The sequence below is a fragment of the Halomonas sp. JB37 genome (assembly GCF_002332255.1).
GTDB lineage: Bacteria > Pseudomonadota > Gammaproteobacteria > Pseudomonadales > Halomonadaceae > Vreelandella > Vreelandella casei.
The window spans coordinates 2,296,297-2,353,967 of record NZ_NRGW01000001.1; the positions used below are offsets into that span (position 1 = coordinate 2,296,297).

The following is a 57,671-nucleotide window of genomic DNA, read 5'->3' on the forward strand; positions in this document are numbered from 1 at the left end:
GCTCAGCTATTGTATAACGCCAAGCCGGCAGGTTGGGTTGGTACTCTGCACCCGCAGGTTCGTGCAACGCTGGGCTTAAAGATGGATGCGGTGTTGTTTGAGGTGCGTCTGGACGTTCTAAGCCAGGGTCAGATTGCAGCGTTTGAGCCGTTATCGCGTTTTCCTGAGGTGCGTCGCGATCTCGCGTTTATACTGAGCGATGCAACGCCCGTTCAGGCACTGCTTGACTGTACTAAGCAGAATGCCGGTGATTACTTGCAAAATATCAAACTATTTGATGTTTATTCGGGCAAGGGCGTCGCTGATGGATACAAGAGTATTGCGTTGGGCTTGACCTGGCAGCATCCATCGCGCACGCTAAACGATGAAGAAATCAATCAGTTGGTCGATTCAATCGTGACACAAGTGCGTGTCGAACTTGATGCTGAGCTGCGCGGCTGATAATAACTAAGGTTACGCTACGCCGCTTATCACGTTCTTGGCAATGCGTTTGCTGCTGTGTTTGCCTCAATGAAAAGGAGAAGCCCTATGGGTGCGTTGACCAAAGCAGAGCTGGCTGAACATTTGCATGCAGAGCTAGACCTGTCTAAGCGAGAAGCGAAGGCTATGGTCGAAGCTTTTTTTGAAGAGATTCGAGCCTGCCTGCGTGAGAATGAGCAGGTAAAGTTATCGGGTTTCGGTAACTTTGATTTGCGTGATAAGCGAGAGCGTCCTGGACGGAACCCTAAGACCGGTGAGGAAATTCCAATTTCTGCCCGGCGCGTGGTGACCTTTCGGCCAGGCCAAAAGCTCAAGCAACAAGTAGAGCACTATTTAGGTGCAGAGTGATTTTCCTGCACCTGAGCTTGTCGCCAAACCTTGCTCGTTAAATATACGCTTTTAAAATACAGAAATGAGCGCTTCTTGAGCGCTCTTTTTTTTGCTTGGATATCGTGGTGAAAGGGCTTTTCTGCGTTGTCTTGGCTGAGCGCACTGGGGCGTATTTCATTTTATCTGGCCATGTTAATATTTGAGCGAATTCATCGGGTATCTGCCGACTTGATGGTGGGTACTTTTAACAGGGGAGTGACGATGCCGAAGCTGAATATTCTTGTGGGTACAATGTATGGCGGCGCGTTAGATGTTGCAGAGCAGGTAAAGCCGCTTTTTGAGCAGGCCGGTTACACGGTGACTATTTCTGAACAGCCAGCCTTGATTGACATTACCGAAAGTGACGCTGATTTGGCGCTATTTTGTGTATCAACAACGGGCAGTGGCGATTTTCCCGGTAACTTTGTTCCTTTTGTTCGTCACCTGCGCGATCAAAGCCCATCGCTCTCATCGTTGCGCTACGGTTTAATTGCGCTGGGCGATAGCTCCTATGGCGATACATTTTGTGGCGCAGGCAGAGCGTTAGACATGCTGCTAGAAGATCATGGTGCTACTCGGTTAGGTGAGCGGTTAGACATCGATGCGATGGAAACATTTATGGCCGATGATGCTGCCATTCCCTGGGTTGAAGAGTGGATTGTTGCTCAGCAGTTGAAGGTAGATTAAGTAATGCAGCGAGCCCCTACCTCACCGGAACGTATTAGCGTAGCGCTGGGTTTATGTGTGCTGATGCTGGCGGCACTGCCGCGCTATCTAGCCGGTGGTCACGAAACGCGTCAGATTCTGATCGTAGCTGCTTTCACCTTGGTGGCTGCGGCGGCTATCGTGCAGTGGCGAATGCTGTCATCCACTGCACGCCAAAAACTGCCTGCATTGCTCAAGCGTCTTGTTGTTATGATGCTATTAGGAATGGTCGCCATGGGGTGCTGGCATGCGCTATTTACGGACTGGATCAGTTGGCAGGTGTTTATTTCCCATGGCGCGACCCTGGGCGTGCTCATGCATACGCTGAGCCTGTGGTGGAAGACAGAGCGCCAGGCAGAATAGTTTTGTCGGTAAAGATTGAAAAATTCGCTGCAAGAGGTACAAAGCAGTAGAATGGTACAGATTACGTAACATGGAGCTAATAACGGCCTTAAATACGTTCTAAAGCACTTAATTGCTCACGTATTGCCTTGTTTTTAAAATCACTGCCCCCATGTTGCGAGCATGGCGCTTGCGACCATGCGTCGGGGTTCTTAAAATTGCCCCCTTGAACTTATTACATGCAATCAACACAACGCCAAGCCGTTAGAGGACAATTCATGCAAGTTTCTGTCGAGACGACCTCCCAGATCGAACGCCGTATTACTATTCAAGTGCCGGCGGCCGAAATCGACGAGGCTGTTAGTGCTCGCTTGAAAGACACCGCGAAGAATGTTCGTTTGAACGGCTTTCGCCAGGGTCGGGTGCCGATGGCTGTCGTTAATCAGCGTTACGGCCAAGATGCGCGCAATGAAGTAGTAAACGAAGTGATGCGCGAACGCTATGTGCGTGCCATTACTGATGAAGGCCTAAATCCAGCGGGTTTCCCGAAAATTGAGCCTTCCGTCAACGAAGCCGGTAAAGATTTAGAGTTCGTTGCGGTAATGGAAATCTATCCGGAGATAGAGCTGGCTTCCATCGAAGGGACTGACATTGAGCGTCCTGTCGTTTCAGTTAGCGATGCCGACGTTGATGAAATGATCGATACGCTGCGCAAGCAAAATGCAGCTTGGGAAGAAGTTGATGCCGCTGCTGCGGATGGCGATCAAATCACTATCGATTTCCAAGGCTTTATCGGTGATGAGCCGTTTGAAGGCGGCAACGCCGAAGGTCACTCGCTGGTTATCGGTTCAAACAGCTTCATTCCCGGTTTTGAAGAGCAGCTGATTGGTGCTAAAGCCGGCGAAGATAAAACGCTTAGCGTTACTTTCCCTGCTGATTACCAGGCAGAGCATTTAGCCGGTAAAGAAGCGACGTTTAAAGTGACGGTTCATAAGGTCAGCAGTCAGAAACTACCTGACGTTGACGCTGAGTTCATCGAACGCTTTGGCGTTGAAGACGGCGACCAGGAAAAATTCCGCGCTGAAATCAAGAAAAACATGACCCGTGAAGCGTCGCAGGCCGTTGATAATCGCGTTAAGCAGCAAGTGCTTGATGCGCTTAAAAATGTCAATGACATCCCTGTGCCTAGCGGCTTAGTCCAGCAAGAAACGGACGGCATGAAGCGTCAAGCTGCGCAACAGTTTGGTTTGGGCGAAGACTTTGATGTCAGCCAACTGCCGAATGAGCTTTTTGAAGAGCAGGCTAAAGGGCGCGTTCAGGTTGGCTTGTTGCTGGCTGAAGTTATTAAGGCTAATGAGCTTGATGCTGATGATGATGCAATCAAAGCGAAAGTGGCCGAGCTTGCTGAACAGTACCAAGACCCTGACGAGGTTGTCAGCTATTACATGGGTAACGAGCAGCTGAAAACCCAGGTTAAATCTGCCATTCTCGAAGAAAAAGCGGTAGCCAAGCTGCTTGAATCAACGAACGTGAAAGACGTAGAAATGTCGTATCAGCAAGCCCTTGCCGCTGCGCAAAAGCAGGCAGAGCAAGATGAGGGTGCTGAAGAGGAAGGCGAGCAAGCTAGCGCCTAACACCCTGGAACGTGGCGCACCCATTTCGGTGCGCCTTTCCCTTCCCGGACGCAAGGAATCACCTGAATGAGTGAGTTCGATATTCAAAATGCCGGCGGTTTAGTGCCCATGGTGGTTGAGCAGAGCGCCAAAGGGGAAAGAGCCTACGACATTTATTCACGCTTGTTGAAAGAGCGTGTCATTTTCCTGGTAGGGCCTGTAGAAGATTACATGGCTAACTTGGTCGTCGCGCAACTGCTGTTCCTAGAGTCAGAAAATCCGGATAAAGACATTCACCTGTATATCAATTCACCGGGTGGGTCGGTCACTGCAGGTATGTCGATTTACGACACTATGCAGTTTGTTAAGCCCGATGTGTCTACCGTCTGCATTGGCCAGGCGGCCAGTATGGGCGCACTGCTGCTAACAGCAGGGGCAGCAGGAAAACGTTATTGCTTGCCTAACTCGCGAGTGATGATTCATCAGCCGCTAGGTGGTTATCAAGGCCAGGCGTCTGACATCGAAATTCATACCCGTGAAATTCTTGGTATTCGCGAGAAGCTGAATCAAATTCTTGCTCATCATACGGGGCAGGATATTGAAACCGTTTCGCGTGATACAGACCGCGATAATTTCATGAGCGCCAATAGAGCCAAAGAGTATGGCTTGATTGATGCAGTGCTGGATAAGCGGCCTACATCCTGATAGCGTGATAGGATTCTGCTTTTCTAACGAGCTTTTTCGGCGGCGTTAGCCGCCGCAGTGACAGAGGTATACGAATGGCCGACGGCAAAGGCAAGGACGAAGGTGGCAAACTGCTGTACTGCTCGTTTTGTGGCAAAAACCAAAACGAAGTACGTAAGCTGATTGCGGGCCCGTCCGTCTATATCTGCGATGAGTGTGTCGACTTATGTAATGACATCATTCGCGAGGAAGTTCTCGAAGCCGATGCCGAGAGCGACGAGGAGCGTTTACCTACGCCCCGCGAAATACGTCATACTCTGGATGATTACGTCATTGGGCAAGATCGCGCCAAGATGGTGCTATCCGTAGCGGTATATAACCACTACAAACGCCTGAAAACAGATGGACGCGACGGTGATGTTGAACTAGGCAAATCAAATATTCTGCTGATTGGACCTACTGGTAGTGGTAAAACGCTGTTGGCAGAAACCATGGCGCGTCTATTGAATGTGCCGTTTACTATCGCTGATGCAACAACGCTAACGGAAGCCGGCTACGTCGGTGAAGATGTTGAAAACATTATCCAAAAGCTGCTGCAGAAGTGCGATTACGATGTCGAAAAAGCCGAGCGCGGCATCGTTTATATCGATGAAATCGACAAGATTTCACGTAAATCTGACAATCCTTCTATAACGCGGGATGTGTCGGGTGAAGGCGTTCAGCAGGCGCTGCTCAAATTGATTGAAGGGACTACTGCGTCAGTGCCTCCGCAGGGTGGCCGCAAGCATCCTCAGCAAGAGTTTGTCCAGGTCAACACGAGTAATATTCTGTTTATCGTCGGCGGTGCATTTGCAGGCCTCGATAAGGTTATTCGTGACCGTGCGGAGAAAGGCGGTATTGGTTTCAATGCTGCGGTTAAGAGCAAAGAGTCTTCTCGTGGCGTGGGCGAGCTTCTCGCTGACGTTGAGCCAGAAGATCTGGTGAAATTCGGTCTGATTCCTGAGTTCGTAGGTCGTTTACCGATTATTGCAACGCTGATGGAGCTGACCGAAGATGCATTGGTACAGATCCTTACCGAGCCGAAAAACTCGTTGATCAAGCAGTACGCTAAGCTGTTCGATATGGAAGGCGTAACGCTTGAGTTCAGAGACGAAGCATTGCGTGCGGTTGCTGAAAAAGCCATGGAACGCAAAACAGGTGCACGCGGACTACGCTCTATTTTAGAGTCGGTACTGCTGGACACTATGTATGAAATCCCATCGCTTGAAGGCGTCAGTAAGGTGGTCATTGATGGCTCAGTCATTGCGGGTGAAAGTGAACCTCTGCTGATCTACTCTCAGCAAGAAGAAGCCCTTGTTGACGGCACGGATGGCTAATGCGTTAGTCAAGTGTCGTGGCCCAGCTTAACCGCTTGCGCTAATCCAAGGGGTCGCCTAGGCGGCCCCTTGTTTTTATGAAGCGCTGTTGTGAAGTGTTACTACGTAGTCTGCTCAATGCGAATGCTTAATTAGGCAAGCGTTGTTAAGACTATGCAGTACTTTTCCAAGTACTCCTTAAGTACTCATCCGATTTGCCGAGGAACGTCTGCGATGCAGCAGAACGCCGAACAGACTCAGTGTCTACCCCTTTTGCCATTGCGTGATGTCGTTGTTTATCCGCAAATGGTCATACCTCTTTTTGTAGGTCGTGAAAAGTCTATCCAGGCGCTCGAAGCGGCGATGGAGGCTGATAAGCGTGTATTGCTGGTCGCTCAACGAGAAGCTTCTCAGGATGATCCAGATAACGCCGATCTTTATTCCATGGGTACCGTGGCTGACATTATGCAGTTGCTTAAGCTGCCAGATGGAACGGTTAAAGTACTTATTGAGGGTAGTTTTCGCGCGGATGTCTTGGACGTTGAAGAAAACGCGGCTGGCTATACCCAGGCATATTTGATGCCCCGGGAAAGCGAGCCGTTGACCTCTCGTGAGCAAGAAGCGCTGGTGAGGGTGCTGCTCAACCAGTTCGAACAGTACGTTAAGTTATCTAAAAAAGTCCCCAATGAAGTATTGAATTCGCTGTCAGGGATTGAGGATCCAAGCCGCTTGGTAGATACCATCTGTGCACACTTATCGCTCAAAATTGGTGATAAGCAAGAGCTATTGGAGATGGATCGGGTGCGTGATCGTATAGAGCATTTGATGGCTCTGATCGAATCTGAAATTGATCTGCTTCAAGTGGAGAAGCGCATCCGCTCTCGAGTGAAAGAGCAGATGGAAAAGACCCAGCGCGAGTACTATCTCAACGAACAGATGAAGGCCATCCAGAAAGAGGTGGGGGACCTTGATAATGTACCTAATGAGGCTGAGAAGTACGAGAAGGCGATTAAAGAATCAGGCATGCCCAAAGACGCCTCTGACAAAGCCACTCAAGAGCTTAATAAATTAAAAATGATGGCTTCTAATTCTGCAGAAGCCACCGTTGTGCGTTCTTATCTAGACTGGTTAGTAGCGGTGCCGTGGAAAAAGCGCACCCGCGTTAAGCATGATCTGGTAAAAGCTCAGCAGGTGTTGGATGAGGATCATTACGGTTTAGAAGAGGTCAAAGCGCGGATTCTCGAGTATCTCGCTGTACAGAAGCGTGTGCGTAAGATGAAGGGGCCTGTACTATGCTTGGTTGGCCCGCCAGGGGTGGGTAAGACCTCGCTTGGTCAATCGATTGCCCGTGCCACCAACCGCAAATATGTGCGTTTGGCACTGGGCGGCGTACGCGATGAGTCAGAAATTCGTGGGCATCGGCGTACGTATATTGGTTCGCTGCCTGGTAAATTGATGCAGCGTATGAGTCGTGCTGGTGTCAAAAACCCACTTTTCCTATTAGACGAAGTCGATAAGTTAGGTATGGATCATCGTGGTGATCCTGCTTCTGCGCTGCTCGAAGTGCTGGATCCTGAGCAGAACAACAGCTTTAGTGATCATTATCTAGAGCTGGACTATGATCTTTCTGAGACACTGTTTATCTGCACGGCAAACTCGATGAATATTCCCAGTGCGCTGCTCGATCGCATGGAAATTATTCGTCTGCCGGGTTACACCGAAGATGAAAAACTGGCAATCGCAAAGCGCTATTTGTTGCCGAAGCAGTTAGAAGCTAACGGTTTGAAAGGCGATGAGCTGACGTTGGAAGACAGCGCGTTGTTAGAACTTATCCGCTATTACACCCGTGAAGCGGGTGTGCGCGAACTCGAACGACAAATTGCAAAGGTGTCGCGTAAAGTTCTGCGCGAACGGATTGAAAACGAAAATGACCCGCAGGCTAGCCAGGCGGGACAGAGCTTAACTGCTGAGCAGATTGAGCACTATGCTGGCGTGCGTCGCTATAGCTACGGCTTGGCTGAGCAAGAAGATCAAATCGGCCGAGTTACAGGCTTGGCTTGGACATCGGTGGGTGGTGAGCTGCTTAATATTGAGTCCGTTGTTACGCCCGGTAAAGGGCGAATCAACAAAACGGGCTCTCTTGGCGATGTGATGAAAGAGTCGGTAAGTGCTGCCCAGACAGTGGTTCGCGCTAGGGCCGAAGCTTATGGAATTGATCCCGATCGATTTGAGAAAGAGGATCTGCATATCCACGTGCCCGAAGGAGCCACGCCGAAGGATGGCCCCAGTGCCGGTATTGCGATGGTAACGGCGATTGTTTCCGCTTATACCCAGCGCGCAGTGCGCTGTGATGTTGCCATGACCGGTGAGGTTAATCTGCGCGGTGAAGTGTTGCCCATTGGTGGGTTGAAGGAGAAATTGCTGGCAGCTCGCCGCGGTGGTATAAAGACAGTGCTGATTCCTGAAGAAAACCGCCGTGATCTCAAGGAAGTACCAGATAATATCAAAGGTGCACTGGATATTCGTCCTGTACGTTGGATTGATGATGTCTTAGCCGTAGCGTTAGCTGATAAAGTAGAAAAAGGTGCGCAGTTAAAAAATACTGAAGCATCGTTTAACAGTGACGTCGTTGCTAGTACCCATTAAGCGGTTAAAGCTCTTTTTGATCTTTAACTTTACTTAATATTTTGGCCCGCTGTCTTGTGTGGCGGGTATTTCGAGGCATGGTTGCTCGACATGGGTTGCTTGACATAGCTTTAGAGGCATTGCTATAAAACGCAGCTATGCTTTGATAGTGATACCCATCGGTGCCATGCCGTTCAGAGCCATTTTTTTTGAAATAGTCAAGGGGTGAAGAGTGAATAAGTCCGAGCTGATTGAAGCCATTGCCGCATCTGCCGATATTCCTAAAGCAGCGGCAACCCGTGCATTGGATGCCATGGTAGAGTCTGTCACCGGTAGCCTGAAGAAAGGTGAAAGCGTATCGCTGGTAGGTTTTGGTACCTTCGCAATCAAAGAGCGTGCCGCTCGAACTGGTCGCAACCCTCAAACCGGTCAGCCGATCCAGATCAGTGCTGCAAAAGTACCCAGCTTCAAAGCAGGTAAAGCGCTGAAAGACGCCGTTAACTAATTTGGCAGCGTTTGTTGTAACCAATGGGCGCATCGCACTGGCGATGCGCCCATGTTATTTTCTGGCCCCTATTTGTTAAGATTTGGCGGGTCGATGTGTTTGGCTGTGACTATCTGAGGCTAGCATGCTGCAAAGTATTCGAGATGGCTCCAGGAGCTGGGGTGCCAAAATTATTATCGGTGTTATGGTCGCGGCCATGGCATTTTTCGGGATTGAGTCACTGTTCGGGCTTTTTGGTAGTGATCCGAATGAAGTGGCGAGCGTTAATGGCCAGCCAATTATGCGTCAGCAGGTTGAGCTAGAGGTGCAGCGAGCGCTCCGTTCAGGGCAGGTGCCACCAGAGCAAGAGCGCGCCTTGCGTAGCGATATGCTCGATCAGCTCATCACTCAGCAACTGCTATCTCAGTATGCTAAAGACGGTGGTTTTAGCGTTTCTGATGAGCAGTTAGATCAGATGATTGTCGGCCTGCCTGAGTTTCATGATCAGGATGGACGTTTCTCCGCTGACGTATTTCGTAATCGCTTAGCGGGTGCCGGCTATACGCCGATGTTGTTCCGCGATGAATTACGCGTTGATATCCAGCGCCAGCATTTGCAGCAGGGCCTCGCTTTTAGCGACTTTAGCCTACCTAATGAGCAGAGCCGCTTGGCAGAGCTACAGCGTCAGCAGCGTAATTTCCGCTATGTCGTATTAGATGGCTCAGATTTAGAAGCTGATATCGCCGTCAGCGAAGAGGCAATGCAGACTTATTACGACGCTAATCAAGCCCGCTTTGAACGGCCTGAGCAGGTACGCCTTGAGTACGTATTACTTGACCGTAGCGCGATGGCGCAAGAGAGTGAGGTCGATGAAGGCGCGCTACTGGATGCATGGCGCGAGCAAAATCGTGATGCTGACCGCCGCGTTTCGCACATCATGGTTACCTTTGGTGGTGAACGCTCCCGTGACGAGGCTCAGGCCTTAGCCGAAACCGCACGCGATGCACTGGATGGCGGTGAGTCTTTTGAGGAAGCCGCGTTACGCTACTCTGACGATACCGCCAGCGCTGAAGAGGGCGGTGATCTTGGGGTTATTAGCCGCGGTTTCTTTGGCGATGCGTTTGATGAGGCTGCCTTTGGCCTTGAGGAAGGTGGCATTTCTCAGCCTGTAGAGTTGGACGGTGCTTTCCATATTATCCAAGTAACGGATATCCAAGGCCCTTCGTTTGAAGAGCAGCGTAATGAGCTAGCGCGTGAAGTAGCCCTGCGTGATGTTGATAGTGATTTTAATCAGCAGGCTCAGAAGCTAATCGATGAAAGCTTTGCCGCGGATGACTTGCAAGGCGTTGCCGACCAGATTGGCTTAACGCTCAATGAAAGTGACTGGCTTGGCCGCGATGATCAAAGCGAGGGAGTGCTGTCTGAACCTGGCGTGATGTCGGCTGCTTTCAGTAGCGACGTACTGGAGGAAGGCTATAACAGCGAAGTGATTGAGCTCGATCCGGATCGGCGCATGGTGCTGCGGGTTGCCGAACAGCGCGATGCTACGCTGCTATCGCTTGATGATGTGCGAGAAGAGGTTGAGATTTCTGTAGCAGCCGAACAGCAGCAGCAGGCGTTACGAGAAGAAGCACAGGCGTTAATCACCCAGCTGAAAGGTAGCGGCCAAGCCGATATTGACTGGCTAGAGGCTGATAACGTTAGTCGCCAGGCCGATACCACGGTGCCTCAATCCATTGTGCAAGAAGCTTTCCGCATGAAGCACCCTGAAGAAGATCAGAGTGTCTATGCATCGGTTGAACTGCCGCAAGGCGTCGCCATTGTGGCGCTCGATAGCGTTAGCGATGGGGAAGTCGATGAGCAAATGCAGACGTTTGTCACCCAAATGTCTGAGCAGCTACGCGCTCAATCCGTTCTACAGGGGTTGATTGAGGATCTGCACAGCGATGCAGACATCGAGCGTTAAAATCGTATTGCCTGTTTGCAAAAAAAAGCCGATCTTCGTGATCGGCTTTTTTAGTGAAGCGACTCAATAATCAGGCGCTGGGCAGTTGGGCCAGTGTGAATTGGCGTAGCTGTGGCGTAGCTATGCCAGTGGTCTCAATAACGATATCCCAGCCATGCTGGGCATCCCAGTCGCCCAGCACATAGCGCTTGGCTGGAACGCCTTCCACCGTCACATCATGTACCAATGGGCGATGTGTGTGGCCGTGAATCATGGTGGCAACGCTGTAGCGCTCCATCAGCGACGTGACCTCTTGCTGCGTAACATCCATGATTGCCTCGGCCTTCGTTGCGTTGGCTTCCCCTGACTGCAAACGCAGACTTTTGGCTAGCTCCAAGCGCTGCTCTAAAGGCAGGGCAAGCATCTGTGTTTGCCACTCTGGATTACGCGACTGTGCTCGAAAAGCCATATAGGCCTGATCCATGGTGCACAGGCTATCGCCGTGCAGTAATACAACGGGGATGCCCTGAATTTCCACCTCGTGAACATCAGGCAGCAACGTTGCCTGGCAGGCCGCTACGAAGCGCTCACCCAGCAGGAAGTCGCGGTTACCGTGCATCAGATAGATGTGGGTGCCATCGTCACTCAGCTTACGTAAGCGCTGAATAACTTCTTGTGCAACCCGGCTGAGCGGATGGGCGGTAGCGTCAAGAAGGTCATCGCCAATCCAAGCATCAAATAAGTCACCCAGAATATATAGGGCATCGGCGCCAGAGGCGGTGTGTTCTAGGTAGTCATAAAACCCCTGATTAAGCTCAGGGGTATCGCTACTCAGATGCAGATCTGCAACAAGCAGTGTGCGCATAAAGCTCCCGGCCTTCGTTATTCAGCGTCTTTGACGTAGGCACGCTCAATAATGACATCTTCAGCAGGCACATCGGCGTGCATCCCGCGGCGAGTAGTCGCTACGTTTTTAATCTCGTTCACAACATCCATACCATCAACGACTTCACCAAATACCGCATAGCCCCAGCCTTGCAGGTTTTTGCCGCTATGATTTAGGAAGCTATTGTCGCCTACATTAATGAAAAACTGCGCAGTAGCAGAATTTGGGTCCTGGGTGCGAGCCATGGCCAGCGTGCCAACAGTGTTTTTCAAGCCATTGTCAGCTTCATTGTCAATGGCGTCACGGGTAGGTTTTTGCTCAAAGTTCTTATCAAAACCGCCGCCTTGAACCATGAATCCGTCGATTACCCGGTGAAACAACGTTTCGTCATAAAATCCGTCGCGGACGTATTGTTCAAAATTCGCCGCGCTAATCGGCGCTTTTTCATGGTTAAGAGCGATGGTGATGTCACCGTGGTTCGTCTGTAATACGATCATTGATAAATTCCTGTTCAATAAAGGCGTTCGCCTTGGCGCTGTGCATCGGCGTCACGTTATAATAGCTGTTTTGCCCTGCACCGCGAAGGCCCATAGTAGTATCCTATGTTTTTACGGGATGTTTTCACGGCATGCCTTCATTGCTTAGTACGCCATCCACCAGAGGTTATCAACACAATCATGACCAACGAGACCACCCCAGCGCCGAACTTCATTCGCAACCAAGTACGCGACGAAATCGAGGGCGGCCAGGTCACTAAAATCGTGACACGTTTCCCACCGGAGCCAAACGGCTTTTTGCATATCGGCCATGCGAAGTCGATCTGTTTAAACTTTGGGTTGGCGGAGCAGCTGGGTGGCGAGTGTCATTTACGTTTTGACGACACCAACCCGGCGAAAGAAGAGCAAGCCTACATTGATGCGATTAAAGAAGACGTCAGTTGGCTAGGCTTTGAGTGGGCAGGCCCCGTGCGTTTTGCTTCGGACTACTTTGATCAGCTTTACGCCTGGGCGCAGCACTTGATGCGTGAAGGCAAGGCCTATGTCGACGATCTTTCACCCGATGAAATTCGTGAGTACCGCGGCACGCTGACGTCGCCAGGCAAGCCTAGCCCTTATCGCGAGCGCAGCGCCGAAGAGAACCTGGATTTGCTAGCGCGCATGCGTGAAGGTGAGTTTGGTGAAAGTGAAAAAGTCGTGCGTGCAAAAATTGACATGGCGTCTCCTAATATCAATCTTCGCGACCCCATCCTTTATCGTATTCGTCACGCCAGCCATCATCAAACGGGCGATAAATGGAAAATTTATCCCTCCTACGATTTCACCCACGGCCAGTCAGATGCCATCGAAGGCATTACTCACTCAATCTGCACCTTGGAATTTGAAGATCACCGCCCCCTTTACGAGTGGTTTTTGAACAACCTGCCGGTGCCTGCCAAACCGCGCCAAATTGAGTTTGCCCGGCTAAATCTGGATTATACGCTTACCTCCAAGCGCAAGCTGAAGCTGCTGGTCGATGAAAACATTGTCAATGGCTGGGACGATCCGCGCATGCCGACTATTTCTGGCATGCGTCGTCGTGGCTACACGGCGGCGTCTATTCGAAAGTTCTGCGAGATGATTGGCGTTACTCGCGCTGATGGTGGCTTGGTTGATATTGCGATGCTTACCCACGCGATTCGCTCGGATCTTGAGGACAATGCACCGCGAGCCATGTGCGTATTGAAGCCGCTGAAAGTCGTGCTGACCAACGTTCCGGCAGACCACGAAGAAATGTACGAAGTGCCTGGGCACCCAGCGCGCGATGATATGCCGATGCGCAAGGTGCCGTTCACTCGGGAACTCTACATCGACCAAGAAGACTTCATGGAAGATGCGCCCAAAAAATTCTTCCGCCTGGCGCCAGGTAAAGAAGTTCGTTTGCGCAATAGCTATGTGATTCGCTGCGATGAGGTCATTAAAGACGCCGCCGGTGAGATTGCCGAGCTGCACTGTTCGGTTGATTTTGACACCCTGGGCAAAAACCCTGAAGGGCGTAAGGTTAAAGGTGTGATTCATTGGGTTAGCGCACCTCACGGCGTGCCGGTAGAAGTGCGTCTGTATGACAACCTGTTCACCATTGAGCAGCCTGATCGTGATAAAGATGTCGATTTCCTTGAGCACTTAAATCCTGAGTCTTTGGTGGTGTGTCACGCCATTGGAGAGCCTAGCCTTGCTGAAGCTACTCCTGAGTCACGCTTTCAATTTGAACGTGTCGGCTACTTCTGTGCTGATCGTCACGACACCACGCCGGAAAAACTCGTGTTTAACCGTACCGTGGGTCTGAAAGATAGCTGGGCTAAAATCAAGCAGAAGGGTTAAGGGCTGAGAAACATGGATAGGCATATGCATATTTACAATACGTTGACGCGACGCAAAGAACCTTTCACCCCGCTAGTGGCGGGAAAAGTGAGCATGTATGTTTGCGGCATGACGGTGTATGACTATTGCCACCTTGGGCATGCCCGAGTGATGGTCGCCTTTGATGTCATCACGCGCTATTTGCGTGAGCGTGGTTTCGAGATCAACTACGTACGCAATATTACCGATATCGACGACAAAATCCTCAAGCGCGCTGATGAAAATGGTGAAAGCATCTCGGCACTGACTGAGCGTATGATCGCAGCCATGCACGAAGATGAGGCGCGTTTATTCGTCTTGCCGCCGAGTCACGAACCGCGCGCCACCGGGCATATTGGCGATATCGTGGCCATGATTGAAACGCTGATTGAAAAAGGTTATGCCTACGCGGCTGATAATGGAGATGTCTATTATCGGGTACGTAAATTTGCAAATTACGGCAAGCTTAACAACCGCCAGCTTGACGATATGCGCTCAGGTGCGCGGGTTGATATTGATGTCAACAAAGAGGACCCGCTCGATTTCGTCCTCTGGAAAGCGGCTAAACCGGGCGAGGCTCACTGGGCGTCGCCCTGGGGCAACGGTCGCCCTGGCTGGCATATTGAGTGCTCTGCGATGTCGACCTGCTGTTTGGGCGATACGTTTGATATTCATGGCGGCGGGCCGGATTTAACCTTTCCGCATCATGAAAATGAAATTGCCCAAAGCGAAGCGGCCACTGGCAAAACTTACGTTAATACTTGGATGCATGCTGGGGCAGTGCGTGTGAATCAAGAGAAGATGTCCAAGTCGCTGGGCAACTTCTTTACCATCCGCGACGTGTTGGCCGAACACGACCCCGAAGTAGTGCGTTTTCTGCTGGTGGCGAGCCATTATCGTAGCCCTATTAACTATTCAGTAGATTCACTGACGGAAGCAAGAAAATCACTGACTCGCTTATACACGGCGCTGCAGGATGTGGAAGTTAGCGTCGTAAATAGCACCGCGTCGACCTATCGTGAGCGTTTTACTCAGGTCATGGACGATGATTTCAACTCTCCAGAAGCGCTGGCCGTATTGTTTGAATTAGCGCGAGAACTCAATCGCGCCAAGCAGGAAAAGCCTGAAGAAGCGCCTCGCCTGGCCGCTGAGTTAAAGCAGCTTGGCGCTATTTTGGGGCTGCTTCAGCAAGTGCCACTAACCTTCTTGCAGGGCGCGCAGCTGGCTATGCCACTTAGCGAAAGCGAGATTGACGCTAAAATAGCGCAGCGCATAGCGGCCAAAGCGAATAAAGACTTTGCCCAGGCCGATGCAATCCGCGATGAGCTTGCAGCGCTAGGCATTATTCTTAAAGATGCTCGGGAAGGCACGTCTTGGATCTTTGAAGCGCCTTAGCGTATATCCATTAAATGGCTTGGCTGAGATAGGCTCTGACTTAAACGCTAAGGGTCTTTTTATACTCAAGACGCTGAAGGCTCTTATACTCAAGGCGCTGAAGGCTCTTATACTGGATAAGAGCCTTAGTCGACAAAAGCCCACTGCAAAAGGAATTCCAAGATGCGCTTTTCTGCTAATTCTTTCATGGCTAATTGCTTCATTGTTAAGCCCTTGATCGGCGCCTGTGCCGTATCTTTGACGGCATTCTCTTACGCCAGCGCTAATGAGCCGGTGGTCGTCTCATCAAAAATCGATACGGAAGGTTCCGTGCTGGGTGAGCTGATTATTCAGACTCTTGAGCGCAATGACATTGCTACCGAAAACCGCTTGCAGCTAGGCGCTACCAGCGTGGTTCGTACAGCCTTAGAAGCTGGTGAAATTGATGTGTACCCAGAGTACACGGGGAACGGCGCCTTCTTCTTTGATATGACCGACAGCGGCGTGTGGAATGACGCTGACAAGGCGTATGAAACCGTTCGAGAACGCGATGCAGAGCAAGGCTTAGTGTGGTTACAGCCTGCTAGCGCTAACAACACCTGGGCAATGAGTATCCGTGAAGACGTCGCCACCGAGAATGATCTAGTAAGCCTCGATGATCTGGCCGCCTATTTAGCTGACGGTGGCGCGTTCAAATTTGCGGCTAGCGCTGAGTTTGTAGAATCAGCGCTAGCGCTTCCAGCGTTCCAGCAAGCCTATGGCTTTACATTGGGCGATGATCAGCTGCTGGTGCTTTCCGGAGGTAACACCGCCGCTACTATGCGCGCCGCAGCGCAGCAGACCAGCGGTGTTAACGGCGCTATGACGTATGGCACGGACGGCGGATTAAAAGCCTTGGGTTTAGTGGTTCTGGAAGATACCAAGGGCGTACAGCCCGTTTATCAACCTGCGCCCGTAGTACGTGAAAGTGTCCTGTCCGAGTATCCGGAAATGGAAGCGTTACTTAACGAAGTGTTCGTCACTCTCGACTTAGATACGCTGCAAACGCTTAATGCCGATGTGGCGGTTAACGGCTTGTCGCCGGCCCAAGTGGCCAGTGACTATCTTGACACGCTGGATCAGTAGCGCCTGATCTCGTTAATTACTAGTCTTTGATGCTCAGGATGATTCATTAATGTCGCTACGGGATGCACTGCCGACCCCCCGCATCCACCGAGATGGGCTGAACCCTAATGCTGTGCTGATTAGCCTTAGCATTGTCATGCTGGCGGCATTCTGGACATTAGACATGGTGAGCATGGCCCCCAATCGAATTGTATTGGGAACCGGCTATAGTGCCCCGGCAGCGTTTGGCTGGCCCGGTGCACTGTTAGCCACGCTACTGTTCTGCGCCATTAGTTTTTTAGCGTGGCAGCCAAGTCAGCGCCACTACCAAGCGCTGCTAGCGGCGGTGGTTATGCTAATGGCCTTAATGCCGTTCGGATTAATAGTCAGCAGCTTTTTATTAATTGAGCCTGAACTTGCCCAGGCGCGTTTAGGCCTGGGAGCCGGGTACTGGGTGACGCTGTTCATACTGTTGCTGTGTTTGGTAGAGCTGCGTTTACGCCTAAACCTAACACGCCTATGGCCCACACTGTTGCTCAGTGGCATTGCCTTAGTGTGGTGGCTGTGCGCCACGCTCTGGTTAGATAGTCTTGCTTTGGTGCAAGAGTTTAAAGCGCGTGATCAGCTGTTTCTCCGCGCTGTTGGCCAGCATATGACGCTGGTGGGTATTGCCGTTAGCGTGAGCATTGTATTGGGGCTTGCGCTGGCGCTATTAATGCGCCGCTACGCACGGCTACAGAAAGTCGCCTTCACGGTACTCAATTTCCTTCAAACGATTCCTAGCATTGCACTGTTTGGCTTACTGCTGGCACCGCTTGCCTGGCTTGCCGTTAACGTGCCTTTTTTAGCCAAGCTTGGCGTTAGCGGTATTGGCACAACGCCTGCTTTAATCGCATTGATAGCCTACAGCCTGCTTCCCATGGTACGTAACACCTATACCGCGCTTGAAGAGGTTAGCCCTGTGACATTAGAGGCTGCCAAAGGTATGGGCATGCGTGCTAGCCAGCGATTTTGGCAGGTGCGGCTGCCGCTGGCGCTACCGGTGCTGTTAGAGGGCGTTCGCATTACCACAGTTCAAGCTATTGGATTGACCGCCGTGGCGGCGCTGATTGGTGCAGGAGGCCTTGGCACCTTTATTTTTCAAGGTTTAGGTCAGGCGGCAATGGATATGGTTTTGCTTGGCGCATTGCCTATTTTAATGCTGGCTCTCGTAGTTGATGCAGGTTTGGGGGCGCTGGCTGAAGCGCTGCGCCCCGGGGGGGCAAGATGATTGAGCTTGCGCACGTCTCTAAGCGATTTGGCAGTGAAATCGCGGTAAACGATATCTCGTTACGGATACCCAAAGGCAAGTTCTGCGCATTAGTCGGCACCTCCGGCTGCGGTAAATCGACGACGCTGCGTATGATTAATCGCTTGATCGCGCATAGCGAGGGCGAAATCATCCTCGATGGAGCATCGATCGAAACGTACGACCCGGTAAAACTACGCCGTCGGATTGGCTATGTTATTCAACATACGGGGCTATTTCCTCACTGGAGCGTGGCGCGCAACATTGGCCTGGTTCCGCGGTTGTTAAAGTGGCCATCAATAGACGTTCAGGCGCGTGTAGAAGAGCTGATGCAGTTGCTGGGCTTGCCGGTCGAAGAGTTCGGGCATAAATATCCCCACCAGCTTTCGGGTGGCCAAGCGCAGCGGGTAGGCGTTGCGCGCGCACTCGCTGCCAATCCCGATATAATGCTGATGGACGAACCCTTTGGCGCGCTTGATCCTATCACCCGTGAAAAACTGCAGGATGAACTAGCAAAACTGCAGGCGCGAATGCACAAAACCATTGTGTTCGTGACTCACGATATGGACGAAGCGCTAAAGCTAGCCGACCACTTGGTTGTCATGCGAGATGGGCGGATTGTCCAGCAGGGCTCACCCCTTGCACTGTTAAAGCATCCCGCCGATCCTTTTGTTGAATCGCTGCTAGGCGGCCTTGAGCGGGGCTTGAAACAAGCGGCACTAACGCGGGTTAAAGACCACATGAACTCGCTGGGTTCAGCGCTGCCTGCCCAGTCACGTATTCCCGCGGACTTTTCACTGCGCCAGGCGCTATCTATGATGCTGCGCGACCATAGCGATCGGCTAACCGTTGTCGATCAGCATGATGTACCTGTCGGCGAGCTTTCGTTACGCAAAATTGTAAAAGAAGCCCATCTGGACAAAGGCAATTCGCGTGAGTAATTCGCTATGGCGATGGCCGCTGCTGTGGATCTCGCTACTGCTTATCAGCGTTGTGGGAATGTCTGCTGCTGAGCCACTTTTTCACTGGGTAGAACCCGATGCTCGGCAGGTGATTTACAGTCGCGCCGATTTTTATGTGCTACTCGGACGCCATCTTTTTGTTGTCGGCATCGCGGCGCTGGTGACGATTAGCATTGGTGTCTCAGCGGGGATTGCCGTCACCCGCAAGCGGGGCAGTGACTTTCTCCCTTTGGTAGGCCAGGTAGCATCATTGGGCCAAACCTTTCCGCCGGTGGCCGTTTTAGCGCTGGCAGTGCCGGTACTGGGCTTTGGTACGCTGCCTATCATTGTGGCGTTAATGCTTTACGGGCTGCTTCCTATTGTGCGTAACACTCTTACGGGGCTGCAAGAAGTTGATGCTGAGCTTATAACCGCGGCTCATGCAATGGGCATGACGCCGTTACAAATATTACGCCAAGTAGAGCTGCCTTTAGCGGCCCCAGTTATATTGGCAGGCATCCGCACATCGGTGACGATTAATATCGCCACGGCCGCACTAGGCGCGACCGTCGGGGCCAGCAACCTGGGCGACCCCATTATTTCCGGCATCGTTAATGGCAATATGGCCTATGTCGTTCAGGGGGCACTGACGATTGCGTTATTGGCGTTATCGGTCGATAGTCTGTTTGAAGTGCTGCAACGCCAGCTGCGTTCTCGTCTCTCTGCGTCTTAAGTAGCATCCCTAAAATCCTTGTGCTGCGTTACTGTCGCAGTAGTTGTGTTGGCCAATGGCAGATAAATCCACTGGCATGAATGGTCTTAACCAGCAACACTGCCCTCATAAGGGGTAAAACAAGGACAATATTCATGACAAAGTACGTACACCAGCCGGATTTTATGACCGGTGATGAGCTTTCGATACCCACGTTTAGCCTGCTTGATCCCGAAGGTGATCTTTACCCAGGCGCCGTAGAGCCCGCCCTTGAACGTGACCACGCTCGGCGTATTTATCAAGCGATGCTCGCTACGCGTATTTTAGACGAGCGGATGCTGGCGGCTCAGCGCCAAGGGCGTCTCAGCTTCTATATGCAGTGCACCGGGGAGGAAGCGGCCGTTGTGGGAGCCGCTGCGGCTCTTAATGATGCCGATATGATCATGGCACAGTACCGTGAGCAGGGCGCCTTGATGTATCGCGGCTTCTCAATTGACGAGTTTATGAATCAGCTCTTCGGCAATGACCTGGATTACGGCAAGGGTCGGCAAATGCCAATTCACTATGGGTCGCGTAAGCTTCACTACATGACCATCTCGTCGCCTTTAGCGACACAAATCCCACAGGCAACGGGCTATGCGTATGGGCAAAAGCTCGCGGGTAACGGTCACTGCACGCTAACCTTCTTTGGCGAAGGTGCCGCATCAGAAGGTGATTTCCACGCCGCGTTAAATATGGCGTCGGTGCACCAGGTGCCGGTTATTTTCTTCTGTCGTAATAACGGCTATGCCATTTCAACGCCTGCCGTTGAGCAGTTTGCCGCTGATGGCATTGCGCCGCGTGCCTTTGGCTACCATATGCACGTTATTCGCGTTGACGGTAACGATGTGTTGGCCGTCTATGAAGCGACCCGCCAGGCACGCAAAATCGCCGTGGAGCGCAACCAGCCGGTACTGATTGAAGCGATGAGCTATCGCCTTGCGGCACACTCGTCCTCGGATGACCCTTCTGGCTATCGTTCTAAAGACGAAGAAGAACTGTGGCGCGCCAAAGACCCGGTGCTACGGCTTCACAAATGGCTTTTGAAAAAGCAGTGGTGGAGCGAAGAAGAAGAGACCGCTCAGCAAGAAACACTGCGTCGTGAAGTACTGGAGACCATGAAGCGCGCTGAAAAACGCTCATCCCCGCCCCTTGAGAGTTTAATCAGTGATGTATATGCCGACATTACCCCCGAGCTGCAGCGTCAATTTGATCAGCTTAAGCGGCATATTCGTCGTTATCCGGATGCCTATCCTCGTGGCGCCAAGTCGCTAGATTTGGGCGTCGGCTCAGGCACTGATTCTCAGGGAGAGGCGTAACATGGCCACAATGAATATGCTCCAGGCGATCAATAACGCCCTGGATATCGCCATGGCAGAAGATGAAAAAGTCATTTGTTTTGGCGAAGATGTGGGTATTTTTGGCGGCGTGTTTCGTGCCACTAGCCATCTGCAGGAGAAGTATGGCAAATCGCGCTGCTTCAATACGCCGCTGGTTGAGCAGGGCATTATTGGGTTTGCCAATGGTTTGGCAGCCCAAGGCTCAGTGCCCGTAGCGGAAATTCAATTTGCCGACTACATTTTTCCGGCATTCGATCAAATCGTCAATGAAACTGCCAAATTCCGCTACCGGTCAGGTGACCTATTCAACGTCGGTGGGCTGACCATTCGCACTCCATACGGTGGCGGTATTGCGGGGGGGCTCTATCACTCCCAGTCGCCAGAAGCCTATTTTACCCATACGCCAGGTTTAAAAGTGGTGGTGCCGCGTAATCCTTATCAGGCCAAAGGGTTGCTGCTGGCTGCTATTCGTGACCCGGACCCAGTGCTTTTTCTGGAACCCAAACGTCTCTATCGCGCCGCGGTAGGCGAAGTGCCCGAAGAGGACTTTCAGCTGCCCATTGGTGAAGCTGAAGTAATCAAAGAAGGTACGGATATCACCGTGGTCGGCTGGGGCGCGCAGATGGAAGTTATTGGTAAAGCCGTTGAATTGGCCGAAGAGCAGGGGATCACCTGTGACGTCATTGACCTGCGCACGCTACTGCCTTGGGATGCCGATACGGTCGTCGAGTCGGTGCTTAAAACAGGCCGCCTAGTCGTGAGCCATGAGGCGCCGTTAACCGGAGGCTTCGCCGGTGAAATTGCTGCCACCATTCAAGAACGTTGTTTTCTCTACCTTGAATCGCCCATCGCCCGGGTGACAGGGCTTGATACGCCTTTTCCGCTGGTATTGGAAAAAGAGTACATGCCTGATCACCTGAAAATTTTTGAAGCGATTCGCGAAAGCGTTAACTTTTAGCGGCTGAAAGCGCCTAAAAACGCATGGGGAGAATAACAATGAGTGATTTTTTACTACCTGATATTGGCGAAGGCATTGTCGAGTGTGAAGTCGTCGAGTGGCACGTTGCTGAAGGTGACGTCATCGCTGAAGATCAGCCGATCGTTGAAGTCATGACCGATAAGGCACTGGTTGAAATCACCGCGCCTGAGGCGGGTATTGTTACCAAGCTTTACGTTCCTCAAGGCCAAATTGCTAAAGTGCACGCGCCGCTTTATGCCTACCAAATTGACGCTAAGCATGAGTCCGCTGGCTCTGTAACCTCGTCGGTAGCCGATCAATCCGGCACTGATGAAATGCCGGTCGAGCTGCCTGAACATGGTTCAGACTTGTCGACGGATACGGCCGCTCAGAAGTCCGGCGGCGAGTATGCGGGCGGCTATAAAGTCCCTGCAAGCCCTGCCGTTAGGCGCTTAGTGCGTGAGCACTCCCTAAAGCTTGCGGACATTGCGAGCAGTGGCAAAGATGGCCGAGTGCTAAAAGAGGACGTGCTGGCGCATTTAGACCAAGTGTCGCCAACTACTGCCTCTGCTAACGCGGCATCGAGCCAATCGGCGCTAGCAATGCCCGCCAACGGCACAGAGCCCAGGGTTGAGCCGTTACGCGGCATACGGGCCGTCATGGCGAAACGTATGGTGGAGGCGGCCAGCACTATTCCGCATTTCCACTATGGCGAAGAGATTGATGTTACCGCGCTGCTATCCTTAAGGGAGCGCTTAAAACCGCTGGCAGAGGCTCAGGGCGAGCGGCTAACGTTAATGCCGTTCTTTATGAAAGCGATGGCGCTGGCGGTTGCTGAAACGCCTATTCTCAATGCGCAGTTAAATACGGCGGGCAATGAACTACATTACTACCCACAGTGCAATATCGGTATGGCGGTGGATAGTAAAGCGGGCTTGATGGTGCCCAACGTTAAACGCGTTGAGCGGCTAACCTTGCTGGAAATAGCCCGTGAAGTAGGCCGGTTAACGACGTCAGCCCGCGAGGGGAGAGTCGATCAAGCCGACCTGAAGGGTGGCACCATTAGCATATCGAACATCGGCGCTTTAGGTGGTACCTACGCCTCACCGATTATCAATGCACCGGAAGCCGCCATTGTTGCTATTGGCAAAACCCAGTGGCTGCCGCGTTTTGATGAAAGCGGCGCGGTTGTGCGTCGTGCCATCATGACCATTACCTGGGCAGGTGATCATCGCTTTATCGATGGCGGGACGATCGCGCGCTTTTGTAATACTTGGAAGGGGTTTCTGGAAACGCCGGACGCCATGCTGCTCCATTTGGCGTAACGTTGATGTCTCAGGCACCGCTTCAGCAGTTTTATATACCCGAAGAGCAGTCGGTATATCTGCTGAGTCATCACGATGCCCGTAAGCTTAAAGACTGGGTGGCGCTGTGCCAAGCGCAGCTCACTCAGTTAGGTTACCAAGGCATTGAGTTAATTGGTAAAGGGGCTTACGGCTTCGTATTTGGCGGTAGCGCCACGCGCCAGGGTGCTACCGCTCATTACGTATTTAAGTTTTCACGCATCACCTTGCCAACCCATCTGCAAGAGCGCCTTGAAGAAGAGGCGTTTATGCTTGATCAGGTCTCGCATCCGCGAATCCCCGGCTTGATTACCTATCAGCGCTCCCGCGGCCAGTCTATTCTGGTGATGGAGCGTGCACCCGGCTGGAATTTAGAGCAGATCTCGCTTAAGCAGGGGCGTCTCTCTGCGCGCTTGATCGTGCGCATTGCCGCTCAGTTGGCCGATATTGTTATGGCTCTGCGGCGGGAGTCTGGGCCTAAGTCTCGGGCGGTGGTCCATGGTGATATCAAACCCTCCAATTTGGTGTATGACCCTGAGAACGAATCGATTGCGCTAATCGACTGGGGCTCATCGGTGTTTGCTCAGCTAGATGCCGAGCTGCAGTTTGTTGGCGCCAACGTGATGGAGCTAATGTCGGACAATCTGCAGCAAACCAATGCCCGCCTAGGAGATGTTTACTTTATCGGAGAGGAGCAGTTGAACGGGGCGCTCTCATCGCCGCGGTTTGATGAGCAGGGTGTTGCGGGCACTCTGTATGCTCTTGCTTCTGCTCAGTCCTGCCGCTTTGGCCACCGGGCTATTCCTGCCTGCTCGCTGGGCTTACCTATGGAGTTTGCGCGTACTTTGGACGGTATGTTGGATCCGGATGCTTACATTCGGCGTAAAGCCGGCGACTATTTTTTACATCATATGGCGCGAATGGCCAGAATAGTGATGATCGATCTGCCCACATCTCTCGATGTGCCGCTGGTGCCTGTTTGGGGCCGCCCGGCTCAGCAGGAAATTGATACCGTTGTGTATAGCTCACGCAAAGCTTTTCTACGCGAAGCCAATGCCCAAGAAACCCTTAATGACGTCAATGATGTGCAGCTGGATCGCTATTACAAGCAGTTTATGCAAGGCATGGGCGAGGCTGAAAAAGCATTTTTGGCCTCGGTAAGCCGCTTAGGAAAATACCCCGTAGTGGGCGGTTTGGCAGTGCGCTGGGAGCGGGAAGGGGTATACATCGACTCTTCGCTAAACCTTCACGACCCTGCACTCAAGCCTGCCTTTATAGAAGCAGTCAATAACATGGTGCACTTGGCCCGGGCCATTCATCGCCAGGGGGTATTTAAAAGCTGCCTGTTTAATGCTCGCCAGACCCTGCACTTAGAGCGTGCTTCAGCAGATGACGCATTTGTCCGCGAATCAACGATGACCATCAGCTATGAGCTAAGTGCGATGCCAGAGCTTGAAGACCGTACGCGCCAGCACAGCTATTTTGAAGACGGTCCTGACCCTGAAGAGCTACTGGTGCTGCCTGCCTCAATAATGCGAGTGCTGCAGCAGCTCAACGATATTCACCACACCGGTATGATTATTTTTGAAGCACTGCCTCAGCACCTCAAAATCCACAGTTACTACCGGTTACTAGACCCTGGTAAAGAGCGTGAGTTTGGCACGCTACTGGACAACATTCTGGCATCGGTTAGCGAAATTGAAGGCCTGGGAGTATCTGGGTTTATGAAAATGCCCTATAAAGACACCCGCTATTTTACTCACCTTGAGAAGCAGCCTGAGCGCTTTTATCCTCGCGACCCGCGGGAATATGTCAAGAAACAGGCAACGCAGTAACGGCCAGGCATTAGTGGCTGTGCGCATTAGCAATTACGTCTGACTGCTGTGCCAACCAGGCTGCCAACTGCTCTGTCAGCTCATCGCTGGCAAGGCCAAAGGCATCCACCACATCAGTAATGTCAACGCTGGTAGCTTGCGCGCTGGCGCTAAAGTCCATGGCAGCCAGAGGCGTTCGGTTTTGAGTGCCTAGCAGTTGCACGTCAAGCTGCACCTTAACCGTCGGTGGCTGGGTAACATAGTCGCTTTGGAAATGGCGAAGCTCGCTGAGTAGCCGCAAGTCATGCGGTAATCGATCACTGCCTACGCCAGCAAACAGCTGGCTCTGCTGTAGCCCATCTATCAAACGCGCCTGCAGCAGCTCAGGCGTATCTTCGTGCCAGCGGGCATCTTCATAAACATTGACAATAGCGCGCTCGGGATAGACCACAATCCGGTTGCTGCTCAATAAATAGCCCGCTTCCGGTGCCGCAATGCCAAGACGCTGGTTAGCTAGCGGCGCATGAGAGGCGGCGACAGCTATGGGGGCCGCGGGCAATCGATAAAGCATCGCAGGCTCACTTTCGGGCAGTATTGAACAGCCGCTGGTGAATAGCAGCGCAGTGCCAACTAAGATGCATGCCGTGTGCCGATAGTTCATGGGCGGAACTCCTTTATCTGGTCTCGGCCCAGAAGGAAGTCCGTCGGGCTGTCTTCTAACTGACGTGTAATACGGTCAAGGGTATTCAGCGTAGAGCGAAGCGACGAGAGCGCCGGCGCAATATCTTGTGCGCCTTGCAGGCTGCCTTCAATGGCGCCAGCATTGGTCTCTACTAATTGTTCGACGCGCTGTGCCGCGCTGGCCACATCGCGGCTGGCGTCGGCGGCGCTTTGCATCACTAATCGGCCATCTTCGCGCAGTAGCTGCGTGGCTTCTTGGCTAAGTGCATCGATGCTTTCAAGGGTCGTGGTCGCTTGCCGAGACACATCACTGAACAGCGCCATGTTTTCGTCCAGAGCACTCTGCTGATTCGCGATCATTTCAGTGATTCGGGCGATGTTGTTGAGAATCGTGCCTGCCTGTTCACGGTTGTTATCATCAAACAGGTCGTTAACGCTTTTTAGAATGGCGTTAATGTTCTCGATCATATCCTCACCTTCATCGAACAGTGTTGCGATGGGGGAAGGGTCTGACTGAATGAAGGGAGCATCGGCATCAGTTTGATCAATCAGCCGTTGGCTTTCCGGCGTGCCGCCGTAAAGCTGTACCGACATGCTTCCGGTGATGCTCGCAAACGCAAGCTTCGCTCGCGTGTCGGTTTTTATCGGCGTGTCTTCGTATACCCGGATATTGGCAACCACTTGGCGCGGGTCAGCAGGGTCTAGCGTAAGCTCGGTGACATCGCCTACTTCGATGCCGTTATACTGTACCGTGCTGCCAATGGATAAACCGCTAACGCTACGTTCAAATAAAATGCGATAAGGCTGGTAGTCACGTTGCCCGGATGCATAGCTCATCCATAGTGCAAACAGCAGCGCTGCGGCCACGGTCGCCAGTGTGAAAAAACCAATTAAAACGTGGTGCGCGCGCGTTTCCATGTGCTGTCACTCCGGGCTGTCTGTAGTAGGCGAAGACGCGGTATGAGCATGTTGTGCGGCTCGACCACGTGGCCCGTGAAAATAGTCTTGCACCCATTCATCGTCCGTTTGCGCTACTTTATCGATGGTATCTACCACCAGCACACGTTTTTGCGACAGCACGGCAACTCGATCACAGACGGCGTACAGTGTATCCAAGTCATGGGTAACCAAAAACACACTGAAACCTAACGCATTGCGAAGTGTTACCAGCAGTTGATCGAACGAGGCAGCGCCGATGGGGTCAAGCCCGGCCGTCGGTTCATCGAGAAATAAAATGTCGGGATCAAGTGCTAAGGCACGGGCTAGGGCGGCACGCTTTATCATGCCTCCTGATAGTGATTCGGGAAATTGCAGCGCTGCCTCAGGCGGTAAACCGACAAGTGAGAGCTTCACTCTGGCGAGATGCTCTGCATCTTCACGTGGTAGCTTGGCGTGTTCAATTAGCGCCAGCGCAATATTCTCTTGCAAGTTTAGTGAGCTAAAAAGCGCCCCTTGCTGAAAAAGCACGCCAAAGCGCCGCTCTATTCTACTGCGTTCTGTTTCATCAAGTTCATGAAGTGCCGTGCCAAGCACTTTGATCGTGCCCTCATTGGGTCGCCTCAATCCTACAATGCTGCGCAACAGCACTGATTTACCGGTACCAGAACCGCCCACCACGCCGAGAATTTCTCCACGCTCAAGCGTTAAGTCCAAGTGATCATGAACAATGTGAGAGCCAAAGCGGTTGACGAGCCCAGTTACGTTAATCACCGAGTGGTCTTTGTCCTGTTTCGGTACGTCTGAGTGCATCACCAGCCCATCTCCATAAAGAATAGCGCGGCCAGTGCATCAATCAGAATCACCATGAAAATCGACTGCACTACGCTAGACGTCGTATGTGCGCCCACCGACTGGGCACTGCCGCTAACCTTAAAGCCCTCTAGGCAGCCGATAACGGCAATTACAAAGGCAAATATCGGTGCCTTGCTAAGGCCAACTAAAAAGTGCACCACGGACACATCTTTTTGCAGCGTGCTCATAAATTGCGTCAGCGAAATATCCAGTGACAGTGTCGCTACCATGGCACCACCGGCTAAGCCGCTGAGCATACCCACAAACGCCAATATTGGTAGGCTGATTAACATGGCCATCACTCGGGGAAGCACCAAAAGCTCAATGGGGTCTAGCCCCTGTGCTTGAAGGGCATCAATTTCCTCGTTGGATTTCATGGCGCCAATTTGGGCGGTAAAGGCGCTGGCGGTTCGTCCCGCTAAGAGTATTGCAGCAAGCAAAACGCCAAATTCACGTAAGAATGAGAACGCGACAAGATCGATGGTATAGACCGTGGCGCCAAAATCTGCCAACACGGTCGCGCCAAGAAACGCCACCACGGCGCCGACCATGAAGGTTAATAACGCAACAATAGGCACGGCGTTAAGGCCGCTTTGCTGAATATGGGCAACCGTCGCCGTTAATCGCCAGCGACGTGGCCGCAACAGTAGATGACATAGCGTGGCCACCACAAGGCCAATAAACGCCAGTAGCTGGCGCTGCTGCGACCACAGCGCCACCATGTGCTGTCCAACGCCTGCAAGCGCCTGGCTGATGCGTGAATAAGAGGGAGGCTCAACGTCAAGCGGCGCGTCCATAGCTTCAGCAATACGAATGAGCAGCGCCTGCTGCTCTTTTGGCAGTTCATCTGCCCATTGCGCAACCGTGCGCGATTTCTCAATGCCGATAAGCTCAACAATCAGGGTCGCACCGGCTGTATCTAGCCGAGTAATAGCCTTTAATGAAATGTGCTCCTGTGACTTTTTACCAATCTCACTTCGAGCAATCGCTGATTTGATAGAGCGGTAATTGGCAAGCGTCCATTCGCCCTGTAGCGCCCGTGCTTGATCATCACCTGCTATCCACTCGCTTGGCATCCCCACTCCTTGGCGCTCATTATGTTAATGCGCTTCTTTAGAAGGCTATGATGCATTCAAACGAGCGTTAGTTAAAGCCTCTCGCGTTGCCTCTATCGCGCAGAGCGGGATCTGGGCGCTAGCTCTTGCTTAATGTAGGCGGCCACTTCTTTTAAGCGCGGGCCTAAGTTATTCACCAGCCGATCATGATCAAGACGCAGGCTCGAGCCGCCGCAGTTAATGGCCATTACCTCCGCGCCATCTTCTAATATTAGCGGCATAGCGACTGCGCTAATATCGCGCTGCCAATCCTGCTCGGAAAGACAAAAGCCGTATCTTTCAAAATCTTGCATGCTCTGGTGAATGCCCGCTTGATAGCGTGGCCATTCGCTGCCATACGCTTCGGCCAGTTCCTGGAGAACCTGCTGGCGACGCTCTTCTGACAGGCCACACAGCCAGGCGCGACCAATGGCGGAGGTGGCGATGGGTAGTCGGGAGCCTGTATCTAGACGAATAATAAGCGGGCCGTGGCCGTGGCAGGTTTCCAAATACACCATATCGCTTCGGTCCGCGCCGCCCAGGCTAACGTTGCAGTCGGTAGCATCGGCAAATTTTTGCAGATGTGGGCGGGCAATTTCGCGAATGCCCATATTAGCCAGAAAACGGTAGCCCAGCGCCAATACGCCGGGGCCGAGTCGATATTTCTCCAAATGGGTGTTGTGCTGAAGATAGCCCAGCTGAGTAAGCGTATAGGTTAAACGTGAAACGGTAGGGCGCGGGATATTGGTACGGTTTGAGAGTTCGGCATTGCCTAAATACTCTTCTCCAGCGCCAAAGGCGCGCAGCAGCTCTAAGCCGCGCGCAAGCGCGGTGACAAAGTTACGATCTTTTCCAGACAGTTGCAGGTCGTCGGCATCAGTGTCAAAGGGTTGCATGCAGTGTCCCAACAATAGGTGGCTTATGGTGCCCAGTATCGCATATCTATTTAGGCACATCTTTGCAGCCAGTCAGCGAAAAGCTGGCCGTTATAAAACTATCTCAGCCATCAAGGCGTTCAATGATCGTCGCGATACCTTGGCCAACGCCAATGCACATTGTCACCAGCGCATAGCGCCCGCCGGTGGCTTCTAGTTGACGCAGGGCTGTGAGCGCCAAGCGCGTGCCTGATGCGCCTAGCGGGTGGCCGATAGCAATCGCGCCGCCGTTAGCATTTAAACGTGGGTCGTCGGCGGAAAGCCCTAGCTGCTGAACGCAGCCAAGTACCTGAACGGCAAACGCCTCGTTAATTTCAATAACATCCATCTGCTTTAGGGTCAGGCCTGCGCGAGCCAGAGCTTTTTGCGAGGCAGGTACCGGCCCTAGCCCCATCACGCGTGGCGCAACGCCAGCAACGGCGCTTGCTACAATCCGCGCGCGTGGGCGCAAACCTACGTTTTGGCCAGCCGCCTTGGTACCCACAATCATTGCCGCGGCGCCATCGTTCAGCCCCGAGGCATTGCCAGCCGTCACGACACCGCCTTCAAACAGAGCAGCTAGATTGCCCAGCTTGTCTGCGGTGCTTTGTGGGCGAGGGTGTTCGTCTTTATCTACCAGCAGAGGCGGTTGTTTACGACCTTGGGAAACCTCAACGCCAACGATTTCGTCATCGTAAAAACCTGCTGCCAGTGCTTGGGCATAGCGTGCCTGGGATCGGGCTGCAAAGGCATCGCTGGCGTCACGATCAATATGTAGGTCGTGGGCAATATTGTCAGCGGTTTCGGGCATGCTGTGACTGCCATACTCTTTGCCAATCCATGGATTGGGGAAGCGAGAGCCGATCACCGTGTCGTACATAGGCTGAGTGCGTGCATAGGCGGTATCCGCTTTGCCTAAAACGTAGGGCGCTCGAGACATGGACTCTACGCCGCCGGCCAGAAACAGATCACCCTCACCTAGCCGCGCTGCGCGTGCAGCGTCCATGATGGCCGCTAAGCCACTGCCGCAAAGCCGGTTGACGGTTTGTCCCGCTACTTCGACAGGCAAACCGGCCAAGAGGCCAGCGTGGCGTGCTACGTTGCGCGAATCTTCACCGGCCTGGTTGGTGCAGCCCGCTAACACCTCTTCATAGCTCTCGGGTGCGAAAGGGTTGCGCTCCACCAGTGATTTCAATGCCAATCCCAGTAATTCGTCAGGACGAACGGTGGCTAAACTGCCGCCGTGTCGGCCAAAAGGGGTGCGTAAACCGTCATAAATATAGGCGTCTTGCATAGTGATGCTCCTTGTTTTTGATATGAGCCAACTACGCCGCGGTGAGCGACATGTTAAGCGCAGCGCGGCGGCGCAGCCACGGGCTAGGGCGATAGCGTGGGTCACCGGTGGCATCACATAGATTTGTGAGTATGGTCATAATGCGAGCAGCGCCGTAGTGGTCACCCATACGCAGCGGCCCGAAGGGGTAGCCTAAGCCCAGCTCAACAGCGCGATCGATAGTGGTCGGGGCCGCCACACCCTGCTGGGCAATGTCGGCACCCACGTTGACGATGCAGGCAATTACACGCTGAAGAACAAAGCCGTTACTGTCCTGAAGAACGCTCACAGGCGTGCCGTCGTGACTGAGTAAACTAGACGCCGCTTGAAGATAGGCAATTTGAGTTATCGGTGTGGCCATCAGGCTGCGGCGATTATTGAGCCCGGCTAGCATATCGACCGCGACGCACTGTTGGGCTTCTAGCCCCTGGCGAAGTGCACAGGTGGTGGTATCTTCACCAAACGGCGTTAGCAGGCATAGTGCTTTCGCTGTGGGCTGCGCCCCGGCTTCCAACGGCCAGCCAGCCGCGGTAACTAATTCGGTGAGCGCCGCTGCGCTTTGTGGGTCGTCCTGGCTGATCCACACAGGGCAAGGTGGCACAGACTCAATAGTGGGCTCGTCAGGCAGTTGCTGCTTGCCATCCACGTAGCGATAAAAGCCTTCGCCCGTTTTACGACCCAGTAAGCCTGCGGCCAAGCGTTGCCGCGTTAATGGCGAAGGGCGAAAGCGTGTTTCTTCGTAGTACTGATGGTATATCGATTCCATCACTGCATGGGAGACGTCTAGTCCAGTGAGATCAAGCAGCGTAAACGGGCCCATCCGGAAGCCGCCCTGGTCGACCATAATACGGTCAATGGTAGCCGGGTCTGTGACGCTTTCACCAAGAATTCGCAGCGCTTCGGTGCCGAAGGCGCGGCCGGCATGGTTCACCAGAAACCCCGGCGTATCGGTTGTTTGGGCCGTGAAGTGGCCCATGGCTTTACCTAAGGCATTGACTCTTTTGGTCACGTCTTCGCCCGTGCGCAGGCCAGGGATGACCTCGGCAATTTTCATCAGCGGAACGGGGTTGAAAAAGTGAAAGCCGATGACCCGCTCGGGTTGCTGGCAGGTCGCGGCAATGGCCGTTACCGATAGCGATGAGGTGTTAGTCGCTAACACTGTCTGCGGGCTAACGATTGCTTCTAAATCGCGAAACAGCCCCTGTTTGGCTTCCAGTTTTTCGACAATAGCCTCGACGACAATATCGCAGGGGGCGAGATCGGCAAGTTCATATGCTTCAATCAATCGCTTACTGTATTGCTGTGCTTGATCGGTGCTGATGCGCTGCTTTTCAGTGCTTCGCTGCCATAGGCCGTTGATAAATGCGTTGGCTTCTTTTACCGCCCCTTCTTTAACGTCGAATAGCATGACTTGAAGACCCGCCTGGGCCGCCAACTGAGCAATGCCACGGCCCATGGCGCCGGTGCCCACAATGCCAAGCGTGGTGAAGGGGGATACTATTGGTTCGCCAGACATACGCCAAATCCTCTCTGCCATTAGGTGCTTATTTTGCGATCAATCGTGCTTTTGTTTTGCATTGCAAAATAGTGTTTCAATTATTGACTGCTATCCTAGGCTATGCAAAAGTGCCTGACAAGCAATGTGGACGCTAGTTTTGCATAGCGAAACTATTTGATTGCACATCTAATATCAGCATTAACGTGTAACGATAAAAAGCCATCTTTTGCCTCCTGGAGCCGTCATGATCCGCGATCCCGAATTGATTAATCAGCTTGTTGATACCATCGCTCGCTTTGTCCGTGAACGCCTAATTCCTAATGAAGCGCGGCTAGCTGAAGAGGACGCGGTTCCCGCAGAGATTCTAGCTGAAATGAAAGAAATGGGGCTTTTCGGGCTGTCTATTCCTGAAGAGTACGGCGGCCTGGGCCTGACGATGGAAGAAGAAGCCCTGGTGGCAATGGAAATTGGTAAAACGTCGCCAGCATTTCGTTCGGTGTTTGGTACCAATAACGGTATTGGTGCTCAAGGTATTTTGATTGATGGCACTGAAGAGCAAAAAGCCAAATACGTGCCGCGCTTAGCCACCGGTGAAATTCTAAGTTCCTTCTGCCTGACCGAGCCCGACTCAGGCTCTGATGCTGCGAGCCTGCGTACCACCGCCGTGCGCGATGGCGATGACTATATTTTGAATGGTACCAAGCGCTACATAACAAACGGCCCAGAGGCCGATTTGTTTACGGTAATGGCGCGTACCGACCCTAATAATAAAGGCGCTGGCGGGATTTCTGCCTTTATTGTTGAAGGCGATACCCCAGGGTTAGTGCGCGGGCCTGCGGATAATAAGATGGGTCAAAAAGGCGCTCACACTTGCGATATTATTTTTGATAACTGCCGCGTGCCTGCTGACAATATTATTGGTGGAAAAGAGGGGCAGGGTTTTAAAACAGCGATGAAGGTACTTGACCGCGGTCGGCTACATATTTCAGCAGTCTGCGTTGGCGTGGCTGATCGCTTAGTGGAAGAGTCACTGCGTTACACCATGGAGCGCAAACAGTTTGGCGCGGCGCTGTCCGAGCATCAGCTCATCCAAGCGATGCTGGCAGACAGCAAAACGGAAGCCTACGCAGGCAAGGCCATGGTAATGGACGCGGCAAGGCGCAAGGATGACGGTGAAAACGTCTCTACGCTGGCCTCTTGCTGCAAGCTGTTCTGTGCTGAAATGGTAGGTCGTGTTGCCGACCGCGCGGTACAGGTTCATGGCGGCGCGGGCTATATGTCTGAGTATGCGGTGGAGCGTTTCTATCGCGATGTGCGGTTATTTCGTATTTATGAAGGCACGACGCAAATTCAGCAGCTGGTGATCGCTCGTAATATGGTGCGGGAGGCGTCCTAATGGCTTTGTCGGTTTCCTATCAAGCGCCAGATGAGGCCATTTTTGGACGTCTTGCTAGCGAGTTAATTGCAGAGCTTCCTGAGCGACTCAGTACCCGTGTGCTTGAAAATGCACGGCTTTTTGGCGATCAGCCTGCGATTGTGGATGGTCACGTCCGCTGGAATTATGCAGAGCTTGGCCAAGAGATCAACGCCGCCTGTGACTGGCTCACGGCGATGGGCATTCGCCCTGGCGATCGTATTATGACGGTGAGTGAAAACTGCCGGGCCCTCGTGGTAGTGCTGCTGGCTGCCAGTGAGTTGAATGTATGGGTCGCCATCGTCAATTCGCGCCTTTCGGCCCAGGAGGTCGATCTTATTCAGGGCAACTGCCAGCCGCGGCGAGTTTTTTATACCTGTGATGCTTCGCCAGAGGCTTGCCAACACGCCGATCGACATGGTGCGGATCGCTATCAGCATCCTCAACTGGGCGGGCTGGCCATCTCATCGCTATATGAAAGCGAGCCAGAGCCGGTCAGCGCGAGCGGTGCCGAACAGGTGGCTGCAATGATTTACACTTCGGGCACCACCGGCACGCCCAAAGGAGTCATGCTGACGCATCGCGGGATACTTTATATCGCGTCGATTTCCGGTGGCATGCGCCATCTAAGCCACGGGCAGCGCGTGTACGGCGTGCTGCCGATTTCTCACGTTTTCGGTCTTGCCTCGGTGTGTATGGGGTCGCTGTACAACGGAGCCTGCCTCTACACCGTGCCGCGTTTTGATGCCGCTCAGCTGCTAATAGCGCTTAAGCAGGAGCGCATTACCGTTCTTCAAGGCGTGCCGGCGATGTATTCCCGCGCGCTAGAGTTTTTAAAGCGTGAACAGCGCCCGCTAGACGCTCCCGCGTTGATTTACATCTCCGCCGGTGGCTCTCCTCTGGATAGCGATACCAAAAAGCGTGTGGAAGCGGTCTTTGGTCAGACGCTGCACAATGGCTACGGCTTAACCGAAGCGAGCCCGACGATTAGCCAAACGCGTATAGATGATAGCCACGCCACTAGCACCGTTGGCCGCGTACTGCCTTTACTTGAGTATCGTCTTGAGCCGCTTAGCGACAGCGGTACGGCCGAGCAGCCCGACGATGAGGTCGGCGAGCTATGGGTTCGTGGCCCCAATGTTATGAAAGGTTACTTCCGTCAGCCAGAAGCGACTCGCGTCACGCTCAGCGATGACGGCTGGCTGAATACGGGTGATATTGCTCGGCTAGACCATGACAATAAGCTGTATATTGTAGGGCGTAGCAAAGAGCTGATTATTCGTTCGGGGTTTAATATTTACCCCCCGGACGTAGAAGCGGTTATTAACGAACATCCTGCGGTTACCCTAACGGCCGTCGTGGGACGCCAAATCGCAGGCAATGAAGAAGTGGTGGCGTTCGTGCAGTGCGAGCCAGGCGTTGAGGTTGACATGGCAGAACTCAAAGCCTTCATCGCCGAACGGCTGGCGCCCTATAAGCGTCCCACTCAAATCGTGTTAATGGATGCTTTGCCTTCCACCGCGAGCGGCAAAATTCTGAAAGGTCGACTACGCGATTTAGCACAGCAGGAGAGCGACTCATGAGTGATTCGCACTGCGATAACACGCCTCAACAGGCGCTAATGGGCTATCACGAACTGCTGGGTATGCACGTGGTGGAGTGGCAGTTGGGACGCGTCGTGGTTGAGCTCATCATTGAACCTAAACATCTTAACCGCAGTGGCAATGTTCACGGCGGCGTGTTGGCCTCAATGTTAGACAGCGCCTTAAGCCTGGCAGGTTTGCATTGCGACGTGCCGGGCAATATTCGCCGTGGCATGACGCTTTCCCTGACCACCACCTTCGTAGGGCCTGCTAAGCAGGGCGTGCTGCGGGCAACGGGAACGCTGCGCGGAGGCGGGCAGAAAACCTATATGAGCAGCGGTGATATCGTTGATGCTGCCGGGAACCTAGTGGCGATGGGTGAGGGGTCATTTCGTCGCCGTAGCGGCAGCGAATCGCCGCAAGGCCTGCCTGACGATACACCGCAAGCTCAGACTAACGTGCCCGTAGAGTGAGCAAAGCCCGCCTGCGGGTGTCTTATTTGCTGGTGGTGACTCTCGCGACGCTGCTCCATTTGGTGATCGGAAGCCTTTTTTGGCAAGCCGTTGGCATTGCCGCGCTGCTGCTGTATTTGTCGACACTTGCTGGCCAGCTGACGCGCATGGCAAAGGGGCTATTGTTAGCCGCGGGCGTGCTCACTGCGTTAGCATTTTGGCGTTCATCCACGCCTGGTCAATTACTGTTTGAAGCCAGCGGTCGTTTTGCATTTTTCGCAACCTTCGTAGTGGCGTTAAGCATGCTGCGGCTGCCTGCCTATCGTTCACGCTTGGTGCGCCGGTGCGGCAAGAGCATGCTGCTTCAGCCGCCTAGTCGGCGCTACCCGATTTTATCGCTTGGCTCAGCGCTATTTGGCATTATTCTTAATATCGGCGTGCTCAATCTGTTCGCAGCCATGATTGAAAAGAGCAATACGTTGAGTGCGGCCCAGGGGCGTGTTTGGGTGCAAGAGGCCCGCCAACGGCGCATGATGTTGGCGCTGCTGCGAGGATTTTCACTGGCCCCGCTGATTTCTCCTATGGGTATCGGCGTGGCCGTGGTGCTATCGAGTCTGCCCGAGCTTAGCTGGCTGGCGCTGGCGCCGTATATATTGGGTGCGGCGGTGCTCATTTTCCTAGTGGGATGGGCGGTTGATTTTTTGACCGGGCCGCACCCTCCGGCTAATCGAGATCAAGTGTCTACGCCATCGTTGCGCCCGTTGGCCCAGTTTAGCGTGTTGCTGATGGGTATCGTGGCGCTGGTGTTTACGATTGCATGGCTGTTAGCGCTGCGCCTGCCGATTGCGGCGCTATTAGGTGCGCCCACCGGCGCATTGCTTTGGCTTGCCTGGCAGCGGCGAAAGCTGGGTTACGCGGGGCTGCCTGCCGCGCTTAGCGCTGTACATCGTCAGTTGCCCTGGCTGCTGTCACCCAGTGCCAATGAGATTGTGGTGCTGGGGGCTGCGGGCTATTTAGGGCATCTATGCGTTGGTCTAGTCGATACCCAGCAATTGGCGCCGCTGCTGGTGGTGCTGAACCAGTGGGGAGCATTCAACGCGGTGCTGGGTATGCTAATGGTGGTCGGGCTTGCCCAGGTAGGCGTTAATCCTATCGTAACAGTGACGTTATTGGTCGGCCTGCTGCCAACCTTAGGCATTGAAGGGCTAACGCCTGCATTAATTGGCGCATCGTTAATGGTGGGCTGGGCGCTGGCGCTAATGTCCTCGCCAATGACGGCCTCTATGCTCATCTTGTCGAGGTTTACGGGCGTGCCCGCGACGCAGATAGGCTATCGCTGGAATGGTCGGTTTTTGGTAGCCTCGATTCCTTTGCTGGCAGCGTGGTTTGCCTGGTCTCCTTTTTGAGCAGGCGGGTTAACTAGCACTACTCCGTGTGTAGCGCTTGACCTTTGCTGACCAATTTTTTATTGTTTGTTCTATAAATTGGAATAATATTCCGCAATGCGGAATATGATAATTTATTAATCGCTCGGAGCATCTCTTATGAAAGTACTCGTCGCGGTTAAACGCGTCATCGACTACAACGTCAAAATTCGCGTTAAAGCGGATCATTCAGACGTTGATCTGACGAATGTCAAAATGGCCATGAACCCCTTCTGCGAAATTGCCGTGGAAGAAGCAGTGCGTCTAAAAGAGAAGGGCGTGGCCACGGAAGTGATCGCCGTTTCTGTCGGCCCTAAAGCCGCGCAAGAGCAGCTGCGTACCGCGCTGGCGCTGGGCGCCGATCGTGCTATTCATATTGAAACCGACGAGCGGGTGGAATCCCTGGCGGTAGCCAAGCTGCTGGCCAAGGTGGTCGAAGAAGAGCAGCCCGGCCTGGTGATTCTCGGCAAGCAGGCGATTGACACCGACAATAACCAAACCGGCCAAATGCTCGCCGCGCTGACCGGCTTGCCCCAAGGCACGTTTGCCTCTGAAGTGGCGGTCGACGGCGACAGCGTAAACGTCACTCGCGAAATCGACGGCGGTCTGCAAACCGTCGCCCTGACGTTGCCCGCGATTGTGACCACCGACCTGCGCCTCAACGAGCCCCGTTACGCCAAGCTTCCCGACATCATGAAGGCTAAGAAAAAGCCGCTGGATGTTAAAACACCCGCCGACTACGGCATTGAGGTGGCCTCCAAGGTCAGCCTGCTCAAAGTGGAATCGCCGCCTGAGCGCAAAGGCGGCGTCAAAGTTGCCTCGGTAGACGAGCTGGTCGACAAACTGAAAAACGAAGCCAAAGTACTTTAATAAACCAAGGTACTTTAATAGGAGCTGACTTTATGAGCATTTTGGTACTTGCCGATCTTCACGAAGGCCAACTGGCTGGCGCCACTGCCCACGTTGTGGCAGCCGCGAAAGAGATGGGTGGCGATATTGACGTTCTCGTTGTCGGCGAAGGCGTACAGGCCGCCGCTGAGGCTGCCGCTAAGCTGGATGGCGTGAGCAAAGTGCGCGTAGCCGACAATGCGGTCTACGCCCACCAGCTAGCCGAGCCCATGGGCGCGCTGCTGGTTGAGCTGGCCGATGATTACAGCCACGTTCTCGCCAGCGCCTCCACTACCGGCAAAAACGTACTGCCCCGTTTAGCGGCATTGAAGGACGTTAGCCAGCTTTCTGACATTATCGCCGTCGAAAGCGCTGACACCTTCAAGCGCCCGATTTATGCCGGTAACGCCATTGCCACGGTAAAAAGCGATGACGCGCTTAAAGTGATGACCGTGCGCACCACCGGCTTTGATGCCGTGGGCGAAGGTAACAATGCTCCTGTAGAAGCGGTCGATACGGTGGTTGAAAACAGCCAGTCGCGCTTTGTCAAAGAAGAACTGGCGACGTCCGATCGCCCCGAGCTAGGCGGCGCCAAGGTGGTGATCTCCGGCGGTCGCGGCATGGGCAATGGCGAGAACTTCAAGCTGCTCGACGGCATTGCTGACAAGCTGGACGCGGCCATTGGCGCATCTCGCGCCGCGGTAGACGCAGGCTTTGTGCCTAACGACATGCAGGTCGGGCAAACGGGCAAGATCGTCGCCCCAGACTTGTACATCGCGGTGGGTATTTCTGGCGCGATTCAGCACCTGGCGGGCATGAAAGACTCTAAAGTAATCGTCGCGATCAACAAAGACGACGAAGCGCCGATCTTCCAAGTGGCCGATTACGGCCTGGTCGGTGATCTGTTTGAGATCCTGCCTGAGCTTGAGAGTAAGCTGTAAGCGTTTGAGTAATACATCAGGGCCCCGATGCGGGGCCTTTTTGCTATTGATACTCCTGAAAATAATAACCAGTGAGCCGTTCCATGCTATCGCGTCTAACCGCTTCGTTAATTCTGCCGGTCATCGGCTCCCCGATGTTTATCGTTTCAGGGCCAGAGCTGGTCATTGCTCAGTGCCAGGCAGGTATTGTCGGCGCGTTCCCTGCGCTCAATGCGCGCCCAGCCGACGTACTCCGAGAGTGGTTGAGTCATATTACGCAGAGCTTAGCTGACTATGACAAGCAGCATCCGGAAAGCCCGTCGGCGCCGTTTGCCGTTAATCAAATCGTCCATCCCACTAATGATCGTCTGGAGCACGACATAGCGCTATGCGCCGAGTTTAAGGTGCCGCTGGTTATTACTAGTCTTCATGCGCCTAATCGAGTAGTTGAACAGGTGCATGCGTACGGCGGTCTGGTTTTCCACGATGTGACTACCCTGCGACACGCTCAAAAAGCCATTGATGCCGGTGTCGACGGCTTGATTTTGGTATGCCACGGCGCTGGTGGCCATGCAGGGCGACTCAATCCTTTTGCCTTTGTAGCTGAAGTGCGTCGTTTTTACGATGGGCCGCTAGTGCTCGCAGGCGCGATTACTAAAGGCGAGCAGATTGCGGCTGCTCAGGCGTTAGGCGTGGACTTGGTGTATATGGGAACCCGCTTTATTGCCACTCAAGAAGCCAACGCACAAGCGGCTTATAAGCAAATGGTGCTCGATGCTGCGGCAGGAGACATCGTCTATACCAACCTATTTACCGGCGTGCACGGTAACTATTTACGCGCCAGTATTGAGCTGGCAGGCCTTGATCCCGATACGCTGCCAGAGGGCGATAAAGCCGCAATGCGCTACGGCTCTGACGGTAGCAGTAAGGCAAAGGCATGGCGGGATATTTGGGGCGCAGGGCAGGGTGTGGGCGCGATTACGTCGCTTCGCAGCGTAGCCGAAGAAGTCGCCACGCTGCGCCATGATTACCAGAAAGCGCTGGATCATTTGCGGCGGCTTTGACGAAACGCTGCCACCCGGGCCTGAAAATCGTCAGAAGCTTTGCATTGATCCTGCAGTTCACCTTCAAGGGTCATGGTGTCATTAAGCGAGACCTGCGCCGCTTCACGGAGTGCACGCTTAGTGGCGCTCAAGGCTTGGGGGGATTGCGCCACTAGCATCTGCGCTAAGCGGCGAGCCTCTTCGAGTACCTGGTCATCGTCGCTTATCCGGTTAGCCAGACCCAGCGCCAGGCAGCGCTCAGCCGAAATGGGTGTGGCAAGGGCGGCCATTTCAAACGCCTGGGCATGGCCAAGCGTACGCACTAAATGCCAGCAGGCGCCACCGTCTGGAATCAATCCTATGTTGATAAAAGCAAGTTTCAGGTAGGCGGAACGTCCCATAACGACCATGTCGCTGGCGAGAGCATAGGAAACGCCAATGCCCGCCGCGGCGCCCGTGACTGCTGCAATCACCGGTTTATCCATCGTCATCAGGCAGCGCAGGGCGGGCAGAAAGAGTGTTTCAAGCCGTTCGCTGGCTGGCTGCGAGGCTGCCTTTTCAAACTCTGCTAGGTCAGCACCGGCGCAAAAAGAACTTCCTTCGCCGCGTAAAATCACGCAGCGAATTTGAGCATCCTTCGCTACTGCTGCCAGCGCGTTATTAAGGGCCAGAGCGGTGGGTTCATTTAACGCATTGCGCACTTCTGGACGCGCAATGGTGACTTCTACAACGCCATTTTCGATAGTGCTGATATGAATTAAATCGTCAGTTTGATTTGGCATCTATGCTCCTTAAGCGACCTCTAAACGTTCGCTGACCGTTTCTAGATGATAGTCGCTGTCACCCAGGTAGTGATCGAACATGACCAGATGCTTGGCGTAGTTGGAGACATAGCACTCATCCGTCATACCCATGGCACCGTGAAGCTGAATGGCCTGCTCGGCAATAAAACGAGCTGACTCGCCGCAATATGCCTTGGCCGCCGCGATTTTATAATCGCGCTCGTGGGGAGGTAACGTCAGGCTAGTCGCTGCCAAAATAGCCATCGAGCGAGACTGCTCTAAGTGCAGATGCATATCCACCATACGATGTTGCAATGCTTGGAAGGCTGCTAGCGGCAAGCCAAACTGCTTTCGTTCTTTAATATAGGCCAGCGTCTGATCGCAGGCTGTTTCCATGGCACCGATAGCCTCGGCACACAGCGCCGCTCGGCCAATAGCCAACACCTCGGAAAGCGCGTTACTGACGTCCTCACTCAAGCAGTTGTCTAGCGCTAGCGTAACGTTTTCCAGCGTTAAATCCCCGGCGGACTGATCATCCATGGTGCGGTAGTGATGCATCGTGCTACCGGCAGTGCCAGCGGGGACTATGAATAGCCCTAGTTTACCGCTCTCGACACGTGCCGTAACCAGCGTCGTCGCCGCGGCTTTAAGGTTCATTACGACGTCCTTTCTGCCCGTTAATAGCCACTGGCCGTTACGTTGGATCGCCTGAGTAGAAACGGCAAAGGCATCGTAACGAGCATGATGCTCTTGCCAGGCAAGCGCTAGCTGATGTTCACCTTCTAGCAGCGGTGTTAACCAGCGCTGCTGCTGCGTGCTGCTCGCAGTAAGCGCTAGGAGCTTACCGGGGAGCAGCACGCCTGCGAGATAAGGCTCGGGTACCAGCCCGCGGCCCAGCGCCTGCATGATAATCATCAGATCGGTGCCATCGCCGCCTAGTCCGCCAACGTCTTCGCTAAAGGGCATGTGAAGAATGCCCAGTTCAGCAAACGTACGCCATAGCGCGGATGTCTCTGTACCGGCTGCATTAAGCAACGTGCGGCGCTGCTCGGGTGAAACCTGGTCGGCGACTAGGCGCGTGAGCGTCTCTTCGAGCATGCGCTGTTCATCGGTTAAAGCAAAATCCATGCTGCGCTCCTCACATGCCTAAAATAGTTTTAGCGACGATCGTTTTTTGTATTTCGTTGGCACCGCCATAAATCGATAGCTTGCGGCGATTAAAATACTGAGCGCTGCCAGCTGCACGTTGAGCTAAACCTTCATCCAGGCTGGCTTCGCCATGTAGAAACTCAGGGAAAAATGGCAGGGCGGCAGGGCCAAGTGCGCGGCGGGTTAGTTCGCTTAGCTCTTGGCGAAGCTCAGACCCGCGTACTTTTAACAGCGAGCTTTCCGCCCCGGGGGCACTGCCATTGCGGGCAGCGGCAATCACGCGCAGGTTAGTAACTTCAAGCGCCATGAGTTCAAGCTCGGCTTTTACGACCCGCTGGCGAAAGCTGGGTAGCGTCAGCAGCGGTTTACCACGGTGCTCAATACGACTAGCAAGTGATTTCAAATGGCGTAAGGCCTGCTTAGCGTGGCCAAGCCCTGCGATACCGGTGCGCTCATGAGTCAGTAGAAACTTGGCGCAGGTCCACCCTTGGCCTTCTTCACCCACGCGGTTTTCAACCGGTACGCGGACATTGTCTAAAAACACTTCATTCACTTCGTGGGCACCGTCGAGCGTTATAATCGGACGCACGGAGATGCCTGGGGTTTGCATATCAATCAGCAGAAAGCTGATGCCCGCCTGCTTTTTAGCCGCCAAGTCAGTGCGCACTAAGCAGAACAGCATGTTGGCGTGCTGGCCCAGGGTGGTCCACGTTTTTTGGCCATTGACGATGTAGTGCTCGCCGTCGCGCACTGCGCGGGTCGTTAAACTCGCCAAATCAGAACCGGCGCCCGGCTCGGAATATCCCTGGCACCACCAGTCTTGATTGTTAAGAATGCGCGGCAAATAGTGCTGTTGCTGTTCAGCGGTACCGAATTTCATGATGACTGGCGCCACCATGTTAACTCCAAAGGGCACGACGGTAGGTGCATGAGCAGCGGCGCACTCTTCATCAAAAATATGCCGCTGAACCGGACCCCAGCCGGGGCCGCCGTGTTCTGTTGGCCAGTTCGATGCCAACCAGCCTTGTTCGCTGAGAATGTTTTGCCAGCGAAGATGATCATCCGCACGCAGATAGCGTCCTAAGCGAACGCGTTCGCGGATATCGCCGGGTAATGAATCGCTAAGAAAGCGGCGCACCTCAGTACGAAAGACCTGTTCTTCAGGACTAAAGGTCAGATTCATTTTTGTGCGTCCTTGGCCGCGGCTGCGAGCGTTGCTTGGCGATGTGGCCCGCCTAAGTGGCGTGGATAGCCCAGCGCTTCTACGGCCAGTAAATCGATATCGCTTTCGCGATAGCAGAAGCCCTGTTCAGCAATACTGATGCTGATTTTTTCAAGCGCTGACTGTTGCTCATCAGCTGAAACCTGCTGCATGGCATCGTGCATTGCATTAAGTAAGCTACGCTGCTGGCTTACCACCACGTTGATACGCAGTGCTTTCAAGGTAAGCGCTGCCTGCTGCTGGATCAGCGGCTCAGCGCTAATATTTGTCAGCTCAACGATGTCGCTGTTTGCAACGATGATCAGACTTAGCATTGCCGCACTACGCCCTGGTGTATCGATCTCTTGCAGTGCAATAACGGGGATGCCGCCAGGTAAAGCGCTGCCGTCATCTGTTGGCGAATCCGGTGCCAATAAGCACAGCTCCGTTGTATCGGTGGGCTTATTTGTCAGGGTAATACCGGCTCGCTGAGCGACTTTTTTGAGTCTCTCAAACAGCGGATGCTCACCAAGGAGCGCCACGTTGTTATATCTGCTTACGTTAGCGGCGCTGTTTTTTTCAGCATCAGGCACTACGTGCGGGCTGCGCGCGGCAAAAAAGAGATGGATAAGCCCCGCGCGCTGGGGGGAGTCCATGCAGGCTAAAAATAGCTCTCGCTCACGGCGAAGCCCGGCTTGAAGCGACTGCGCCGTTACGCAGGCTTCAATCGCTTCAATAATGCGAAATGGCGAAAAAAGCGCTGGCGATGACTGAGTTAAATGCTCAAGCGTGGCGGCTATGGCTTGGGCATTAGCCGCAGGCGGGGGGAGCTCGCCGGTGATACGACATGCCTGCTCTGCGTTTAACACTTTTTTCGCCGCGGCTAATCCTGCTTCAAGTGGCGTTGGAGCATCGCTAATGGCATCAATAATACCCGCTTCAAGCGCTTCTTCAGCACCTACAAAACGCCCGCTGGTGATCATTTCTAGTGCACGCTCGACACCCACCAAGCGAGGCAAACGCTGCGTGCCACCTGCGCCCGGAAGTAGGCCAAGCTTTACCTCAGGTAGCCCCACACGCGTATCGGTTAGCGCGACTCGATAATGGCAACCAAGCGCAACTTCCAGGCCGCCGCCAAGCGCCGTACCGTGCAGAGAGGCAATCAATGGTTTGGGGCAGGCTTCCAGCTGGGAAACAACATCGGGTAGTAGCGGTGCCTGGGGCGGTTTACCAAACTCGCGAATGTCCGCACCGGCGATAAACGTACGGCCGTTGGCTAACAGCACCAGTGCGCTCGCGTGTGTATCGGCAATACCTTTTTCAAGCGCATTGATTAAGCCACTGCGCACCGCATGACCTAGGGCATTAACCGGCGGGCTGTCGATTTGGATAACGCCAATATCGCCGTGGCGCTGATAATGAACAGACATGGTTGGCTCCCGTACTGTATTTGATGACATGAATAATGATCTATTCAATAGGGTCATTTAACGTATGTTGTCGATGCCAATACTATATGGCAGGTGTGCTAAGTGACTGCTGATGGTGGCGCTGACTCAGCCGTGCCAGCAATACGCCGGGCACAAGAGCCGCTGCCGCCAGAGCAATTAGCTCCCACTGGCTAAGTGGCACCATTCCACCGCCGGGTAGCGCTAGTAGCAGGCCTGCGATTAATACCAGGCTGCGTATTATGATCTCCTGGAATGCGCCATAGCCCAGCCGACCAACGCCCATCAGATAGCCCTGCATCGCAGAGGCAAATAAAATGATGCCAATCACCGCCTGCACAAATACCACCACAATCATGAGCGGTGCGCCCTGCATAATCAGCGCCGGGTTCAGCACGAACAGGAACGGGATAAAGTAAATCACGCTACCCAAACGCATTGCTTGAAGGCCAGTGGCCATCGGCCGTGCGCCGGCAACGGTGGCTGCAGCAAACGCGCCCAGCGCTACCGGCGGGGTGATAAAGCTCAGCATGCCCCAGTAAAGGATGAACATGTGAACGGCCATCGGATCCAGACCGCCGCCTTGGATCAAGGCAGGTGCCAGCGCTACCGCAAGGAAGATGTATGCAGCGGTCACCGTCATGCCAATACCGAGCACGAAGCTGGTCACTGCGCCCATGATTAACAGTAGTGGGACGCTGCCTCCGGCAATGTTGATAAAGTCGTTAGCAATCGTGCCTGAAAGGCCGGTCATCGAAAGCGCGCCGACCAGCATACCCACACCCGCTAAAATGGCGATTAGTTCGGCAAATAGCTTAGCGGCGGATGTCAGCGTGTCTGCTACGTCTTTCCAGCCCCAGCGGTTGTGCTTAGAGAGCTGATTGAGTACTAACAAAAGGGCCGTAGCGTAAAACGGTGCGACGGCTTCGCGCTGCATAATCAGCAGCATCCATACCAGCAAGGCGAAGACGAAAATAAAGTACCAGCCTTCTTTCAGCGTTTGCTTAAGTGAGGGCAATTCTATGGCAGGCAGACCTTTAATATCGTGGCGCGCGGCGTAGGCATCGATTTGAATAAACAGGCCTAAAAAATAAAGCACCGAGGGTATTACCGCGGCTAGCGCAACGGCCGAATAGGGAATATCGAGAAACATGGCCATTACAAACGCGGTGGCGCCCATCACCGGGGGCATTAATACACCGCCCGTGGAGGCACAGGCTTCGACGCCGCCTGCAAATGAGCGGCTCATACCAATGCGACGCATGGCGGGAATTGATAACACCCCGGTGGTAAGCACGTTGCTAATAACGCTACCGCTCATAGAGCCCATCAGGCCGCTTGAGAAAATGGCGACTTTGGCCGGTCCGCCGCGCACGTGGCCGAGCAGGGCAAAGGCAAGGTTGATGAAAAACTTGCCGCCGCCACTTTTTTGTAACACCACGCCAAACACTAAAAAGCCAATCACCAAGCCTGCAAAGGCTTGAAGCGGTACACCCATGATGCTTTCGGTGCTCATGGTGTGATACATGGCCGTTTGTTCTAGCGTCGAGGGAAAGGCTTGAATGGGGCCGGGGACGATGTCGGCTACTAAGGGATAAAGTGAGAACACGCCGGCAATAATCGCGATCGGTAAACCACCCGCCCGGCGAGAGGCTTCAACGATTAATAGCCAGTAAGCGTAGCTTGCATAGATGGCCATATCAGGTGCGGCGAATGCCCAGCCACGTTCTAAAATAGGCACCGCGTTATACACAAAGTAGCCGCCCACGATCAGCGTGCTTGCGCTTAAAAGATAGTCGTACCAGGGGATTGGCTGCTCTTGCTGGCTGCTGCGCATCGGCCAAAGTAAAAAGACCAGAGGAAGTAGTAGCGCAACAACAGCGTAATAGAATTGAGTTTCAAGACCGGTGATAAAGGTAAATAAGCCTAAGTTAAAAAGATAATCCAACGTCATCAGCATTAAAATGACGGTAACAGAGGCGGGAATCCACCGCAGCGCGGTGGGGAGCTGGCGAATTTGGCTGATCTTTTCTTTAACCTGCTGAGTATTCGCAGGTGCGGTATCTGTAGTCATGGCGAGGTATCTGTGGTTATGGAAAGATCCGTCGATCAGCAAAGGGCGGCCAGTGCCGCCCCGTGGCGTTTTACTCAAAGATTGGTTCGAAACCCGCATCGCTTAATGCGCTGGCGCGAGCTTGCATCCAATCAGCCGTAAACATATCAGCATCATCGCTGGGTGCATCTTCCATAAAGCTTTCCCAGGCCATTAATAGAACGTTTTGGCGCTCTACTAATTCGTCTTGATGGGCCTGCATTTCATCCGTCCATACATCGATTTCTTTGTAATACTCCACCACGGCATCGTGGAACGGCACTACCCATTGAAGATCTTGCGACTCTAAGGCATAGCCCAAAGCGCCAGGCGCATTGTCTTTGTAGTCATCAAAATTTTCCTGAAGGGCCTTAATCAATCCATAGGCGACTTTGTCATCCAGGTCTTGATTGGCAACCACGATTGGATAAGGGTAGCTTGCGCTGGGCAGCGGATTGTCGACGCTAATGTCGCCAGCGCCAGAGGTCACTTCATGAGGGCGAAAATAGGGTGCGACTTCTGCCATGCGCTCCCAGCCTGCTGAATCGTTGGGATCTAACACCGGCCAACTGATACCGCGGGGGCTGCTGGCAAGCTGCTGTGCTGGCGGCGTCACCGTGGTGGTAAATGAAGCGTCCACATCGCCGGCGATAATGCCGTCAAATGAGCGGCCGTAGCCTGGGTAGTCAACACGCTCGACGTCATCCCAGGTAAGACCACCGAAGGCCAAATAAGCTTCTGTGCCTTTATTTAAGGCGTCATCACCACGGATATAAGCGATGCGTTTACCTGCCAAATCAGCCGGCGTTTCGACGTCTAAATCACCGGCGACCGCAAGGGAAAGCCCAAAAGACGCTGTTGAGGTAGTGATGATACGCAGCGGCTGAGGACCCCAATCGCGATCGGCAAACATCATCACGCCTTCAGCGCCGTAATAGCTGGCGATGCCACAGGCGCAAAGGTCAACGCGCCCCTGTTTAAGAGGTGTCATGCGTGATACGTCGTTATCACCAGGCAGGATACGTACCGAAGAGTCATATTTATTCTGCAGCATATTGCCGATAGCGACGGCTTGCGCGTAGCCGCTGGAATTGGTGCCATAGGCAGTCCAAGCCATGGTGCTGGGAAGCTCAACTTCACTGGCATGGCTTACCGCGGCACCCAGTAGTGATAAAGGTAATGCAGCGAGGAGTAGGCGATGAGCAAATGGATGCATTGGAATGCTCCTTTATTGTGTTGTGATGACGGCAGTGGTTACGTTTTGTTACTTTGTGTTTTGCTATGCGGTATTGTGTTTTGCTAAGTGGTCGGCTGATAGTAGAGAAGCCGCTAGGCCGCTGTCAATGACGTTCTGGTGAACTGATCTAGCGCTTAACAGACAGATATAAAAAAACCAGGCGATGGCCTGGTTTCTGAATGACATAGCTTTCAATGAAATAGCTTTCAGAGACGTGCTTTGAATAACGCTTTTGTTTTGGGAAAATTAGGAGAATTCACGCCAGGCAGCGTAGGTGCTCAAAAAAACGCGGCCAGTAAGCGCCTCTAAAAAATCACTTTTTTTGAGCTGGTCCATGACAGGCCCTTTCACTTCAGATAAATGCAGTTTTACGTCAGAGTCTTTTAAGCGCGCGTTAATAGCGTCCAGGCTTTCTAGCGCCGACGCATCGATCAAATTAACCGCTGAACAGATCAATACCACGTGTTCAAGCTCAGGATGGCTAGCCACTAGGTTATAAACGGTATCTTCCAAATAGCGGGCATTGGCAAAATAAAGGCTCTCATCTATTCGCAGCAGGGCTGCATTGCTAGCTGTTTCTACATCATGGCGTGCGGTATTTCTAAAGTGCTCGGTCCCCGGCACTCGGCCCACCAAAGCGCTGTGCGGGCGACTGGTACGATATAAAAACAGCGCGATTGAGAGCGTGACGCCACTAATGATGCCTGCTTCGACGCCTTCACCCAGCGTGAGCACAATGGTGACTGCCATGGCGGCAAAGTCGCTACGTGAGTAGCGCCAAGTCTGGCGCAGCATGGGGATATCGACGAGGGTTAAAATCGAGACGGTAATCGTCGCCGCCAGGGTCGCAATAGGTAAATGATAGAGCCAGCCGGTAAACGACATCGTTACTAATGCAATGCCTAGCGCTGCAAAGGCGCCCGCTGCGGGTGTTTGCGCGCCTGCATCGTAGTTAATGACTGTTCGTGATAGGCCGCCGGTAACCGGCATGCCGCTTGTAAAACCTGCAGCAAGATTGCAGGCACCTAAGCCGACTAACTCTTGGTTAGGTGAAATGCGCTGACGCCGCTTAGCCGCCAACATTTGCCCCATCGATACCGATTCAACAAAACCCACTAAGCTAATCAGCAGCGCTGGAATTAACAGCGACTGCCAAAGTGAATAGTCGCCCCAGGGGAAGCTAAGTGCGGGCAGCCCATTAGGAATATCGCCCACCACCGCCACGCCCGCGCCGGCTAATTGCCAGTGCCAGGTTATTAAGGTAGTAATCACTACTGCAAATACCGGCCCAGCTTTGGCGCAAAGATCTGCCAGGAAAAGGGGGAAACCTACTTTATGTAGTGTGGCTTTACCGCGCAGACGCATCGTAATCAAAAAAATCAAGGTGCCACTACCAATCAGTAAGGTAGATAAATTGTAGGTGGCTAGGTTAGGTACTAACGTAAATAGGCGCTCAACCAGCGTGAAGCCGCTACTTTCAACACCTAATAAGCTGCCCAGCTGGCTTACCGCAATCAAAATGCCGGAAGCGGTTAAAAAACCCGAAATGACCGGATGACTAAGAAAGTTACTGAAAAAGCCCATCTTCAGCAGACCCATCACCATCAACATGCCGCCTGAGAGCAATGACAGTATCAGCGCTGCCTGTAAATACGTTTCCGTGCCCGTTGCCGCCACCGAAGAGAGTGCCGCACCGGTCATTAGCGCGATGATAGCAACCGGCCCAACCGCAAGCGTTTTGCTGGTACCAAATAGGGTATAGATGAGCTGCGGGAGAATACTGGCGTAAAGACCAACGACGGCAGGTAGCCCTGCTAATAGCGCATAGGCGAGCGATTGAGGAATGACCATCACGGTGACGATCAACCCCGCTAACACGTCGGCCCCCAGTAGTCGCTTATGATAATGAGGGAGCCACGTCAGAATGGGCAAATAGCGCTTTAGCATGGATTCCAGGCGTTGTAGATGGGGCAGAAGATTAAGGGTAAGTGATATTTCATTTTGTTGCAGCGCTTATATGCAATGGTTTTAACTAGCAGCCATATTACCCGGGCGGGATTGCCATGCAGACCATGAATAAAGCGCGAGTCCTATCCAGATAAGCACAAAGGTCACAAGTTGGATAACGCCTAGGGGCTCACCGAATACGGTTAAGGCAATCAGAAATTGGATGCTGGGATTGATATACATTAGAAAGCCCAGCGTCGCCAAACGAAGCCGGCGTGCGGCGCCGGCAAAAGCCATTAAGGGAAGAGCGGTCAAAGCCCCGCTGGCAATGAGCAAGCTGGTAGATGAGGCATTTTGTAAAAAATGTGAGCTGCCGTTCCAGCTAAGCCACGTTAATGCGATAAGTGCCAGAGGGAAGAGCAGCAACGTCTCGACAAACAGCCCCGATAAACCGTCCAGCGGCACCTGTTTGCGAAACAGCCCGTAGCTACCGAAACTGAGTGCCAGCATCAGGCTAATCCAAGGCAGTTCGCCAATCACCATGAACTGCGTGGCAATCGCTGCACTGGCCAAGCCCAGCGCGACCAGCTGCAGTTTAGCCATCACTTCTCGCAGCACTAAAACACCTAGCGCAACGTTAACTAGAGGTGTCAGAAAGTAGCCCAAGCTTGCCTGCAGTACCTGCTTGGATTCCACTGCATATATATAAATTCCCCAGTTAAAGGCAATCAATAGCGCGCAGGCCAACACGCGGCCCAAGCGTTTAGGCTCGCTAAGCGCGGCGACAACCGGGGACCAGCGACGTAATACGGTGATGAGGCCGACTAAAAACAAGCACGCCCAAATGATGCGATGAATTAATATTTCAAAGGCGGGAACACCGTCAAACAAGGCAAAAAATAATGGGAAACATCCCCACATTACATAGGCGGTGAGCCCAAACATAACGCCTTTGACTGCTTCAGGATCGCGTGTTGATGTGGGAAGCATGGCAGCCTCATTATTTAAAGATGCTAATCTAGCATAAACTTTGAAATAACACTGGCAATGGAGGTGTTGAATGAGCGAACTACGAACCAGTTTAGTGCAGTGCGATTTGCGTTGGGAGGATCCTCAGGCAAATCATGCACATCTTGAACAGTTATTGGGTGAGCTGGACAGCCGCGATACGGATCTAATTGTCTTGCCGGAAATGTTTGCCACCGGTTTTACCATGAACTCGCGTGAAATGGCCCAGCCAATGGCGGAAAGCACCAGTATTGCCTGGCTTCAGGCGCAAGCGAAAACTCGCCAGTGTGTGATGACTGGCAGCGTAGCGATTGAAGAGCAGGGGGCATTTTTTAACCGTTTAATTTGGGCGACACCTGACGGTGAAATCACTTATTACGATAAGCGTCATCTATTTCGTATGGCCGGCGAGCATGAGCGCTATGGCATGGGAGTAGAGCGCAATATCGTTAAGCTAAAGGGTTTTAAACTGCTGCTAAGTATCTGCTACGATTTGCGCTTTCCGGTTTGGATGAGGCAGCAGCCAGCAGAAGGGGAGCATTTCGAGTATGATGCCCTTCTCTGTGTCGCTAACTGGCCAGCACCGCGACGCCACCCTTGGCGTACGCTGCTGCAAGCCCGGGCGGTAGAAAACTTAAGCTATGTCATTGGTGTTAATCGCGTTGGAGAAGATGCTAAGGGGCTTGCCTACAGCGGCGATTCCTTATTGGTCGACTTCAAAGGCGAACCGCTAATTGATCACCCCGCCCATACCCCGTTTATAGAAACGGGCACGTTGGATAAAACTGCCCTTGATGCTTTTCGTGAAAAATTCCCTGCTTGGCAAGATGCCGATCGTTTTGAGCTGCTGCCAGGAGTGGGTCAATGATGCGCCTTGATCGATTTTTAAGTGAAACCTCTCCGTTAACCCGTAGCCTAGCCAAGCGGGCACTGAAAAACGGTGAAGTCACCTTGAACGGTGAGCCCATTAAACAGTCGGCGACCCAGATTGATACGGATAACGATGTCGTCGTACTCAACGGCGAACGGCTGGCGCTCGTTGGCATTCGCTATATTATGCTGCATAAGCCAGTGGACGTTGAATGTAACGCCCGCCGTGGGCTCTATCCAAGGGTGATCGACTTGATCGATCTACCCAAAGCCGAGCGCTTGCAGCCAGTAGGGCGCTTGGATGTAGATACCACCGGCTTGCTGCTATTAACCGATGACGGTCACTGGTCGCACCGCGTTACGTCACCACGCCACCGCTGTGGCAAAGTGTATATCGCTGAGCTAGCTGAGCCGATGGAAGGCTCAGCCGCGGATTGGGCGATTAATCAAGTTGCTGATGGCTTAATGCTTGATGGTGAGGAAACGCTGACCCAGCCCGCTGTGTTACGACTCCTTTCGCCCACTCAGGCAGAACTCACCATTACGGAAGGGCGCTACCACCAGGTAAAGCGTATGTTTGCTGCATTAGGCAATCACGTGAATTCGCTGCATCGTAGTTCAATCGGTGATGTTGCATTGGATGAGAATCTGGCCCCAGGCGAATGGCGTGAATTAACCGAAGCCGAAATTGCCAGCTTCTAAGTAGAGGCTTTTACTTGCTGGTGTGACTTCAAATTTTAAATGCCGAAATAGTTTAAGCCGCGTCCCTTGCTAGCTAGGGAAGCGGCTTTTTTATGTCTGCGGCTAATACAGTGATGCTCGAGCAGTCAATTTATACCGTTATCCTACATAATGGCATAAATAATACACTAACTGTCAGCATGACAAGCAGGCATTGCCTTCTAGCGTTAGCGCTACCCGCTTAACGTCGCGCGATTTCGGATAATAAGTCCCCTAGCTTGTTAAGTGAGCCGCTGAAATCAGTGCCTGAGTATAAGAATGCTGTGGGGATACAAGTACATCCAGGCAATCACCTTGCTCAACCACTTCACCATCTTTAAGCACCATGATGCGATGAGCCATGGCACGAATAACGGCTAAATCGTGGCTAATAAATAGATAGCTTAACTGGCGGCGAGCTTGAAGGTCGCGCAGCAGCGTCACTAGCTGCTTTTGAACGGTTCGGTCTAACGCTGAGGTTGGCTCATCAAGCACTAGAAGCTCTGGCTCTAAAATGATTGCTCTGGCCACTGCAATGCGCTGGCGCTGGCCGCCGGAAAATTCATGTGGATAACGAGCAGCGCAGCTTTCCGGTAATCCCACCTCACGCAGGGTCTGATTAACCCGCTGATTGACCTCTGCATCAGTCAGGTGAGGATAGTGAAAGCGCAGCCCCTCACTTACGATGTCAAACACCGGCATCCTTGGGGAGAGCGCGCCATAAGGATCTTGGAACACCATCTGCAGACGGTGGCGATGACGCCGCAATGCGTTGCCGGTTAGGCTGCTTAATTTATCGTTGCCAAGGATGACCTCGCCTTGGCTCGCAACCAGACGCATGACCGCTGATGCCAGCGTGGTTTTACCTGAACCCGACTCACCCACAATACCTAAGGTTTCGCCTGGTGCGATATGAAAGTCAATCGGATGAACGGCCACAAAATCAGGGCGCTGCGGTTTAAACAAGCCCGTTTTAGCGCGCTTAAAACTGACACTTAGCTTACGGGCAGTAAGTACTGGGGCCGCGTGTTTAATGGCCTGCGGCCGACCTTCTGGCTCGGCGGCCAGCAGCGCTTTGGTATAATCGCTTTGTGGGTGCTCAAAGACCTGCTCAACTGACCCTATTTCTTGTATACGCCCCTGATACATCACGCAGATGCGATCCGCATGGCGGCGTACCAGGTTTAGGTCATGGCTGATAAACAGCATGCCCATTCCGTGGTGATCGCGTAGTTCGCGCAGCAAAGCAAGGATCTCTTGCTGCACCGTCACATCCAGGGCGGTGGTGGGCTCGTCGGCTATCAGCAGTAATGGATTGTTAGCAATCGCCATGGCAATCATCACGCGCTGACGCTGTCCGCCTGAAAGCTGATGGGGCCAAGCATCAAGCAACTCGTCCGGGCGCGGTAGTTTTACTTGCTCAAGCAGCACTTTACTACGCTGACGTGCCGCTTGGCCGCTGAGACCTTGATGTAGGCGCAGAGCTTCTCCGATCTGCTTGCCAACGCGATGAAGAGGATTAAGCGAGGTCATGGGTTCTTGAAAGATAAACCCGAGCTGATTGCCGCGAATGCCGTTCCACTGTCTGGGCGTTAAGTTGGCAAGATTCGTCTCTCCCAGCCAGCGCTCGCCGTGAATAGTGGCATTGTTGGGCAGTAAATTAGCGATGCCTAGCGCAGAGACCGATTTACCCGAACCAGATTCGCCAACGATAGCCAGGGTTTCCCCCGCGTTGAGGGTGAGCGACAGCGAGTGGACGACTTGGTGGCCATCGAAAGCGACGGCTATGTTTTCAAGGCGCAGGAGCGGGTTATTAGACATGTTGAGTCTCTTTGCTAGGACCTGCTGGGTGCTGGGACTGCTGCACGTGACGAGGGTCAAACGCATCACGCAGGCCTTCGCCAATAAATACCAACAGCGAAAGCATTACTGCTAGCGTCATAAATGCGGTAATGCCCAGCCAAGGGGCATGCAGGTTATTTTTACCCTGTGCCGCCAGCTCGCCCAATGAAGGGGCGCCCGGCGGGAGGCCAAATCCAAGGAAATCCAAGGCTGTCAGGGTGCCGATGGCGCCGGTGAATAAAAAAGGAATAAAGGTAAGCGTCGCGACCATCGCGTTAGGTAGCACGTGGCGCCACATGATTAAGCGTGATGGGAGCCCCATTGCTTTCGCTGAGCGCACGTACTCCAGATTACGCGCCCGCAGGAATTCGGCGCGGACAATATCCACTAAGCCTAGCCATGAAAACAGCAGCATAATCCCTAGCAGCCACCAGAAACCTGGCTGAACAAAGCTGGCTAAAATAATCAGTAAGAATAATACCGGTAAGCCTGACCAAATTTCAGTCACGCGCTGGCCGATTAGATCCACTTTACCGCCAAAGTAGCCCTGCACACCGCCCGCAAAAACGCCAATGATGAGTGACCCTGCGGTGAGCACTAGCGCAAACGCAACGGAAAGGCGAAACCCATAGATCACGCGTGCTAATACATCGCGGCCTTGATCATCAGTTCCCAGCAGATGGCGGCGGTCCGGCGGTGCAGGCGAGGGCTGCGTCATATACATATCAAGCGTTTGATAAGAGAAAGGGTTCGCCGGCCACAGCGCCCAGCCGTGGTCATCAATTTGCTGCTGAATGAAGGGATCTAGATAGTCGGTGCGTGTAGGCAGAAAACCACCAAATTCGGTTTCCGGGTAGTCCACCAGCAAGGGAACGTACCACTGGCCTTCGTAGTGCATGACAATGGGCTTGTCGTTAGCAATAAGCTCTGCAAACAGGCTGACAATAAATAGCGCGCCAAATAGCCAAAGGGAAATACGGGCACGGCGATTGGCTTTAAACGCGGCCAGGCGGCGGCGAGTAATAGGTGATAAGCGTGACGATAGTAAGGCCATTATCACGACTCCCGGGTTGAAAAGTCGATACGCGGATCTACCCACACGTAGGTCAGATCGGAAATCAGCTTGAGAATTAGTCCGATCACGGTGTACAAAAACAAAGTGCCGAAAATAACCGGATAGTCCCGTTGCATTACCGCCTCAAAGCCAAGTAGGCCCAGGCCGTCAAGCGAGAAGATAACTTCGATCAATAGTGCGCCGGTGAAGAAGATACCGATCATCGCGGAAGGCAGGCCCGCGATAATGATGAGCATGGCATTACGAAAGACATGCCCATAAAGCACGCGACGTTCATCTGCGCCTTTTGCGCGAGCGGTAATTACATATTGTTTGTGAATCTCATCAAGGAAGCTGTTTTTGGTCAGCATGGTGAGGGTGGCAAAACTGCCAATAGCAGCAGCGATGACCGGTAGCGTGATATGCCAGAAATAGTCTTTCACTTTACCCAGTATCGATAGCTGGTCAAAGTCAGGTGAGGTTAAGCCGCGTAACGGGAACAGGTCCCAATAGGTGCCGCCGGCAAAAAGAACAATCAACAGGATCGCAAACAAAAAGCCGGGGATGGCGTAGCCGACAATGACGAGTCCCGATGACCAGACATCAAAACGAGAGCCATGGCGCAGTGCTTTCTGAATGCCTAATGGAATGGAGATTAAATACACCAGCAGTGTCGTCCAAAGCCCAAGCGATATAGAGACGGGAAGGCGCTCGATCATCAATTCGATCACGGGTCGGTCACGAAAAAAACTAGTGCCAAAATCAAGGCTAAGATAGTCTGCCATCATGCCGATAAAGCGTTCGTGTGCGGGCTTGTCAAAACCGAACTGCTGTTCTAGCTGTTCGATAAAACGTGGGTCAATGCCGCGTGCACCGCGGGAGTCGTCGCTAATCTGCACGTCCGCACCGCCCATGTCTAAACGGGTGCTAGCCATGGCGTCGGCACCTTCAAAACGCGCTAGCATTTGATCAATGGGCCCGCCTGGCGCCGCTTGAACAATCATAAAATTGAGTAGCATGATCCCTAATAGGGTCGGGATCATTAACAGCAGTCGGCGAAGGGTATAGCGGGCCACAGATCACTCCACGAATGTTTGACAATAAGCCGTTGCTATTAAGTCGGGGTCAGCGGCGGCGCTGCAGTTCTATTTCACGATCGGTGTCGACCCACCATGCATCCAGATCCATGCCGTAGGCGGGAAAAGGTTCGCGATAGCCAAATTTATCCCACACCGCAATGCGCTTTTCGCCGGAATGGTAATGAGGAATAACGTAAAACCCCCAGCGCAAAACGCGGTCGAGCGCGCGCGTAGCGGTATCAAGTTCTGCTCGCCCGTCTGCGCGAATCAACGTTTCCACCAGCGAATCTATCGCTGGATTAGCCAGTGACATGCGGTTGCGGCTTTGCGGAGCCTCTGCGGCGGCGCTGGTCCAATAATCGCGCTGCTCATTGCCCGGATTGTTCGACTGAGGGAAGTGGCTAATCACTATGTCATAGTCATAATTGCGCTGCCGGTTTAAATACTGATTGATATCAACGATACGCAGTGATGTTTGTACACCAAGGCGGGCCATGTTGCGCAACATAGGCTGCACAACGCGTTCCAGCGCCGAGTCGTAGAGCAGCACTTCCAGACTTAAAGGCTCCCCCGTTTGTTGATTAACCAGCACGCCGTCTTCTACCGCGTAACCGGCCTCACGTAGCAGCGAAAGTGCTAAGCGAAGGCGTTCACGCAGGTCAGTGGGGATATCAATTGGCAATGGTTCAGTGAATAAGCGGTCAGAGTGAAGTGAGGATTCAAGCTCTTCACGTAAGGGCTCTAGCAGTGCAAGCTCCTCTTCAGAAGGCAGGCCGGTGGCTTCCATCTCTGAATTTTGGAAAAAACTTTCGGTACGCTTATAAGCATCGTAAAAAATATTGGTGTTCAACCAGGGAAAATCGAAAGTGAGGCTAAGCGCTTCACGTACCCGGGGATCTTGAAATTTCTGTTGACGCAGGTTGAACACAAAGGCCTGCATCATTGAAGGGTTGACGTCAGGAATGGTTAGGCGTTTCACCAAGCCTTCTTCATAGGCAGAGAAGTCGTAACCAATGGCCCAGGTGGCTGCGCGTGCGTCCTCACGAAAGTCGGTTAGCCCTGCCTTAAATGCTTCCCAGGCGATGTCGCGGTCGCGGTAATAGTCATAAACAATGCGATCAATGTTGTAACGCCCAACGTTGACCGGTAAATCTTTACCCCAGTAGTTCTCATCGCGCTGAAACGTAATTCGCCGACCGGGATCCACGTCACTAATGCGATAAGGGCCGGAGCCAGGGTGTGCTACGAGTGTCGGCGACGTAAATTCGTGCTGCTCCCAATAGTGGCGGGGCAGTATAGGCAGCTGTGCAATGATTAATGGTAGTTCTCTAGATTCGGTATCGTTAAAGGTAAAACGCACCTGATGCTCGTTGAGTGCTATCACCTCTTCCACGCCCGCATAATAGCTGGCGTAAAACGGGTTACCTTTTT

The 57,671-nt window shown here is 53.1% G+C and carries 50 protein-coding genes (2 of these 50 only partly in view); 29 read left to right on the plus strand and 21 right to left on the minus strand.

What is annotated here, in order from left to right:
- The 10 genes from pheT to CIK78_RS10715 form a co-directional block, all read left to right on the plus strand.
- On the plus strand, positions 1–441 hold the 3' end of the coding sequence (gene pheT, locus CIK78_RS10670; RefSeq protein WP_096279842.1) for a phenylalanine--tRNA ligase subunit beta. 1,941 nt of this gene lie to the left of the window's left edge; only the last 441 of its 2,382 coding nucleotides appear in the window; its start codon lies off the left edge, out of view; its stop codon occupies positions 439–441.
- An 87-nt stretch (positions 442–528) separates the two neighbouring features.
- The gene (locus CIK78_RS10675) at positions 529–828 is read left to right on the plus strand and encodes an integration host factor subunit alpha (protein ID WP_096279844.1); all 300 of its coding nucleotides are present in this window, start codon (positions 529–531) and stop codon (positions 826–828) included.
- Positions 829–1,071: 243 nt separating this feature from the next.
- Positions 1,072–1,536: a flavodoxin gene (locus tag CIK78_RS10680; RefSeq protein WP_096279846.1), complete on the plus strand. Its 465-nt coding sequence runs from the start codon at positions 1,072–1,074 to the stop codon at positions 1,534–1,536.
- 3 nt (positions 1,537–1,539) lie between these two features.
- Entirely contained in the window at positions 1,540–1,917 is a 378-nt protein-coding gene (locus CIK78_RS10685; RefSeq protein WP_096279848.1) for a hypothetical protein, read from the plus strand.
- 257 nt (positions 1,918–2,174) lie between these two features.
- A complete protein-coding gene (gene tig / locus CIK78_RS10690) occupies positions 2,175–3,530 on the plus strand; it encodes a trigger factor (protein WP_096279850.1) in 1,356 nt (451 codons plus the stop codon).
- A gap of 66 nt (positions 3,531–3,596) precedes the next feature.
- Positions 3,597–4,214: an ATP-dependent Clp endopeptidase proteolytic subunit ClpP gene (gene clpP / locus CIK78_RS10695; RefSeq protein ID WP_096279853.1), complete on the plus strand. Its 618-nt coding sequence runs from the start codon at positions 3,597–3,599 to the stop codon at positions 4,212–4,214.
- Positions 4,215–4,288: 74 nt separating this feature from the next.
- Positions 4,289–5,569, plus strand: coding sequence for an ATP-dependent Clp protease ATP-binding subunit ClpX (clpX, locus tag CIK78_RS10700; protein WP_096279855.1), 1,281 nt, complete (start codon positions 4,289–4,291; stop codon positions 5,567–5,569).
- A 213-nt stretch (positions 5,570–5,782) separates the two neighbouring features.
- A complete protein-coding gene (gene lon, locus CIK78_RS10705; RefSeq protein ID WP_096279857.1) occupies positions 5,783–8,194 on the plus strand; it encodes an endopeptidase La in 2,412 nt (803 codons plus the stop codon).
- Between the two features lie 211 nt (positions 8,195–8,405).
- The gene (locus tag CIK78_RS10710; protein WP_096279859.1) at positions 8,406–8,678 is read left to right on the plus strand and encodes an HU family DNA-binding protein; all 273 of its coding nucleotides are present in this window, start codon (positions 8,406–8,408) and stop codon (positions 8,676–8,678) included.
- Positions 8,679–8,802: 124 nt separating this feature from the next.
- Positions 8,803–10,623, plus strand: coding sequence for a SurA N-terminal domain-containing protein (locus CIK78_RS10715; protein WP_096279861.1), 1,821 nt, complete (start codon positions 8,803–8,805; stop codon positions 10,621–10,623).
- A 70-nt stretch (positions 10,624–10,693) separates the two neighbouring features.
- Here CIK78_RS10715 and CIK78_RS10720 read toward each other — a convergent pair whose 3' ends face one another.
- Both CIK78_RS10720 and CIK78_RS10725 read right to left on the minus strand, forming a co-directional pair.
- On the minus strand, positions 10,694–11,467 hold the full coding sequence (locus CIK78_RS10720; protein WP_096279863.1) for a UDP-2,3-diacylglucosamine diphosphatase: 774 nt from the start codon (positions 11,465–11,467) through the stop codon (positions 10,694–10,696).
- Positions 11,468–11,484: 17 nt separating this feature from the next.
- A complete protein-coding gene (locus CIK78_RS10725; RefSeq protein WP_096279865.1) occupies positions 11,485–11,985 on the minus strand; it encodes a peptidylprolyl isomerase in 501 nt (166 codons plus the stop codon).
- A gap of 180 nt (positions 11,986–12,165) precedes the next feature.
- Here CIK78_RS10725 and CIK78_RS10730 point away from each other — a divergent pair, with 180 nt between their 5' ends.
- The 10 genes from CIK78_RS10730 to CIK78_RS10775 all read left to right on the plus strand — a co-directional run bounded on the left by CIK78_RS10730 (position 12,166) and on the right by CIK78_RS10775 (position 24,797).
- Complete coding sequence (locus CIK78_RS10730; protein WP_096279867.1) at positions 12,166–13,845, plus strand: glutamine--tRNA ligase/YqeY domain fusion protein; 1,680 nt, start codon at positions 12,166–12,168, stop codon at positions 13,843–13,845.
- A 24-nt stretch (positions 13,846–13,869) separates the two neighbouring features.
- Positions 13,870–15,258 (plus strand): cysteine--tRNA ligase, encoded by a 1,389-nt coding sequence (cysS, locus tag CIK78_RS10735; protein ID WP_176483392.1) that lies wholly within the window; start codon positions 13,870–13,872, stop codon positions 15,256–15,258.
- 162 nt (positions 15,259–15,420) lie between these two features.
- Positions 15,421–16,362, plus strand: coding sequence for an ABC transporter substrate-binding protein (locus CIK78_RS10740; RefSeq protein WP_096279871.1), 942 nt, complete (start codon positions 15,421–15,423; stop codon positions 16,360–16,362).
- A 49-nt stretch (positions 16,363–16,411) separates the two neighbouring features.
- A complete protein-coding gene (locus tag CIK78_RS10745; protein ID WP_096279873.1) occupies positions 16,412–17,611 on the plus strand; it encodes an ABC transporter permease in 1,200 nt (399 codons plus the stop codon).
- Entirely contained in the window at positions 17,608–18,570 is a 963-nt protein-coding gene (locus CIK78_RS10750; protein WP_096279875.1) for an ABC transporter ATP-binding protein, read from the plus strand. The genes CIK78_RS10745 and CIK78_RS10750 overlap by 4 nt, the downstream gene beginning before the upstream one ends.
- Entirely contained in the window at positions 18,563–19,303 is a 741-nt protein-coding gene (locus CIK78_RS10755; RefSeq protein ID WP_275542732.1) for an ABC transporter permease, read from the plus strand. The genes CIK78_RS10750 and CIK78_RS10755 overlap by 8 nt, the downstream gene beginning before the upstream one ends.
- A gap of 134 nt (positions 19,304–19,437) precedes the next feature.
- The gene (locus tag CIK78_RS10760) at positions 19,438–20,640 is read left to right on the plus strand and encodes a thiamine pyrophosphate-dependent dehydrogenase E1 component subunit alpha (protein WP_096279877.1); all 1,203 of its coding nucleotides are present in this window, start codon (positions 19,438–19,440) and stop codon (positions 20,638–20,640) included.
- A 1-nt stretch (position 20,641) separates the two neighbouring features.
- A complete protein-coding gene (locus CIK78_RS10765; RefSeq protein WP_096279879.1) occupies positions 20,642–21,619 on the plus strand; it encodes a transketolase C-terminal domain-containing protein in 978 nt (325 codons plus the stop codon).
- A gap of 38 nt (positions 21,620–21,657) precedes the next feature.
- The gene (locus tag CIK78_RS10770; RefSeq protein WP_096279881.1) at positions 21,658–22,944 is read left to right on the plus strand and encodes a 2-oxo acid dehydrogenase subunit E2; all 1,287 of its coding nucleotides are present in this window, start codon (positions 21,658–21,660) and stop codon (positions 22,942–22,944) included.
- Positions 22,945–22,949: 5 nt separating this feature from the next.
- Complete coding sequence (locus tag CIK78_RS10775; RefSeq protein WP_096279883.1) at positions 22,950–24,797, plus strand: protein kinase; 1,848 nt, start codon at positions 22,950–22,952, stop codon at positions 24,795–24,797.
- A gap of 10 nt (positions 24,798–24,807) precedes the next feature.
- Here the strand turns inward: CIK78_RS10775 and CIK78_RS10780 are convergent, their stop codons facing one another.
- The 7 genes from CIK78_RS10780 to CIK78_RS10810 all read right to left on the minus strand — a co-directional run bounded on the left by CIK78_RS10780 (position 24,808) and on the right by CIK78_RS10810 (position 32,105).
- Complete coding sequence (locus CIK78_RS10780) at positions 24,808–25,437, minus strand: ABC-type transport auxiliary lipoprotein family protein (protein ID WP_096279886.1); 630 nt, start codon at positions 25,435–25,437, stop codon at positions 24,808–24,810.
- A complete protein-coding gene (locus tag CIK78_RS10785; protein ID WP_096279888.1) occupies positions 25,434–26,375 on the minus strand; it encodes an MlaD family protein in 942 nt (313 codons plus the stop codon). The genes CIK78_RS10780 and CIK78_RS10785 overlap by 4 nt, the downstream gene beginning before the upstream one ends.
- A 6-nt stretch (positions 26,376–26,381) precedes the next feature.
- Positions 26,382–27,206: an ATP-binding cassette domain-containing protein gene (locus CIK78_RS10790; RefSeq protein WP_096279890.1), complete on the minus strand. Its 825-nt coding sequence runs from the start codon at positions 27,204–27,206 to the stop codon at positions 26,382–26,384.
- Positions 27,206–28,324 (minus strand): ABC transporter permease, encoded by a 1,119-nt coding sequence (locus CIK78_RS10795; RefSeq protein ID WP_096279892.1) that lies wholly within the window; start codon positions 28,322–28,324, stop codon positions 27,206–27,208. The genes CIK78_RS10790 and CIK78_RS10795 overlap by 1 nt, the downstream gene beginning before the upstream one ends.
- Before the next feature lie 92 nt (positions 28,325–28,416).
- The gene (locus CIK78_RS10800) at positions 28,417–29,238 is read right to left on the minus strand and encodes an IclR family transcriptional regulator (protein ID WP_096279894.1); all 822 of its coding nucleotides are present in this window, start codon (positions 29,236–29,238) and stop codon (positions 28,417–28,419) included.
- A 103-nt stretch (positions 29,239–29,341) separates the two neighbouring features.
- Positions 29,342–30,550 (minus strand): 3-oxoadipyl-CoA thiolase, encoded by a 1,209-nt coding sequence (locus CIK78_RS10805; RefSeq protein ID WP_096279896.1) that lies wholly within the window; start codon positions 30,548–30,550, stop codon positions 29,342–29,344.
- 31 nt (positions 30,551–30,581) lie between these two features.
- Positions 30,582–32,105, minus strand: coding sequence for a 3-hydroxyacyl-CoA dehydrogenase (locus CIK78_RS10810; protein ID WP_096279898.1), 1,524 nt, complete (start codon positions 32,103–32,105; stop codon positions 30,582–30,584).
- Between the two features lie 226 nt (positions 32,106–32,331).
- On the opposite strand from CIK78_RS10810, the gene CIK78_RS10815 reads away from it, so the two are divergent.
- The 7 genes from CIK78_RS10815 (at position 32,332) to CIK78_RS10845 (ending at position 39,832) form a co-directional block, all read left to right on the plus strand.
- Positions 32,332–33,483: an acyl-CoA dehydrogenase family protein gene (locus CIK78_RS10815; protein ID WP_096279900.1), complete on the plus strand. Its 1,152-nt coding sequence runs from the start codon at positions 32,332–32,334 to the stop codon at positions 33,481–33,483.
- Positions 33,483–35,084: an AMP-binding protein gene (locus CIK78_RS10820; protein ID WP_096279902.1), complete on the plus strand. Its 1,602-nt coding sequence runs from the start codon at positions 33,483–33,485 to the stop codon at positions 35,082–35,084. Before CIK78_RS10815 ends, CIK78_RS10820 begins: the two co-directional genes overlap by 1 nt.
- A complete protein-coding gene (locus CIK78_RS10825; protein WP_096279904.1) occupies positions 35,081–35,557 on the plus strand; it encodes a PaaI family thioesterase in 477 nt (158 codons plus the stop codon). The genes CIK78_RS10820 and CIK78_RS10825 overlap by 4 nt, the downstream gene beginning before the upstream one ends.
- Positions 35,554–36,942, plus strand: coding sequence for a hypothetical protein (locus CIK78_RS10830; protein ID WP_096279906.1), 1,389 nt, complete (start codon positions 35,554–35,556; stop codon positions 36,940–36,942). Before CIK78_RS10825 ends, CIK78_RS10830 begins: the two co-directional genes overlap by 4 nt.
- A 138-nt stretch (positions 36,943–37,080) precedes the next feature.
- Complete coding sequence (locus CIK78_RS10835) at positions 37,081–37,830, plus strand: electron transfer flavoprotein subunit beta/FixA family protein (RefSeq protein ID WP_096279908.1); 750 nt, start codon at positions 37,081–37,083, stop codon at positions 37,828–37,830.
- 32 nt (positions 37,831–37,862) lie between these two features.
- Entirely contained in the window at positions 37,863–38,789 is a 927-nt protein-coding gene (locus tag CIK78_RS10840; protein ID WP_096279910.1) for an FAD-binding protein, read from the plus strand.
- Positions 38,790–38,872: 83 nt separating this feature from the next.
- Positions 38,873–39,832: a nitronate monooxygenase family protein gene (locus CIK78_RS10845; RefSeq protein WP_096279912.1), complete on the plus strand. Its 960-nt coding sequence runs from the start codon at positions 38,873–38,875 to the stop codon at positions 39,830–39,832.
- On the opposite strand, the gene CIK78_RS10850 is transcribed toward CIK78_RS10845, so the two are convergent.
- The 8 genes from CIK78_RS10850 to rarD form a co-directional block, all read right to left on the minus strand.
- The gene (locus tag CIK78_RS10850; RefSeq protein ID WP_096279914.1) at positions 39,814–40,593 is read right to left on the minus strand and encodes an enoyl-CoA hydratase-related protein; all 780 of its coding nucleotides are present in this window, start codon (positions 40,591–40,593) and stop codon (positions 39,814–39,816) included. The two genes, CIK78_RS10845 and CIK78_RS10850, sit on opposite strands and share 19 nt — an antisense overlap.
- A gap of 9 nt (positions 40,594–40,602) precedes the next feature.
- Entirely contained in the window at positions 40,603–41,721 is a 1,119-nt protein-coding gene (locus CIK78_RS10855; RefSeq protein ID WP_096279916.1) for an acyl-CoA dehydrogenase family protein, read from the minus strand.
- A gap of 10 nt (positions 41,722–41,731) precedes the next feature.
- On the minus strand, positions 41,732–42,925 hold the full coding sequence (locus CIK78_RS10860; RefSeq protein WP_096279918.1) for an acyl-CoA dehydrogenase family protein: 1,194 nt from the start codon (positions 42,923–42,925) through the stop codon (positions 41,732–41,734).
- Complete coding sequence (locus CIK78_RS10865; protein WP_096279920.1) at positions 42,922–44,373, minus strand: enoyl-CoA hydratase/isomerase family protein; 1,452 nt, start codon at positions 44,371–44,373, stop codon at positions 42,922–42,924. The genes CIK78_RS10860 and CIK78_RS10865 overlap by 4 nt, the downstream gene beginning before the upstream one ends.
- 82 nt (positions 44,374–44,455) lie before the next feature.
- The gene (locus CIK78_RS10870; protein WP_096279922.1) at positions 44,456–46,465 is read right to left on the minus strand and encodes a TRAP transporter fused permease subunit; all 2,010 of its coding nucleotides are present in this window, start codon (positions 46,463–46,465) and stop codon (positions 44,456–44,458) included.
- A 70-nt stretch (positions 46,466–46,535) separates the two neighbouring features.
- The gene (locus tag CIK78_RS10875) at positions 46,536–47,699 is read right to left on the minus strand and encodes a TAXI family TRAP transporter solute-binding subunit (RefSeq protein ID WP_096279924.1); all 1,164 of its coding nucleotides are present in this window, start codon (positions 47,697–47,699) and stop codon (positions 46,536–46,538) included.
- Between the two features lie 267 nt (positions 47,700–47,966).
- Positions 47,967–49,667 (minus strand): sulfate permease, encoded by a 1,701-nt coding sequence (sulP, locus tag CIK78_RS10880; protein WP_096279926.1) that lies wholly within the window; start codon positions 49,665–49,667, stop codon positions 47,967–47,969.
- A gap of 81 nt (positions 49,668–49,748) precedes the next feature.
- Entirely contained in the window at positions 49,749–50,657 is a 909-nt protein-coding gene (gene rarD, locus CIK78_RS10885; RefSeq protein ID WP_096279928.1) for an EamA family transporter RarD, read from the minus strand.
- A gap of 70 nt (positions 50,658–50,727) precedes the next feature.
- On the opposite strand from rarD, the gene CIK78_RS10890 reads away from it, so the two are divergent.
- Positions 50,728–51,543, plus strand: coding sequence for an amidohydrolase (locus tag CIK78_RS10890; protein ID WP_096279930.1), 816 nt, complete (start codon positions 50,728–50,730; stop codon positions 51,541–51,543).
- Positions 51,543–52,247 carry a pseudouridine synthase gene (locus CIK78_RS10895; protein WP_096282354.1) on the plus strand — a complete coding sequence of 235 codons (705 nt, stop codon included), beginning with the start codon at positions 51,543–51,545 and terminating at the stop codon, positions 52,245–52,247. Before CIK78_RS10890 ends, CIK78_RS10895 begins: the two co-directional genes overlap by 1 nt.
- Positions 52,248–52,499: 252 nt before the next feature.
- Here the strand turns inward: CIK78_RS10895 and CIK78_RS10900 are convergent, their stop codons facing one another.
- The 4 genes in view from CIK78_RS10900 to CIK78_RS10915 are tightly spaced (at most 49 nt apart) and all read right to left on the minus strand, a layout consistent with a single transcriptional unit that may run on beyond the window.
- The gene (locus tag CIK78_RS10900) at positions 52,500–54,086 is read right to left on the minus strand and encodes a dipeptide ABC transporter ATP-binding protein (RefSeq protein WP_096279932.1); all 1,587 of its coding nucleotides are present in this window, start codon (positions 54,084–54,086) and stop codon (positions 52,500–52,502) included.
- Positions 54,079–55,161, minus strand: coding sequence for an ABC transporter permease (locus CIK78_RS10905; protein WP_096279934.1), 1,083 nt, complete (start codon positions 55,159–55,161; stop codon positions 54,079–54,081). Before CIK78_RS10905 ends, CIK78_RS10900 begins: the two co-directional genes overlap by 8 nt.
- 2 nt (positions 55,162–55,163) lie before the next feature.
- Entirely contained in the window at positions 55,164–56,237 is a 1,074-nt protein-coding gene (locus CIK78_RS10910) for a microcin C ABC transporter permease YejB (protein ID WP_096279936.1), read from the minus strand.
- A 49-nt stretch (positions 56,238–56,286) separates the two neighbouring features.
- Positions 56,287–57,671, minus strand: partial view of an extracellular solute-binding protein gene (locus tag CIK78_RS10915; protein ID WP_096279939.1) — the 3' portion only. It continues 556 nt past the right edge of the window; the window shows 1,385 of its 1,941 coding nt (coding positions 557–1,941); the start codon falls outside the window, past its right edge — the gene reads right to left on this strand; it ends in the stop codon at positions 56,287–56,289.

Coding starts and splice junctions, on each gene's coding strand:
- CIK78_RS10850 (WP_096279914.1), bottom strand. CDS start 40,593: ATGCCAAATCAAACTGACGATTTAATTCATATCAGCACTATCGAAAAT.
- CIK78_RS10790 (WP_096279890.1), bottom strand. CDS start 27,206: ATGCACTCAGACGTACCGAAACAGGACAAAGACCACTCGGTGATTAAC.
- CIK78_RS10675 (WP_096279844.1), top strand. CDS start 529: ATGGGTGCGTTGACCAAAGCAGAGCTGGCTGAACATTTGCATGCAGAG.
- cysS (WP_176483392.1), top strand. CDS start 13,870: ATGCATATTTACAATACGTTGACGCGACGCAAAGAACCTTTCACCCCG.
- CIK78_RS10815 (WP_096279900.1), top strand. CDS start 32,332: ATGATCCGCGATCCCGAATTGATTAATCAGCTTGTTGATACCATCGCT.
- tig (WP_096279850.1), top strand. CDS start 2,175: ATGCAAGTTTCTGTCGAGACGACCTCCCAGATCGAACGCCGTATTACT.
- CIK78_RS10785 (WP_096279888.1), bottom strand. CDS start 26,375: ATGGAAACGCGCGCGCACCACGTTTTAATTGGTTTTTTCACACTGGCG.
- CIK78_RS10845 (WP_096279912.1), top strand. CDS start 38,873: ATGCTATCGCGTCTAACCGCTTCGTTAATTCTGCCGGTCATCGGCTCC.
- CIK78_RS10905 (WP_096279934.1), bottom strand. CDS start 55,161: ATGGCCTTACTATCGTCACGCTTATCACCTATTACTCGCCGCCGCCTG.
- CIK78_RS10900 (WP_096279932.1), bottom strand. CDS start 54,086: ATGTCTAATAACCCGCTCCTGCGCCTTGAAAACATAGCCGTCGCTTTC.
- CIK78_RS10860 (WP_096279918.1), bottom strand. CDS start 42,925: ATGAATCTGACCTTTAGTCCTGAAGAACAGGTCTTTCGTACTGAGGTG.
- CIK78_RS10795 (WP_096279892.1), bottom strand. CDS start 28,324: ATGCCAAGCGAGTGGATAGCAGGTGATGATCAAGCACGGGCGCTACAG.
- CIK78_RS10895 (WP_096282354.1), top strand. CDS start 51,543: ATGCGCCTTGATCGATTTTTAAGTGAAACCTCTCCGTTAACCCGTAGC.
- CIK78_RS10715 (WP_096279861.1), top strand. CDS start 8,803: ATGCTGCAAAGTATTCGAGATGGCTCCAGGAGCTGGGGTGCCAAAATT.
- CIK78_RS10865 (WP_096279920.1), bottom strand. CDS start 44,373: ATGTCTGTTCATTATCAGCGCCACGGCGATATTGGCGTTATCCAAATC.
- CIK78_RS10730 (WP_096279867.1), top strand. CDS start 12,166: ATGACCAACGAGACCACCCCAGCGCCGAACTTCATTCGCAACCAAGTA.
- CIK78_RS10870 (WP_096279922.1), bottom strand. CDS start 46,465: ATGACTACAGATACCGCACCTGCGAATACTCAGCAGGTTAAAGAAAAG.
- CIK78_RS10775 (WP_096279883.1), top strand. CDS start 22,950: ATGTCTCAGGCACCGCTTCAGCAGTTTTATATACCCGAAGAGCAGTCG.
- CIK78_RS10875 (WP_096279924.1), bottom strand. CDS start 47,699: ATGCATCCATTTGCTCATCGCCTACTCCTCGCTGCATTACCTTTATCA.
- CIK78_RS10745 (WP_096279873.1), top strand. CDS start 16,412: ATGTCGCTACGGGATGCACTGCCGACCCCCCGCATCCACCGAGATGGG.
- CIK78_RS10840 (WP_096279910.1), top strand. CDS start 37,863: ATGAGCATTTTGGTACTTGCCGATCTTCACGAAGGCCAACTGGCTGGC.
- CIK78_RS10765 (WP_096279879.1), top strand. CDS start 20,642: ATGGCCACAATGAATATGCTCCAGGCGATCAATAACGCCCTGGATATC.
- sulP (WP_096279926.1), bottom strand. CDS start 49,667: ATGCTAAAGCGCTATTTGCCCATTCTGACGTGGCTCCCTCATTATCAT.
- CIK78_RS10770 (WP_096279881.1), top strand. CDS start 21,658: ATGAGTGATTTTTTACTACCTGATATTGGCGAAGGCATTGTCGAGTGT.
- CIK78_RS10805 (WP_096279896.1), bottom strand. CDS start 30,550: ATGCAAGACGCCTATATTTATGACGGTTTACGCACCCCTTTTGGCCGA.
- CIK78_RS10760 (WP_096279877.1), top strand. CDS start 19,438: ATGACAAAGTACGTACACCAGCCGGATTTTATGACCGGTGATGAGCTT.
- CIK78_RS10680 (WP_096279846.1), top strand. CDS start 1,072: ATGCCGAAGCTGAATATTCTTGTGGGTACAATGTATGGCGGCGCGTTA.
- CIK78_RS10780 (WP_096279886.1), bottom strand. CDS start 25,437: ATGAACTATCGGCACACGGCATGCATCTTAGTTGGCACTGCGCTGCTA.
- CIK78_RS10820 (WP_096279902.1), top strand. CDS start 33,483: ATGGCTTTGTCGGTTTCCTATCAAGCGCCAGATGAGGCCATTTTTGGA.
- CIK78_RS10725 (WP_096279865.1), bottom strand. CDS start 11,985: ATGATCGTATTACAGACGAACCACGGTGACATCACCATCGCTCTTAAC.
- CIK78_RS10800 (WP_096279894.1), bottom strand. CDS start 29,238: ATGCAACCCTTTGACACTGATGCCGACGACCTGCAACTGTCTGGAAAA.
- CIK78_RS10750 (WP_096279875.1), top strand. CDS start 17,608: ATGATTGAGCTTGCGCACGTCTCTAAGCGATTTGGCAGTGAAATCGCG.
- CIK78_RS10825 (WP_096279904.1), top strand. CDS start 35,081: ATGAGTGATTCGCACTGCGATAACACGCCTCAACAGGCGCTAATGGGC.
- CIK78_RS10890 (WP_096279930.1), top strand. CDS start 50,728: ATGAGCGAACTACGAACCAGTTTAGTGCAGTGCGATTTGCGTTGGGAG.
- CIK78_RS10855 (WP_096279916.1), bottom strand. CDS start 41,721: ATGGATTTTGCTTTAACCGATGAACAGCGCATGCTCGAAGAGACGCTC.
- clpP (WP_096279853.1), top strand. CDS start 3,597: ATGAGTGAGTTCGATATTCAAAATGCCGGCGGTTTAGTGCCCATGGTG.
- CIK78_RS10720 (WP_096279863.1), bottom strand. CDS start 11,467: ATGCGCACACTGCTTGTTGCAGATCTGCATCTGAGTAGCGATACCCCT.
- CIK78_RS10740 (WP_096279871.1), top strand. CDS start 15,421: ATGCGCTTTTCTGCTAATTCTTTCATGGCTAATTGCTTCATTGTTAAG.
- clpX (WP_096279855.1), top strand. CDS start 4,289: ATGGCCGACGGCAAAGGCAAGGACGAAGGTGGCAAACTGCTGTACTGC.
- CIK78_RS10835 (WP_096279908.1), top strand. CDS start 37,081: ATGAAAGTACTCGTCGCGGTTAAACGCGTCATCGACTACAACGTCAAA.
- CIK78_RS10810 (WP_096279898.1), bottom strand. CDS start 32,105: ATGTCTGGCGAACCAATAGTATCCCCCTTCACCACGCTTGGCATTGTG.
- lon (WP_096279857.1), top strand. CDS start 5,783: ATGCAGCAGAACGCCGAACAGACTCAGTGTCTACCCCTTTTGCCATTG.
- CIK78_RS10685 (WP_096279848.1), top strand. CDS start 1,540: ATGCAGCGAGCCCCTACCTCACCGGAACGTATTAGCGTAGCGCTGGGT.
- rarD (WP_096279928.1), bottom strand. CDS start 50,657: ATGCTTCCCACATCAACACGCGATCCTGAAGCAGTCAAAGGCGTTATG.